The sequence below is a fragment of the Asticcacaulis sp. P4_H10 genome (assembly GCF_056400965.1).
In genome coordinates this window covers 283,885-328,602 of sequence record NZ_JBFUKH010000009.1, presented here as the reverse complement: position 1 = coordinate 328,602, position 44,718 = coordinate 283,885, and the positions used below count along the sequence as shown (strand labels likewise).

The 44,718-nt window shown below is 59.4% G+C and carries 52 protein-coding genes, 1 tRNA gene and 1 pseudogene (1 of these 54 only partly in view); 16 read left to right on the top strand and 38 right to left on the bottom strand.

Annotated features, from left to right (window positions below):
- The 3 genes and pseudogenes from AC1DON_RS17945 to AC1DON_RS17935 all read right to left on the bottom strand — a co-directional run.
- Positions 1 to 160: pseudogene (locus AC1DON_RS17945) on the bottom strand (IS481 family transposase); the annotation flags it as partial.
- A gap of 100 nt (positions 161 to 260) precedes the next feature.
- On the bottom strand, positions 261 to 1,025 hold the full coding sequence (locus tag AC1DON_RS17940; RefSeq protein ID WP_476936188.1) for a molybdopterin-dependent oxidoreductase: 765 nt from the start codon (positions 1,023 to 1,025) through the stop codon (positions 261 to 263).
- Complete coding sequence (locus tag AC1DON_RS17935; RefSeq protein WP_476936187.1) at positions 1,025 to 1,621, bottom strand: cytochrome b/b6 domain-containing protein; 597 nt, start codon at positions 1,619 to 1,621, stop codon at positions 1,025 to 1,027. The genes AC1DON_RS17940 and AC1DON_RS17935 overlap by 1 nt, the downstream gene beginning before the upstream one ends.
- A 152-nt stretch (positions 1,622 to 1,773) precedes the next feature.
- Here AC1DON_RS17935 and AC1DON_RS17930 point away from each other — a divergent pair, with 152 nt between their 5' ends.
- Positions 1,774 to 2,238: a DUF4442 domain-containing protein gene (locus tag AC1DON_RS17930; protein ID WP_476936186.1), complete on the top strand. Its 465-nt coding sequence runs from the start codon at positions 1,774 to 1,776 to the stop codon at positions 2,236 to 2,238.
- 3 nt (positions 2,239 to 2,241) lie between these two features.
- Here AC1DON_RS17930 and AC1DON_RS17925 read toward each other — a convergent pair whose 3' ends face one another.
- Both AC1DON_RS17925 and AC1DON_RS17920 read right to left on the bottom strand, forming a co-directional pair.
- Positions 2,242 to 2,865, bottom strand: coding sequence for a glutathione binding-like protein (locus AC1DON_RS17925; protein ID WP_476936185.1), 624 nt, complete (start codon positions 2,863 to 2,865; stop codon positions 2,242 to 2,244).
- An 88-nt stretch (positions 2,866 to 2,953) separates the two neighbouring features.
- On the bottom strand, positions 2,954 to 3,508 hold the full coding sequence (locus AC1DON_RS17920) for a DUF2269 family protein (protein WP_476936184.1): 555 nt from the start codon (positions 3,506 to 3,508) through the stop codon (positions 2,954 to 2,956).
- Between AC1DON_RS17920 and AC1DON_RS17915 the strand changes: the two genes are divergently transcribed.
- From AC1DON_RS17915 to AC1DON_RS17890, 6 genes are all read left to right on the top strand, one after another.
- The gene (locus tag AC1DON_RS17915) at positions 3,507 to 3,893 is read left to right on the top strand and encodes a DCC1-like thiol-disulfide oxidoreductase family protein (protein ID WP_476936183.1); all 387 of its coding nucleotides are present in this window, start codon (positions 3,507 to 3,509) and stop codon (positions 3,891 to 3,893) included. The two genes, AC1DON_RS17920 and AC1DON_RS17915, sit on opposite strands and share 2 nt — an antisense overlap.
- Positions 3,890 to 4,510, top strand: coding sequence for a DUF4166 domain-containing protein (locus AC1DON_RS17910; protein WP_476936182.1), 621 nt, complete (start codon positions 3,890 to 3,892; stop codon positions 4,508 to 4,510). The genes AC1DON_RS17915 and AC1DON_RS17910 overlap by 4 nt, the downstream gene beginning before the upstream one ends.
- Positions 4,500 to 5,579, top strand: a complete 1,080-nt coding sequence (locus AC1DON_RS17905) for a saccharopine dehydrogenase family protein (RefSeq protein ID WP_476936181.1) — start codon at positions 4,500 to 4,502, stop codon at positions 5,577 to 5,579. The genes AC1DON_RS17910 and AC1DON_RS17905 overlap by 11 nt, the downstream gene beginning before the upstream one ends.
- 95 nt (positions 5,580 to 5,674) lie before the next feature.
- A complete protein-coding gene (locus AC1DON_RS17900) occupies positions 5,675 to 6,355 on the top strand; it encodes a glutathione S-transferase family protein (RefSeq protein ID WP_476936180.1) in 681 nt (226 codons plus the stop codon).
- A 94-nt stretch (positions 6,356 to 6,449) separates the two neighbouring features.
- Positions 6,450 to 8,480 (top strand): glycoside hydrolase family 97 protein, encoded by a 2,031-nt coding sequence (locus tag AC1DON_RS17895; protein WP_476936179.1) that lies wholly within the window; start codon positions 6,450 to 6,452, stop codon positions 8,478 to 8,480.
- Between the two features lie 87 nt (positions 8,481 to 8,567).
- On the top strand, positions 8,568 to 9,800 hold the full coding sequence (locus tag AC1DON_RS17890; protein WP_476936178.1) for a multidrug effflux MFS transporter: 1,233 nt from the start codon (positions 8,568 to 8,570) through the stop codon (positions 9,798 to 9,800).
- On the opposite strand, the gene AC1DON_RS17885 is transcribed toward AC1DON_RS17890, so the two are convergent.
- From AC1DON_RS17885 to AC1DON_RS17860, 6 genes are all read right to left on the bottom strand, one after another.
- Positions 9,797 to 10,198, bottom strand: coding sequence for a metallopeptidase family protein (locus AC1DON_RS17885; RefSeq protein WP_476936177.1), 402 nt, complete (start codon positions 10,196 to 10,198; stop codon positions 9,797 to 9,799). The two genes, AC1DON_RS17890 and AC1DON_RS17885, sit on opposite strands and share 4 nt — an antisense overlap.
- 134 nt (positions 10,199 to 10,332) lie before the next feature.
- Complete coding sequence (locus AC1DON_RS17880) at positions 10,333 to 11,148, bottom strand: enoyl-ACP reductase FabI (RefSeq protein WP_476936176.1); 816 nt, start codon at positions 11,146 to 11,148, stop codon at positions 10,333 to 10,335.
- A gap of 64 nt (positions 11,149 to 11,212) precedes the next feature.
- Positions 11,213 to 11,692 carry a DUF805 domain-containing protein gene (locus tag AC1DON_RS17875; RefSeq protein WP_476936175.1) on the bottom strand — a complete coding sequence of 160 codons (480 nt, stop codon included), beginning with the start codon at positions 11,690 to 11,692 and terminating at the stop codon, positions 11,213 to 11,215.
- A gap of 54 nt (positions 11,693 to 11,746) precedes the next feature.
- Positions 11,747 to 12,970, bottom strand: a complete 1,224-nt coding sequence (fabB, locus tag AC1DON_RS17870; protein ID WP_476936174.1) for a beta-ketoacyl-ACP synthase I — start codon at positions 12,968 to 12,970, stop codon at positions 11,747 to 11,749.
- A 66-nt stretch (positions 12,971 to 13,036) separates the two neighbouring features.
- Positions 13,037 to 13,555, bottom strand: a complete 519-nt coding sequence (fabA, locus tag AC1DON_RS17865; RefSeq protein ID WP_476936173.1) for a 3-hydroxyacyl-[acyl-carrier-protein] dehydratase FabA — start codon at positions 13,553 to 13,555, stop codon at positions 13,037 to 13,039.
- 132 nt (positions 13,556 to 13,687) lie between these two features.
- Positions 13,688 to 14,245, bottom strand: coding sequence for an SH3 domain-containing protein (locus AC1DON_RS17860; RefSeq protein WP_476936172.1), 558 nt, complete (start codon positions 14,243 to 14,245; stop codon positions 13,688 to 13,690).
- 152 nt (positions 14,246 to 14,397) lie between these two features.
- On the opposite strand from AC1DON_RS17860, the gene AC1DON_RS17855 reads away from it, so the two are divergent.
- The 4 genes from AC1DON_RS17855 to AC1DON_RS17840 all read left to right on the top strand — a co-directional run bounded on the left by AC1DON_RS17855 (position 14,398) and on the right by AC1DON_RS17840 (position 16,905).
- A complete protein-coding gene (locus AC1DON_RS17855) occupies positions 14,398 to 15,384 on the top strand; it encodes a 2-hydroxyacid dehydrogenase (RefSeq protein WP_476936171.1) in 987 nt (328 codons plus the stop codon).
- Positions 15,385 to 15,534: 150 nt separating this feature from the next.
- Positions 15,535 to 15,609, top strand: a tRNA-Gly gene (locus AC1DON_RS17850).
- 136 nt (positions 15,610 to 15,745) lie between these two features.
- Positions 15,746 to 16,117, top strand: coding sequence for a thermonuclease family protein (locus AC1DON_RS17845; RefSeq protein WP_476936170.1), 372 nt, complete (start codon positions 15,746 to 15,748; stop codon positions 16,115 to 16,117).
- Positions 16,118 to 16,167: 50 nt separating this feature from the next.
- Complete coding sequence (locus AC1DON_RS17840) at positions 16,168 to 16,905, top strand: DUF3800 domain-containing protein (protein ID WP_476936169.1); 738 nt, start codon at positions 16,168 to 16,170, stop codon at positions 16,903 to 16,905.
- 397 nt (positions 16,906 to 17,302) lie between these two features.
- Here the strand turns inward: AC1DON_RS17840 and AC1DON_RS17835 are convergent, their stop codons facing one another.
- On the bottom strand, positions 17,303 to 17,881 hold the full coding sequence (locus tag AC1DON_RS17835) for a hypothetical protein (RefSeq protein WP_476936168.1): 579 nt from the start codon (positions 17,879 to 17,881) through the stop codon (positions 17,303 to 17,305).
- A 477-nt stretch (positions 17,882 to 18,358) separates the two neighbouring features.
- On the opposite strand from AC1DON_RS17835, the gene AC1DON_RS17830 reads away from it, so the two are divergent.
- The 3 genes from AC1DON_RS17830 to AC1DON_RS17820 all read left to right on the top strand — a co-directional run bounded on the left by AC1DON_RS17830 (position 18,359) and on the right by AC1DON_RS17820 (position 19,903).
- Entirely contained in the window at positions 18,359 to 18,730 is a 372-nt protein-coding gene (locus tag AC1DON_RS17830) for a hypothetical protein (RefSeq protein ID WP_476936167.1), read from the top strand.
- 9 nt (positions 18,731 to 18,739) lie between these two features.
- Positions 18,740 to 19,060: a hypothetical protein gene (locus AC1DON_RS17825; protein ID WP_476936166.1), complete on the top strand. Its 321-nt coding sequence runs from the start codon at positions 18,740 to 18,742 to the stop codon at positions 19,058 to 19,060.
- A gap of 90 nt (positions 19,061 to 19,150) precedes the next feature.
- Entirely contained in the window at positions 19,151 to 19,903 is a 753-nt protein-coding gene (locus tag AC1DON_RS17820) for a hypothetical protein (protein ID WP_476936165.1), read from the top strand.
- A 192-nt stretch (positions 19,904 to 20,095) separates the two neighbouring features.
- Here the strand turns inward: AC1DON_RS17820 and AC1DON_RS17815 are convergent, their stop codons facing one another.
- The 26 genes from AC1DON_RS17815 to AC1DON_RS17690 form a co-directional block, all read right to left on the bottom strand.
- Positions 20,096 to 20,398 (bottom strand): hypothetical protein, encoded by a 303-nt coding sequence (locus AC1DON_RS17815; RefSeq protein ID WP_476936164.1) that lies wholly within the window; start codon positions 20,396 to 20,398, stop codon positions 20,096 to 20,098.
- A 1-nt stretch (position 20,399) separates the two neighbouring features.
- A complete protein-coding gene (locus tag AC1DON_RS17810; RefSeq protein WP_476936163.1) occupies positions 20,400 to 20,912 on the bottom strand; it encodes a hypothetical protein in 513 nt (170 codons plus the stop codon).
- The gene (locus AC1DON_RS17805) at positions 20,909 to 21,337 is read right to left on the bottom strand and encodes a M15 family metallopeptidase (RefSeq protein ID WP_476936162.1); all 429 of its coding nucleotides are present in this window, start codon (positions 21,335 to 21,337) and stop codon (positions 20,909 to 20,911) included. The genes AC1DON_RS17810 and AC1DON_RS17805 overlap by 4 nt, the downstream gene beginning before the upstream one ends.
- Positions 21,334 to 21,537 (bottom strand): DUF7940 domain-containing protein, encoded by a 204-nt coding sequence (locus tag AC1DON_RS17800; RefSeq protein WP_476936161.1) that lies wholly within the window; start codon positions 21,535 to 21,537, stop codon positions 21,334 to 21,336. The genes AC1DON_RS17805 and AC1DON_RS17800 overlap by 4 nt, the downstream gene beginning before the upstream one ends.
- 9 nt (positions 21,538 to 21,546) lie before the next feature.
- Positions 21,547 to 23,181: a hypothetical protein gene (locus AC1DON_RS17795; protein WP_476936160.1), complete on the bottom strand. Its 1,635-nt coding sequence runs from the start codon at positions 23,179 to 23,181 to the stop codon at positions 21,547 to 21,549.
- Positions 23,181 to 23,456 (bottom strand): hypothetical protein, encoded by a 276-nt coding sequence (locus tag AC1DON_RS17790; RefSeq protein WP_476936159.1) that lies wholly within the window; start codon positions 23,454 to 23,456, stop codon positions 23,181 to 23,183. The genes AC1DON_RS17795 and AC1DON_RS17790 overlap by 1 nt, the downstream gene beginning before the upstream one ends.
- A gap of 42 nt (positions 23,457 to 23,498) precedes the next feature.
- A complete protein-coding gene (locus tag AC1DON_RS17785) occupies positions 23,499 to 26,222 on the bottom strand; it encodes a hypothetical protein (RefSeq protein ID WP_476936158.1) in 2,724 nt (907 codons plus the stop codon).
- Positions 26,223 to 26,287: 65 nt separating this feature from the next.
- Positions 26,288 to 29,698: a hypothetical protein gene (locus AC1DON_RS17780; protein ID WP_476936157.1), complete on the bottom strand. Its 3,411-nt coding sequence runs from the start codon at positions 29,696 to 29,698 to the stop codon at positions 26,288 to 26,290.
- Complete coding sequence (locus tag AC1DON_RS17775) at positions 29,695 to 30,549, bottom strand: hypothetical protein (protein ID WP_476936156.1); 855 nt, start codon at positions 30,547 to 30,549, stop codon at positions 29,695 to 29,697. Before AC1DON_RS17775 ends, AC1DON_RS17780 begins: the two co-directional genes overlap by 4 nt.
- A gap of 156 nt (positions 30,550 to 30,705) precedes the next feature.
- On the bottom strand, positions 30,706 to 31,452 hold the full coding sequence (locus AC1DON_RS17770; RefSeq protein WP_476936155.1) for a hypothetical protein: 747 nt from the start codon (positions 31,450 to 31,452) through the stop codon (positions 30,706 to 30,708).
- Positions 31,452 to 32,141 carry a tail fiber domain-containing protein gene (locus AC1DON_RS17765; RefSeq protein ID WP_476936154.1) on the bottom strand — a complete coding sequence of 230 codons (690 nt, stop codon included), beginning with the start codon at positions 32,139 to 32,141 and terminating at the stop codon, positions 31,452 to 31,454. Before AC1DON_RS17765 ends, AC1DON_RS17770 begins: the two co-directional genes overlap by 1 nt.
- Entirely contained in the window at positions 32,131 to 32,484 is a 354-nt protein-coding gene (locus AC1DON_RS17760; protein ID WP_476936153.1) for a hypothetical protein, read from the bottom strand. Before AC1DON_RS17760 ends, AC1DON_RS17765 begins: the two co-directional genes overlap by 11 nt.
- A gap of 191 nt (positions 32,485 to 32,675) precedes the next feature.
- Complete coding sequence (locus AC1DON_RS17755) at positions 32,676 to 34,154, bottom strand: hypothetical protein (protein ID WP_476936152.1); 1,479 nt, start codon at positions 34,152 to 34,154, stop codon at positions 32,676 to 32,678.
- Positions 34,155 to 34,156: 2 nt separating this feature from the next.
- A complete protein-coding gene (locus AC1DON_RS17750) occupies positions 34,157 to 34,819 on the bottom strand; it encodes a hypothetical protein (protein WP_476936151.1) in 663 nt (220 codons plus the stop codon).
- Positions 34,820 to 34,821: 2 nt separating this feature from the next.
- On the bottom strand, positions 34,822 to 35,442 hold the full coding sequence (locus AC1DON_RS17745) for a phage adaptor protein (protein WP_476936150.1): 621 nt from the start codon (positions 35,440 to 35,442) through the stop codon (positions 34,822 to 34,824).
- Positions 35,442 to 36,035: a phage adaptor protein gene (locus AC1DON_RS17740; protein ID WP_476936149.1), complete on the bottom strand. Its 594-nt coding sequence runs from the start codon at positions 36,033 to 36,035 to the stop codon at positions 35,442 to 35,444. The genes AC1DON_RS17745 and AC1DON_RS17740 overlap by 1 nt, the downstream gene beginning before the upstream one ends.
- Positions 36,032 to 36,409, bottom strand: coding sequence for a hypothetical protein (locus AC1DON_RS17735; RefSeq protein WP_476936148.1), 378 nt, complete (start codon positions 36,407 to 36,409; stop codon positions 36,032 to 36,034). The genes AC1DON_RS17740 and AC1DON_RS17735 overlap by 4 nt, the downstream gene beginning before the upstream one ends.
- 4 nt (positions 36,410 to 36,413) lie before the next feature.
- A complete protein-coding gene (locus AC1DON_RS17730; protein WP_476936147.1) occupies positions 36,414 to 36,662 on the bottom strand; it encodes a hypothetical protein in 249 nt (82 codons plus the stop codon).
- 71 nt (positions 36,663 to 36,733) lie between these two features.
- Positions 36,734 to 37,702, bottom strand: coding sequence for an SU10 major capsid protein (locus AC1DON_RS17725; protein ID WP_476936146.1), 969 nt, complete (start codon positions 37,700 to 37,702; stop codon positions 36,734 to 36,736).
- Positions 37,703 to 37,705: 3 nt separating this feature from the next.
- On the bottom strand, positions 37,706 to 38,671 hold the full coding sequence (locus AC1DON_RS17720) for a hypothetical protein (protein ID WP_476936145.1): 966 nt from the start codon (positions 38,669 to 38,671) through the stop codon (positions 37,706 to 37,708).
- Entirely contained in the window at positions 38,671 to 38,970 is a 300-nt protein-coding gene (locus tag AC1DON_RS17715; protein WP_476936144.1) for a hypothetical protein, read from the bottom strand. The genes AC1DON_RS17720 and AC1DON_RS17715 overlap by 1 nt, the downstream gene beginning before the upstream one ends.
- The gene (locus AC1DON_RS17710) at positions 38,970 to 41,087 is read right to left on the bottom strand and encodes a portal protein (RefSeq protein WP_476936143.1); all 2,118 of its coding nucleotides are present in this window, start codon (positions 41,085 to 41,087) and stop codon (positions 38,970 to 38,972) included. Before AC1DON_RS17710 ends, AC1DON_RS17715 begins: the two co-directional genes overlap by 1 nt.
- Entirely contained in the window at positions 41,087 to 42,613 is a 1,527-nt protein-coding gene (locus AC1DON_RS17705) for a terminase large subunit (protein ID WP_476936142.1), read from the bottom strand. Before AC1DON_RS17705 ends, AC1DON_RS17710 begins: the two co-directional genes overlap by 1 nt.
- On the bottom strand, positions 42,600 to 43,181 hold the full coding sequence (locus tag AC1DON_RS17700) for a terminase small subunit (RefSeq protein WP_476936141.1): 582 nt from the start codon (positions 43,179 to 43,181) through the stop codon (positions 42,600 to 42,602). The genes AC1DON_RS17705 and AC1DON_RS17700 overlap by 14 nt, the downstream gene beginning before the upstream one ends.
- Before the next feature lies 1 nt (position 43,182).
- Positions 43,183 to 43,473: a hypothetical protein gene (locus AC1DON_RS17695; RefSeq protein ID WP_476936140.1), complete on the bottom strand. Its 291-nt coding sequence runs from the start codon at positions 43,471 to 43,473 to the stop codon at positions 43,183 to 43,185.
- Positions 43,474 to 43,550: 77 nt separating this feature from the next.
- Entirely contained in the window at positions 43,551 to 43,952 is a 402-nt protein-coding gene (locus tag AC1DON_RS17690) for a hypothetical protein (protein WP_476936139.1), read from the bottom strand.
- A 307-nt stretch (positions 43,953 to 44,259) separates the two neighbouring features.
- Here AC1DON_RS17690 and AC1DON_RS17685 point away from each other — a divergent pair, with 307 nt between their 5' ends.
- Together AC1DON_RS17685 and AC1DON_RS17680 are read left to right on the top strand one after the other, a co-directional pair.
- Positions 44,260 to 44,463, top strand: coding sequence for a helix-turn-helix domain-containing protein (locus AC1DON_RS17685; RefSeq protein ID WP_476936138.1), 204 nt, complete (start codon positions 44,260 to 44,262; stop codon positions 44,461 to 44,463).
- Between the two features lie 219 nt (positions 44,464 to 44,682).
- Positions 44,683 to 44,718 carry the 5' portion of a hypothetical protein gene (locus tag AC1DON_RS17680; RefSeq protein WP_476936137.1) on the top strand. It continues 138 nt past the right edge of the window, so only the first 36 of its 174 coding nucleotides appear in the window; its start codon is at positions 44,683 to 44,685; its stop codon lies beyond the right edge, outside the window.

The following is a 44,718-nucleotide window of genomic DNA, read 5'->3' as shown; positions in this document are numbered from 1 at the left end:
CCTCGCCAAGCCCTGACAACGCCCGCTCCACCCATTTGTAACCCGTCTTCCGGCTAATCCCGAAAGACCGGCAAAGCGACGCAATGTTCGCATTTGCCTGACTGGCAAAACTCAAAAACTCCCGCCTGCGATCCATGACCGACACCTCATTCCAAGGCATGGCAAGCTCCTCAGCTATTCCATGCCTAAAGTGTCACCCATGTCTCCGAACACATGTCACCTATGTCCCCGGACTAAACAATGGGGAGGAGGGAGTTGCACTAACTTCCGCCGAACCAGTTATAGCCCATATCCTCCCAGTAGCCGCCGGGATAGATGTTGCTCACCCAGATTTCGACAATGTGCTTGGGGTTCTTGTAACCCAGCTTGGTCGGCATGCGCAGCTTCATCGGGAAGCCGTACTCGCGCGGCAATATCTCGTCGCCGAAAGTAAACGTCAGCAACGTCTGGGCGTGCAGCGCCGTCGGCATGTCGATCGAGGTGTAATAGCCGTCGGCGCATTTGAAACCGACATATTTGCACGTCGTGTCGGCCCCTACCCGCTTGAGGAACTCGGCGAAGGTCACACCGCCCCACTTGCCGATTGCGCTCCAGCCTTCGACGCAGATATGGCGTGTGATCTGCGAGGTCTGCGGCAGGGCATGCAGCTTATCGAGCGTCCACGGCCGGCGGTCTTGGATCTTGCCCGACAGCTCAAGCCGGAAGGTCGCGGGATCGACGGCCGGTGCCTTGCTCTTGGCATAGAAGGCGTTGAACGGAAACGGCTTGGTGACGTCGGCTTCGGTATATTCAATCGCGCGGCTCGACGGATGGAAGATTACGCCTTGCGCTTCGTCGTTGAAGCGCGACACGGCTTCCAGCATCTTTTTGACGGAACCATAGTGGTTCAACGTCACACCGGTCGCCAGCGACAAGCCACCCAGCGTCAGGACATTGCCAAGCAGCCGGCGCTTGCCGGGGTCTTTCAGCAGGCCATTGGCCTCCTTAAGGATGGCTTCCTCGTCGTTTTTGATCTGATCGTCCATTATCGCCCCCAGATCATGGCTTTGATGGTTTTCGGCACAAGCAGCGCCATCACCGCATGCACGGCGACAAAGGCGCAGATGCCGGTCATGGCGAAGAAATGGACCCGCCGCGCGCCTTCATAACCACCAACCACTGCCGCCAGCCACGACAGTTGCACCGGCTTCCACAGGGCCAGGCCCGATGCGACCAGCACGACCAGGTCGATAATGGCGAACAGGTATGCCAGCTTTTGGATGGCGTTATAATGGCTGAGATCGGCGTGGCTCAGCTTGCCACGTACGAACTCCACCACGTCGTCCCACAGAATCTTTGGCGACAGGGGGAAATACTGGCGGCTCCAGCGTTTCGTGACGGTGCTCATGACCGCATAGATCAGGACATTGGCGAACAGCACCCACATGGCAGCAAAGTGCCACTGGATCGCGCCGCCCAGCCAGCCGCCGAGCGTGATGTCCTTCGGGAACTTGAAGCCCATGAAGCCGGTGGCATTATAGATCCGCCAGCCACTCATGATAAGCACGACGACAGCGGCCGCGTTGGTCCAATGAACCAGCCGAAGCCACCATGGATGGATACTGGGTTCGCCTCTGGCCATTTGCCCCTCCGTGTCGCACCTTAACATATATACGCACGGCACCAAGTTCAGGTTACATCTTGAATTTTGTACTGATCAGTATATTAAAGGCCGATCCATGCTTTTCGCAGCGCTTTGCGAAAACCGCTTCACACTTTTCGCGCATTGCTCGTATGGCCAAGGCAGACCGCTTCAAACTGATCAACCTCTACCCGCCACTGATCGGCGCGGGAATCCGCGTCATCAGCGTAACCCGCGACTTCACCACCGTCACGGTCGAGATGAAGCTGCGCTGGTGGAACAAGAACATCTTCGGCACGCAGTTCGGCGGCGCGCTCTACATGATGTGCGACCCGTTTTTTGTGGCGATTCTGATGAACAATCTCGGGCCCGGCTATATCGTCTGGGACAAGGCGGCGTCGATCCAGTTCCTCAAGCCCGGCCGCAAGAATGTCCGCGCCGTCTTCCATATCCCGCCGGACGAGATCGCGCGTGTCAAGACTGATGCTGATGCGCGCGGCAAGACCGAACCCGAATACGATGTCGATATCATCGACGAGGATGGCGTCGTGGTCGCGCGCGTCCACAAGGTGCTCTATGTCCGCCGCAAGGACGCCAGGAAGCCGGGCAACCAATAGCCATTAAGGCAACTGCATGCCGCGCTGAACGGCCGGGCGTTGGCCGACCTCTTCCATCCAGCGCAGGATGTTCGGGCGTGCCTGAAGCAGCGGCTCGACGTGGTCCTTCACGCGGACGCGGTACTGGGCAATCCACGGATAGATGGCCATGTCAGCGATCGTATAGTCGTCGCCGGCCACGTATTTGGCCTCACCGAGACGCTTGTCGAGCACGCCGAACAGGCGCTCGGTTTCGTTGTGGTAGCGGTTGACGCCGGTCGGTGTCTGCGACTTGTCCGACACGACGAACCAGCCAAGCTGGCCCATCATCGGCCCTAGCCCGCCCATCTGCCACATCAGCCACTGGATGGCAGTATAGCGGCTGTCATCGGGCAGGAAGCGACCGTATTTTTCGGCCAGATAGATCATGATGGCGCCGGATTCGAACAGGCTCAGCGTCCCGCCGTTAGTGTCAGTATCGACAATGGCGGGGATCTTGTTGTTCGGCGAGATCTTCAGGAATTCCGGCGCGAACTGCTCGTCCTTTGAGATATCGACCTTGTGCGTATTGTAGGGCTCGCCAAGCTCCTCCAGCATGATGGTGAGCTTGCGGCCATTGGGGGTGCCCCAGACATAGAGGTCGATCATGCTGTCTCTCCTTTGCGTTGTGCAAAGACATGGGCAGATGACTGCATCATGCAATAGGATCGCACGACTTATCCCCAGGCCCGTTGTCTCAGGACGGTTTGAAAACCATCAGCCAGAAGATGACGATAAAGGCCGGAAAGGCCAGGCTGCCGAGGATGATCCACCAGCGATCGAACGTCCAATATTGCGCCGGCAAGGGTTCATCCGCCGCCAGCGAGGCGTTTGCCAGTTGCTTCATGCGAATCTGGAACCACACTACGGGCAACCAGCAGGCGCCTGAGAAGATGTAGAGGATGATCGCAGCCATCAGCCAAGGTGCTGTCAGCGAATGGCCAGCGAGATGGGCGAGATACAAACCCGTCAACGGCTGAAGCACGGCCGTCGGCGCGACGAACAGCCAATCGGCCAGCACCACGGTACGCGTGGCAAAGGCGATGGCGGGAACGTTCTTCGATCGGTTGGCGACGAACATCCAGAAGGCGGAACCCAATCCCGTGCCAAAGATAATGGTCGATGACAGGATATGGACCCATTTGATTAGCAGGTAGGTCATGGTTCGATGCAACCAAATGCCGCACAGTTCTTCATTGCCGTCATCCCCCTGCATGTTAAGGTCGGAAACCTTAACCCGTTGATCTGTCATGAGCAATCCGACCAACACCCTATGGCTCGTCTATGATGGCGACTGTCCGTTCTGCTCGGCGACGGCCCAAATGTACCGTCTGAAAAAATCTGTCGGCACGTTGCAGGTGGTGAATGCGCGCGACGCCGGCGACACGGACATCATGCAGGCGATCGCCGCAGCGAAGCTCGACCTCAACGAAGGCATTGTCGCCAGGTTCAACGGCCGACTTTACCACGGCACCGAAGCACTGCATCTCATGGCCATGCTCGGCTCGGACAATGACTGGCTGAACAGGCTCAATGTCACCCTGTTTCGCAACCGGCAGACGGTCCGATTCGCCTACCCGGCGATGAAATTCCTGCGCAATACCGTGCTGAAGATTATGGGGCGCACGCCGATATGATGAAACCGACCTTTGCCGAAGTTTTCGCGGAACAGTGGGACGCCCTGCCGCCCGCCATGAAGCTGCACTACGCCAACCGGCCGTATACACGCGACTGGGTCACGGTCGAAGGCCATTTGACGATCCGCATGGGCTGGCTAATGAAGCGAATGGCACCGGTTATGGGTGCGCTGGGCATGCTGACGCCGCGCGACGGCGACAATATCGCCTGCACCGTGCACTTCCTGAGCGAGTTCGAGAGCAATGTCTTTGTTTTCGAACGGCGCTTTGCCTTTCCGGGCAAGCCATACATCTTTCGCTCACGGCTGATGCCGCGCGGCCCGCATGACGTCACCGAATATATGCCGTGCGGCATCGGCTGGCGGTGCAGCTATAGGTTCGAAGACGGCAAGGTGCTGCTCAGGCACAAGGGCTATGTCTGGCGTATACTGGGCGTCGATGTGCCGCTGCTGGGCCTGGGGGAGCTGTTCATGGGGCGGGGCGACGCCTTCGAAGAGGCGACCGGCGAGGACAGTTTCCGCATGCGGATGGGAACATCCGGAAGCCTGTTCGGCAAGGCCATGGATTACGGTTATGAAGGCGACTTCCGGGTGACCGAGGTGACGCTTGACCGGTGAAGTCCTGATCCTGGGAGGCTACGGCAATTTCGGCAAGCGCATCGCCATCGCGCTCAGCCGCCATAATGTGCCAGTCATTATCGCCGGCCGCGACTGGAACCGTGCGGAAGCGCTGGCGGCTACCTTGCCCGGCGCGCGTGGCCTGCGCCTCGATATCAACGAGGATTTGCTGGCGGCGCTGAAGCTGGAAAAACCGTCTGTCGTCGTCCACACCTGCGGTCCGTTCCAGGGGGCGGATTACAGCGCCGCCAAGGCCTGTATTGACGCCGGCGTCCACTATATCGACCTGGCAGACGGCCGCGATTTCGTGCGCGAGTTCCGTGGACTCGATGCCGACGCCAAGGCCGCCGGCGTCAGCCTGATCAGCGGTGCCAGTACCGTGCCCGGCCTGTCCTCGGCTGTGCTTGAACACTTCCGGCCGCGCTTTGGCCGGCTGGATCGCCTCGATTTCGGCATCTCGCCCGGTCAGAAGGCCGAGCGTGGGCTGGCCACGACGCGCGCCATTATGAGCTACGTCGGCAAGCGCCTGCGCCCCTTCGCCGGCCACCCAAAGGCCTATGGCTGGCAGGACCTGCGGCGTTACGACTATCCAGTCATGGGCAAGCGCTGGCTGGCCAATTGCGACGTGCCCGACCTTGACCTGTTGCCCGAGACTTATGGCCTCCGCGATATCCGCTTTGGCGCCGGGCTGGAGATCAGTGCTTTGCACGTCGGATTGTGGGCGATGTCGTGGCTGGTGCGATGTCATTTTCCGCTGAACCTGGTGAAACTCGCCAAGCCGCTCTTGGCCGCCAGCGATGCTTTCAACAACTTGGGCAGCGATGTTGGCGGCATGCACGTGGTCATGGAAGGCGTCGGCCCGGACGGGCGGCCTTTGACGCAGAAATGGGCGATCGTCGCCAGGTCCGGCGATGGACCGCAAATTCCATGCGTACCAGCCATCCTGCTAGCCAAACGGCTCTATGAACAGGACCCGGCATTGTCACCGGGTGCGCGGGCGTGCGTCGGACTGGTCGAGCTTGAGGACTATCTGGCCGAGCTCCAGCGCTTCGACATCGCGACCTACTAATTTGGCCGGTTGTTTGGGGCGATTGGCGGAAATACCCTCTCGTTAATTCGGGCAAAGGGGCGCAAAAACGCGGCACCCAATCAGAGGAGCCTCCCATGTACGAACTGCATATCGGCAACAAGAACTATTCGTCCTGGTCGCTGCGGCCGTGGATACTCCTGAAGGCGCTCGGCATTCCCTTCACCGAACGCCAGCACTATTTCGGTCAGGGCCCGGGCTTCTCGACCTTCTCGCCGACAGCCCTGGTTCCAGCCCTTGTCGATGGCCCAATCACAGTGTGGGATTCGCTGGCCATCGCCGAATATGTCTTTGAGGACCACTCCACCGTGTGGCCGCTCCATAAGGCCGCGCGCGCCTTTGCCCGTTCGGCCGCTGCCGAGATGCACTCCGGTTTCTCCGCCTTACGCAATATCTGCTCGATGAGCGTCGGCATCCGTGTCAAGCTCAACGACACGCCCCCGGCCCTGATGCGCGACCTGGCCCGTATCGACGCCCTGTGGGCGACCGGCCTCACCAACTTCGGCGGTCCGTTCCTTGCCGGAGACGCCTTTACCGCCGTGGACGCCTTCTTCACGCCGGTCGTTTTCCGCATCCAGACCTATGGCGTCGGCTTCGAGTTGAGCGAGACCTCGCGTGCCTATGTCGACCGGATACTGGCCCTGCCCGCCATGGTCGAATGGTACCAGGCCGGCCTGGCTGAAACTCAGCGCGACCTGCCGCACGAAGCCGAAATTGCAGCGTCAGGGGAGATAATCGCCGACTACCGCGCCAAATGACGGAGATGGGCTTGCGCGAAAATATCGTACAAATTATGGTCGTTGTAATCGATAACAAGAACAACGATTTTTGAACGATCAGGGAGCCCGAACCATGTCCTTCACACGCGTGAGCCTTATTGCCCTTTGCGCAGCGGTAGCCTCCACCGGCGCACAGGCCGCCACCAAGACCGTGTCGTCACCCGATGGCCGCGTGCAGATCAGCGTCGAATATGGCGATGGTGGCGTAACCTATGCCGTTAACCGTGATGGCAAGGCGATCATCTCGCCGTCGCCTCTGGGCCTGCGCACCGACAAGGGTGCTTTTGGCCAGGGCCCGCAGACGCTTAAAAATGCCGCTGATCGATCGGTCAATCAGACCTTTCAACTGGTCGTCGGCAAGACCAGGGACATCGCTGATCGCTATAACGAGAGCACCCTGACCTTTGCCCAGGGTGGTGCCACACCCCTGACCTATTCGGTCATCGTGCGCGCCTACGACAGCGGCGCGGCCGTGCGCTACGCTTTTGATGCCAAGAGTGGCCTGGGCGCAGACGTCAACGTCACCGAAGAATCGACGCGCTACATGTTCGCGGCCGACTATGACTGCTGGGGACTGAACCTCGGCCGCTTCAACTCCAGCCATGAAGGCGAGTTCGAGAAGGTCAAGACCTCGCAGATCCGTCCGCACAACCTGTTCGACTACCCGCTGGTGTGCAAGACCGGCGAAGGCACAACGACCTTCGCCCTGGCCGAAGCCGATGTCGAACACTACCCGGCTTCCCTGTTGTCGCGCATTGGTGGCGGTGACAAAGACAATGGCGTTCAGGTCATAGCCTCTCCGCGTCTCGACAACGACCCCGGCGCACGTCAACGTATAATCGCCGCCAAGCTGACCCTGACGGACACCGCCTTCCGGACACCATGGCGCGTCGTCATGATCGGCGATACGCCGGGTGCCTTGACAGCTTCGACGCTGATCCCGCAACTGGCGGAAGCCTCGCGCATCAAGGATATATCGTGGATCAAGCCCGGCAAGGCAGCCTGGGACTGGTGGAACGGCTGGTCGGTCAATGTGCCCAATCCTGGCGTCAACACTGAAAGCTACAAGGCCTATATCGACTTCGCCAAGGAGGCCGGCCTTGAGTACGTGCTGATCGACGAAGGCTGGTCGGTCGGCAGCTCGACCGAGGCCAATCCTAATGCCGACATTACCAAGGCCAAGCCGGAAATGGACATGCCGGCCATCGTCAAATACGCCAAGGACCGCGGTATCGGCATCTGGGTTTGGGCGCAGTGGCAGCAGCTCGACCAGCAGATGGACGCCGCACTCGACCAGTTCCAGGCCTGGGGCCTCAAGGGCATCAAGGTCGATTTCATGGACCGCAGCGACCAGGCGATTGTCGACTATTATCACAGGCTGCTCAGCAAGTCGGCTGACCGCAAGCTGATGATCGACCTGCACGGGGCGTTCGCGCCGACGGGCCTCAACCGCACCTACCCAAACTACATGACCCAGGAAGGCGTCATGGGCGCCGAGTACAACAAGTGGTCGAAGCGCATTACCGCCACCCACAATGTCACCCTGCCCTATACGCGCATGATTCTCGGGCCGATCGACTATACGCCGGGTGGCTTCCGTTCGGTGAACCCCTCCGAATTCTCGCCGCGCAACAAAGACCCGTTCGTCCAGACCACGCGCGGCCAGGCCGTCGCCATGTACGTCGTCTACGACTCACCGTTCAGCATGCTGGCCGACGGTCCGGGCGCTTACAAGAAGGCGGATGGTTCATGGGCGGATGGCGCCCCCTTCATCACCAAGATCCCGGCGACCTGGGACGAAACGCGCGTCCTGTCCGGCGATATAGGCCAGTACATCGTTACCGCCCGCCGTTCGGGCGACACCTGGTATGTCGGCGCCATGACCAATGAGGAGGGCCGAACGGTTACCGTACCGCTTAGCTTCCTCGGTGCTGGCAGCTACAAGGCTGCTATCCTTCAGGACGGCGCCGATGTGAACAGCCTCACGGCGTCGGAACAGACGGTCGATGCTGGCCAGAACCTGACCCTGACCCTGGCGCCTTCGGGCGGTGCAATCGCGACCCTGACGCTTGCAGCCAAGGCGAAAGTAAGGAAAAAGAAGTAACCCGCGCTGTAACACTCACTGACACTTGTTGCAGATGGAACTTCGTTTCATCTCGCATCTGCACACAAAAACGCGTATAGGGAGCGCATGTCAGCCCCCATGCAAGCTCCCGCCGGACAGGCTGCGCCCGCGCAGCCCTCCTTTGCCGAATTTGTCGCCCTGATCGCCAGCATGATGGCGCTCGGCGCTCTCGGCATTGACGCCATGCTGCCCGCCCTGCCCGCCATCGGCGCGGAGCTAAACGTGCAGGTCGAAAATCACCTGCAATGGATCGTGTCAGCTTATTTCGGCGGCATTGGCGTCGGCCAGCTGTTCATGGGCGTCCTGTCCGACTGGCTCGGGCGGAAACGCCTGCTGGTGACCGGCATCGTGCTTTACGTTGTGCTGGCCCTGGTCGCTGCCTTCGTCAACGATTTCGGACTGCTGCTCACCCTGCGCCTGCTGCAGGGCCTGGCCATTTCAGCCACGGGTGTGGTGACGCGCTCTGTCGTGCGCGACCTCTATGCCGGACCGCGGATGGCCAAGGTCATGTCGATGAGCTACGTCGTCTTTCTGATCGTGCCGATCCTGGCGCCCAGCCTCGGCCAGCTGATCCTGATGTTCGCCCACTGGCGCGTCATCTTCCTGGTCATGGCCTTCCTGGGGACTGTGGTCGCCCTGTGGGCGTGGCTGCGCCTGCCTGAGACACTGGCAATGGAGAACCGTCACAAGCCGGATATCGGTCATCTGAAGCGCGTTGGTGGCTTTGTCGTCACCGACATGTCATCGGTCGTCTATACCATTTCCATGGCGTTTCTTGTCGGTTCGCTGCTGGCCTATGTCTCGCTGATGCCGCAGGTCTTCAACGATTTCTTCAAGGAACCCGGCTGGATGGCCGCTGTTTTTGCCGCCTGCGCCGCCACGATGGCCGGAGGCTCCATGCTCAATGCGTCCCTGGTTGAGAAGCTGGGCCTGAAACGCATCTCGCACTCGGCCCTGTGCGCCTTTATCCTGTTTGCCGCGATCCACTTTACAATCGCCAGCCTGATGCACGAACCCATCTGGGTCTTCGTGGTCCTGCAAGGCCTGACCATGGGCGCGATGAGCCTGACGACGTCGAATTTTTCTGCGATCGCCATGGAAAAGGTCGGCCATGTCGCCGGCACGGCTTCGTCGATCCAGGGCGTTGTCGTTACGGTCGGCGCTGCCATCATCTCGGCGTGGATCGGCCAGCACTGGGCGGGTAACGTGTCGCTATTGCCAATCGGCGCGCTGATCTGCGGACTGATCGCGCTGGCCCTGGTTGCGGCTGGCGAAAAGGGCCGTCTCTTTAAAAATTAGTGGACGGGGCTTTTTAGTTCCGCTTCCAGCCATTCCATATCGTCGTCTGACAGGCCGAAATGGTGCCCGGCTTCGTGAACGACAACGTGTACCACCAGGTCCTCCAGCGTCACGCCACCATCTGCCCATTCATCGAGAATCGGCCGCCGGAACAGATGGATCATCGGCGGCAGGTCGCCTGTCATGGCCTCAAGCTCAGCCGGCCGGCCGCTGTACAGGCCCGTCAAGTCGAACGGATCTTCGATGCCTAGTTCTTCGAGCAGTTCCTCGGACGGAAAATCCTCGACGATCAGCACGACGCCGCGCAGATGGCCGGCGAACGGCTCAGGCAAGCGCTCAAGCGCCGTCCGCGCGATCGTTTCGATATCTTCCAATGTCGGCGCCAGGCCAAACCCCATCACATCCTCCGGACCTGAAAATAGTCAGCCTTGAGTCGAATAATAGCCGGCAAGCGCCGCAGGTACTCAAGGTACCTGCAAGCGCAGACTGCGTATTAGCGGCGGCACGGGCCGTCCCGCAAGGATGGCGATTTTCACTCCAAGCCGTCGGGGAGACCGACCGCATGGAACCCGCCATCGACGTGGACGACTTCGCCGGTCGTGGAATGACCCAGGTCCGACGCCAGCCACAAGGCGCAGCCAGCGACGCCTTCCATCGAGGTTTCGGTCTTGGTCATCGAGAACTGACCGCTCTTGGAGTGCAGGCCGCGGCCGCCCGAGATACCGGCAAGGCTGAGCGTGCGCATGGCGCCGGCCGAGATGGCGTTGGCGCGGATGCCCCTGGGGCCCAGGTCGCGGGCGATATAGCGCGTCGAGGCTTCCAGGGCCGCCTTGGCGACGCCCATGGTGTTGTAGTTCGGAATGGTTCGCTCGGCGCCGAGATAGGTCAGGGTGATCAGCGAGCCACCGTTCGGCATCATTTCGGCTGCACGGCGCGAGACGTCAACGAATGAAAAGGCCGAAACATTCAGGGCCAGCAGGAAGCTGTCGCGCGTGGTGTTCTCGACGAACGAGCCTTGCAGTTCGTTCTTGTTGGCGAAAGCAATCGAGTGGACAACAAAGTCGATCTCGCCATAAATCTCTTTCAGCTTGGCGAAGGCCGCGTCCATAGAATCGTCCGAGGTGACGTCGCATTCGATCAGGTGCTTGACGCCGACTGATTGCGCCAGCGGCTCAACGCGGCGCAGCAGTGACTCACCCAGATACGAAAACGCCATGTCGGCGCCTTGCGCGGCCAGTTGCGAGGCGATGCCCCAGGCGATGGACTTGTCATTGGCGATACCCATGACCAGGCCTTTTTTGCCCTTCATCAGTTCGCCCTTGGGGAATACCCAACCGTCTTCAGCCATCGTCGCATCCTCACAAAGAATTTTGATGCGCGGTTTGAGCAAATATCGCTGGCAATGGCAAGTCTTACAGTGCCGAGGCGGGCTTCATCGCATGTGTTTGCCTGCGGCGTCCCGGCACGATCATCAGGAAAAGGGCCAGGGCATAACCATAGTAGTAGAGGCCGTGCAGCGCCCAAGTCAGGGCCTGTTGCGTGCCCGGATCAACGACTGTGCCGTCAGCAATCGCCTGCGTTTTAAGAAAACCGACGACCAGTCCCAACACAAGCTTGAGCAGGATCGGCAGGGCCAGCCAGCCCGTCAGACCGATGTCGCGCAGGCGCTTGGCACTGACGACCACCAGAACCAGGACAAGCAGGTCGAGGGCGAAGGAAAGGGCGATCGCGTAGCGAGGAAAGCTGACAAGATCGGCGTCGAAGACCTTGTCGAAAAACATCGGCGCATACATCGAGACGACCGGCGTCAGATACTGCACAAGACTCAAAGGAAGCGCGATCAGCGCATAAGGAATCCGCGATAGCCGTCCGTCGAACAGAAACGCCCACATGATGTCTTCCCCCTGTTTACGAGAAGACAATCACGCCACGGTTGTCCTGTAAAGTCAGATGTCGGCCTGGCTGAGGACCAGCGTGCCATTGGTGCCGCCAAAGCCGAACGAGTTCGACATGACGGTCTCAAGCTGCATATCCTTGCGTTCGCGCAGGATCGGCATGCCCTCAAACGCCGGATCGAGGTTTTCGATATGGGCGCTCTCAGCCGCGAAACCGTTCTGCATCATCAGCAGGCAGTAGATGGCTTCCTGCGCACCGGCCGCACCCAGGCTGTGGCCGGTCAGCGACTTGGTCGAGGAGATCAGCGGCATGTCGTTGCCGAAGACATTGCGCACGGCTTCCATTTCCTTGGCGTCGCCGACCGGGGTCGAGGTGCCGTGCGGATTGAGGTAGTCGATGCGGCGGTTGCCAGCGCCACGCATGGCAATATTCATGCAGCGTTGGGCGCCCTCACCACTTGGGGCCACCATGTCGTAGCCGTCTGAATTGGCGGCATAACCGACGATTTCGGCCAGGATGTTGGCGCCGCGCGCCTTGGCGCGCTCATAGTCTTCGAGGATCACCATGCCGGCGCCACCAGCAATGACGAAGCCGTCGCGGGCGCTGTCATAGGCGCGCGAAGCGACCGAAGGCGTCTCATTGAAGTTGGACGACATGGCGCCCATGGCATCGAACAGGTCCGACAGCGTCCAGTCGAGTTCTTCGGTGCCGCCGGCAAACATCAGGTCCTGCTTGCCCATCATGATCTGTTCGGCGGCCGCGCCGATGCAGTGCACCGAGGTCGCGCAGGCCGAGCTGATCGAATAGTTCAGGCCCTTGATTTCAAACCAGGTAGCCAGCGTCGCCGAGGGGCCGGAAGACATGGCCTTGGGGACAGCAAATGGCCCGATGCGCTTGGGCGAGCCCTTTTCGCGCGTCGTATCGGCGGCTTCGACGATGGCGCGGGTGGACGGGCCGCCCGAGCCGAACAGGATGCCGCTCATCTCGTTGGAAATGTCGCTCTTTTCCAGGCCAGCCGAGGCGATGGCCTGCTCCATGGCGATATGGCCATAGGCGGTGCCGGGCGCCAGGAAGCGGGCGGCGCGGCGGTCAACCATCTGCGTCCAGTCACCGATCTTGGGTGGGGCGTGGACCTGGCATTTGAAGCCGTGCTCGCGATAGTCCTCGGCAAAGACAACGCCCGACCGGGCGTTGCGCAGCGAGTCGGTTACTTCGTCCGCACCCGTGCCGATCGACGACACAATCCCCAGACCTGTCACCACTACTCTACGCATTCCGCACATCCTGAATTCTGTTAGTCCATCCCCGGCCGGCCGTCTGACAAGCGGCCTTGGCAGCCGTTAGCCCAGTTCCTTGGCGTCGAAGAGGCCGACCCGCAGGCCCGACGCCTGATAGATAAGCTTGCCATCAGCTTCGACAACCCCGTCGGCGATGCCCATGATCAGCTTGCCCGACATGACGCGCTTCATGTCGATCTTGTAGACGACCTTCTGCACCTTCGGCGTCACCTGGCCGGTGAACTTGACGTCGCCGACACCCAGGGCGCGGCCGCGGCCCGGATTGCCGCGCCAGCCGAGGTAGAAACCAACCAGCTGCCACATGGCGTCAAGCCCCAGGCAGCCCGGCATGACCGGATCGCCGATAAAGTGGCAGGCGAAGAACCACAGGTCCGGATTGATATCGAGTTCCGCCTCGATATAGCCCTTGCCAAAGGCGCCGCCGTCTTCGGTTATTTTGATGATGCGATCGAACATCAGCATCGGCGGTGCAGGCAGCTGCGCATTGCCAGGACCGAACATCTCTCCGCGCCCGCAGGCCAACAGGGCTTCGTAATCGAGGGAGGAAGGACGCTCAGACATATACGGATAGGCTCCACTGCGGCCACAGGGCCGATGTAACGAATTGACAGGTTGCGTTACACGACACCGCGCAATGGCTCAATTGTTTTTTATCGCAGACGTTTTTCCGGTCCGGATCAAACTGCCGGCGCATTACCTGCCGGCGAACAAATCCGGGCGGTGACACACGGCCTGGGTTTGCGTCCCCCACAGTGACGCCTGCGGCGCCCAGCCGCTGACTGTGCCGACGCCGACCTTGCACCAGCCCTTCTTGCACTTGTCGAGTTGCGCCAGGCTGCGCGGTCGCACAAAGGCCTTCACCTTGCTGCCGGCGTCAGGCGAGGCATGCAGCGCCAGGTTCTTGCCGCCGTTTGGCACCATGACGCTTTTCTGACCCTGCAGCATCGTCTTGCTGACCCACGCAACCCCACCATCGACGTCGCAGACCAGCCGCCAGTCGCGGGTTTCGGATATGATCTGCACCGGCATGGAGGCCTTGCGGTAGGTCCAGACGATGCGGCTGTCCTTGCTTGGCCCCTTGCGCGCATAGACTTCGGAACGGCGCAGCATGGCCCAGCGTGGCACCGGGCTGCCCGACGGTGTATCGAAGACCGGTGTTTCGGCGTGTACAGGCAGGGTCCACGCGGCAAAAGCCAACGCTGTCAAGGCGATGAGAGTCGCAAAAGCGCTTGACCATCTGGTCAAGGGCATGGGAAAGGCTTGGACCTGAACTCTGGATGGGGTGCGCGGCATGCGGGGAAACTGACCCTGTAACTACTCGGGCGCATGATTCCGTCGCAAGGGTTCAGATTTGGTTAACAAGACCCTAATCGCCGAAATCGTCGCGGGTCCAGAAGGCTGTGATGAGCAACCCGAAACTCAAGGTCATCCTGACCGTCAAGCTGCCCGACGCCGTCGAAACGCGCATGCGTGAGCTGTTCAACACCACTCTGTGGCTGACGCTCGACCAGATGCCGCGTGACAAGCTGTTCGAAGCGGCCAGGACCGCCGACGTGCTCATCAGCTCGATCAATGACCGCCTCGACGCCGAATTCTTCGATGCGTGCGGCGAACAACTCAAGATGGTCGCCAATTTCGGCGTCGGCTACGACCATATCGACATCGTTTACGGCGCCGAAAAAGGCATCATCATCACCAATACGCCGGGCGTGCTGACCGAAGACACGGCCGAAATGACCATGGGTCTTATCCTGGCCGTGTCACGCCGCTTCGTCGAAGGCGCCGAAATCGTGCAGAAGGGCGAGTTTTCCGCCTGGTCCCCGACCTTCATGCTGGGCCGCCGCGTGTTCGGCAAACGCCTAGGCATCGTCGGCATGGGCCGCATCGGCCAGGCCCTGGCCCGCCGAGCCCGGGCATTTGGCATGAGCGTCCACTATCATAACCGGAAACCGGTATCGGCGCGGATCAGCGACGACCTGCAGGCGACCTACTGGGACGACCTCGACCAGATGCTGTCGCGCATGGACGTGGTTTCGATCAACGCCCCAGGCGGATCAAACACCTACCATCTGCTCAATGCCGAGCGCCTGGCCAAGCTTCAGCCGCACGCCCTGCTGGTCAATACGGCGCGCGGCCAAATCGTCGATGAACAGGCCCTGGCCGCCATGCTGCGCGATAAGCGCATCGCCGGCGTTGGCCTCGACGTCTATGAGCGCGAGCCGGCGATCAATCAGGAACTGATCGGCCTCCCCAACGCCATCCTGCTGCCGCACATGGCGTCCTCGACCATCGAAGCCCGCCAGGACATGGGCGACCGCGTCATCCTGAACGTGAAGACCTTTCAGGACGGCCATCGCCCGCCCGATCGCGTTATCCCGGCGATGCTTTAAGGGGATAGTGGGACTAAAAAACTTTTTCACAGGAATCGTGATTTAGGCCCTTGCAATGATTTTAAGCTTCCGTCTATAAGGCCCCCCTCTCCGGCAGACATCTCAACGGGATGACTGCTCCGAAAGGCCCAACGGCCTCAGGATTAATGAGCGGGCGTAGCTCAGCGGTAGAGCGCCACCTTGCCAAGGTGGATGTCGAGAGTTCGATCCTCTTCGCCCGCTCCAATCTTCCCCGAATAAAATCAATGCCTTATGGCAACCGCAGGTAGCCGCGGCGCCTTGCTGTCATTGCGTGGGGTAGCAAGAGGGTAGCACGATTTTTTTGCTTCCCTGACCCGCTGCATGGGGTAGCATCCACGAGATGACCGGACTTTTCCTCGCAATTGCCGCCACACTGACATGCGCGCCAGTCGCCACGGACGGCGACTCCATCCGGTGTGGAGACGAGCGCATCCGCCTTCTAGCCATCGACGCACCGGAAATGGGGCCGTGTCAGCCTGCCGGGCGCGTCTGCGTGCCAGGTGATCCAGTTGCCAGCCGAGACAGCCTCACCACCGCCTTACGGCGCGGCGACGTGCAGATTGAGCGCGTGGGAAAAGATCGATATGGCCGGACGCTGGCAATCGTGACAGCGGCAGGCGTCAACCTGTCATGCCATCAGATCCAAACCGGCAGCGCCGTCTATGTGGCAAAATGGGATAAGAGCGCGCAAGTGCGGAGAGCTTGCGAATAAGTTCTGCTAGGGTCTTTTGAATCTCGCTGAAAAACGTGCAAACTACTCCGATGGACAGACAGGCTGCGAATCAAAAACTTCCCTCTTTGTCATTTTATGGAGATTCCAGCAGCCGTGATAAAACCTACATGGTCGCGGGAGGGTTTGCAGTTAGCGGCAACAGGATTTCAGAAATCGAAGACCGGATTGCCACCATACGGGATGACGCAGGTATAAAATCTGAGTTCCATTGGTCTGAATACAGGGGCGGTCAACGCCGGGCAGGCTATGAAGCGCTAGTAAAATACGCGTTCGAGCTGATCAATGATCGCCAAGCGGCGCTTCATGTAATCATCGCAAAATTCGCTGGCTACAATCACAAGGCCAAGGCTGGGGAAGATAAAAACACTTCAATCAACCGTATGTACTACCAGTTAGCGCTCCACAGGCTGGCTCAGTTCTATGGAAAAAAGCGAGCGATCCATATCCGTCTGGACGCGGGCAATGACTGTCGTGACATTTGCGATATGCGCAACCAATTGTGCGCCGATGCCTTTAGAAGATACGGCGCCCTACCAAACAGCATCCGCTCAGTGGAGCCCGTTTGCTCAAAGCGTGTTGGCATAATTCAAATGGCGGACGTTATCGTTGGTGCAATTGCCGCTAAGCAGAATGAGGTGCAACACACCTCTGCTAAGGGCGACTTGGCCGATTTTGTACTGAGGTCGTCGGGACGACATTCTTGGGAGAGCGACACAGCTTCTAAAGCGCGATTTCTCACCGTTTGGCACCACAAGGCGCGAATGTAGGTCCCCCGTGACCCTATATTAGGTTTCCCTAATCACGGCTGTACTAGCCAGCGTATTCGGGTCACAGAGGCCTGGACGAACTATACTTCAGTTTGAGCCCACCGGCAATAGACGGCTGGTGGCAGCTTCCGTTGATGTAGGCCGCTCAGTCACCTTTTGCGCGCTCCGGGCTTTTTAGTGAACCGTCCCTTCATAAGCCGCAGAAGTGGGTCTTCTTCGCTATGCGTAAGCAGTGAGTCCCACGGGTTTGGCTCTGTAGCCGGGGTTGCGGTCACCCCCGTCTCGAGCGTTGTTGTTCCGTCCCTTCCTTGCGTAATACGGAAGGGCACGCCCGCCTTGGCCAGGCTCATGGCGATTGCGTGGATCGACGCCTTTCGGGTTTTAGGCTCATCCATCGTCAGCCCCAAAATCCCCGCCTCTTTGCAGGCTCCACAGGCGCCGGACCTATTTGCACCACGTTGACCTTTGGCAACATGGAAACCGAGGGATGGTCACGGGAAAACACTGCATCTCGGCCCGCCGTGAAATCCTCATGCCACGTCGCAGCCGCTTCGTCTTTCTGCTCGAACATACGGATCAGATGATTGACGCCGAAAGAGAGCGGGGAGCCGTGCGCGAAGGCGGTTGCAAATATGGTTGCCAATGCGGGATCGTTGGGAAACGACAGGCAAATATGGTCCTGCATGGTGTCGTGGCCGACACGCATGATGGCAGCGGCCATAAAGTCATCCTTCCAGAGCGCATTGCGCTCTTGGCGCTTCATGATTACCCGCCGCGCGTCGCTGCATGACCGCTGCCACGCTTTCCATTGGTCTTCGCCCCCGAGTGTCGCGTGCCACACAGGATTTAGCAGCGAAATTCCCTCATATCGGCGCACCTTGCCGCCCGCAGTGAAGCGGCCTTCGTCAAACCAGACGCGAAAATCATCTGTTTCAAAACTCAGCATACCCATCACGGCCCCTTCGATTTCGGGCACGATGCAGCACCACCGCGAGAGTGTCAAAGGCTAGTGCGTATCCGGAGAGGCTTCGTCGGTTTTGAGTCTTCGCAGGCGAACGCCATCGCCCTCCCCGTTGGACGGGATAAAGATCACACCAGCCTCCTCAAGAGCCCGTCGCAAGGCGTCGAGCGTTGCCGGTATAGGCTCCCGTCTCTCCCCCTCAAAGTTTTGAACCGTTTTCAGGCTCACGTTTGCCAAGGCGGAAAGCTCCGTTTGGCTCACGGCTAATAGGCCGCGAGCGGCGCGGCATTGTGCAGGCGTCATCTTCATAGGCGGGAACATACAGTAATGCCGAAAATAAGCAATATCACCGATTTCGGGCAAAATAACCCATTTAGGTAAATAACAGGTTGCCTAAAATGGGAAATATGCGCTATTAAGGATAACGGGCCGGTGAGAGTTCGCAGCTCACACCGACCCTGACCATAATAAAAAACCTTGGAGGGTTCATTCATGGCTAAGCTGGCTCTTATCACCAGTGCCGCCCCGGTCGCAACCGACTGGCGCAATTACGTCGCTGACGCTCACGGCTCGATTCAAGCCCTGATCGCCGCACACAAGATCGCTCATACGCTGCCCGAGCCCGCAGAGGAAATCGTTTCGATCCTCTTCTGTGCCAGGTCGTGGGACGGTGATTTGAGCGACGCGGACGGCTTGCTTGCCGCCGACTACATCGCAACCTTCGACGGGTGCAGCGCTGACGAGTGCAGGTTGCCGTTCATCGACGCCATGCGCCCATCTGCCCTGCGCATCATGCGCGCCGCGTTGCTCGCCGACGCGACACACGCGGCATATGAAGCCGGTTTCCTCGTTGCTGCGGAATAGGTGGCGATCATGGCAATTACTGCAACCGTCCAGAACCTCACGCTCCTGATCGATGAACACAAGATGCTCGTCAGGATCGATGACGCCCATCAGGATTTTCTTGAGGCTCACCGTGAAGAGGCGAAAGACCCGCGCTTTTCAAAGCCGCATCACGAGGTGGAGAAGCGCCGCGCAGACGTGATTGACGAACTGCTCATGCTGAATTGCTTAGACCGGGAAACCCGTGACCTTCGCATCCGGTACCTGATCGACGCCAATCTGATCGATATGGTTTGCGATATCGCAGGCAGCTACATTGAAGACTACCGAGAGTCCAAGGGCGCGGCCTGATCCGATGCCCGGCTAATTTCCAACCACCATAACCGAAACCTCCGCGCGCCCATGAGCGCCAGCGCGGCCCCATGCCCGAAAGGCAACGCCATGAGCACCAACACGAAAATCACGAACCGCGCCAGCCACATCATACGCCGCGACAGCGAGACCGGCCAACTGGATTTCATCATGACGGGGGCAGCAACGGGCGGTGCCGACTATAACGTCGGCCCGATCAGCGAAACCGCTATCTCTCTGATCAAGGCGCACCAAGACGCGGCCTTGCTCCTGTTGTCGTCATTGCGTGCGGATGATTTCTTTGGGGATGAAGGGGCCAGTGCGACCACGGATGAGCGCTTTGCTGCCGAAACCCTTGCAGCCGTCCGCCTCGCATATTTCCGGACGGTCTCTGAGGCCCGCGCCGACGAGCTAGTCATTCCAGACTATGCCGAAGACAGCGAGAGCGATGACCTGCGTAATCTCCTGCGACTTCCGTCCGAAATGCTTCAGGTACTGGCAAAGGGCTATGGGATCGAGGCACCGGCTGATCATGTCGTTGACACCAACGATTTGATCCGCGCTCACAAAACTGCCTTTGCCAACAAGATCGCCGCTGGAAACAATATGGTGGCGGGAAACGAGCAGGACAAAGCCGACTACCACGCCGCAGCCCGTCTTGAGGAGGTCGCCGCCGTGGAGATCGTCGCGGCCATTTGGGAGCGCGGCCAGTATGCAGCGGACCTGATCAACGATTATCTACGCGTAGCCGATGCGGCGGGCGAAGGAGGCACCGCAGATCAACTTAGCGAGATGTCTCAGGAAGCGGTCATGGCGCTGCGTGACTATTACCGAAAGCGGTAAAGCCCCCGCCTGACCAATCAGCCGCCCCCTTTGGGAGCGGCTTTTTTGTTGGCGAATTGACTTCCCCCGGCCAGCCATCAGCCAAGCCAGGGGAAGCCGTTCGGCCCCGGCTGAACCCGGCCAACATAGCATCAAGGCAAGAGCGCGGAGAATAATCGGAGAATAATCGGAGAATAATCCAATTATATCGCCTCACTTCACGGTCGTCTGAACCTGCACCGACTGAACGGGCGCCTTTGTCACGGCGTCAAAATACCGGACGGTCATGAAGCCGAGCATAGTAATGACCAGCATGAGCACGGTAATAAACGTGCCTATCAGCCAATTCCGCACCTCAGCGACGGCTTTGTTTGTGCCCTCAATGACCTTGCCGGTGGCAATAGTCGCCTCCTCAATCGCTTTATACCGTAAGGCGCACTCCCGTTCATGCGCGCCGATTTCATTCATAGCCTGATCGGCCCTCGCCATCGCATCGGCGGCAGTCGGTCTTGTCACGTCACTCTACTTTCTGAAGGGCTTTCTGTTCAGTCCAGAATTGTTGCCAGCCTATGACCTGCTCTCGCCATCCGAGGCATTCACCGTTGTTGGCGGCGATGATTGCGAAGGCGTTAGAGGTAGCAATGGGAGCGGGCGCGTCATCAGGTTCGCCGGAGGCTCCGGCAAGCTCGGACAGGCCAAGCGAGGAGTCGTACAGGCGCAGAGCACTATAAGGCAGAGGGTAGCGCCTATCAGTTTCAGGCGTGATGACTTGCGGCACATAGCGGATGACCTCGCGGGTTCTGTATTGGATCTTGTTCGTTTTCGCGGCGACATCGGCGCCGACCTTTGCCGAGACACCAGCTTGAGCCCGTTCGTGGTCGATGACCTCTAACGCCCCCTTAAGCCTGGCTTGGGTCTCTTCCCGCAGGTGCCGATCGTACTTCGCGGCCCACAACAGGTGCGTTGTGGTGAAGCCCATCAGGAAGCCAGCAATCAGGCACGCCACCCTGATAATGTTGCCAGGGCTCATGCCGGGCGCTTTCCGGCCTGAAGTTCTTTCAAGGTCAATCCGCCGGTCCATTGGAAATGTGGAAATTCTTTGAACCGGGACCAGCGCCCGGCCCATTCAAGCCCGTGCGCCTCACCTATGGCTCCGATCCGCGCCCAGAGCTTGCCGTCTTCGCCTTTCGTGCCCCAAACCGGCTTTCCCGCCCGCAAGGGAACAATATCGAAGGCCAGCCGGTAATTGTGCCAGGACTCGCCCGCCTTGGCGTTCGTGACCTTGGCGCCCGGCTTTGTCCGGCCCTGCGCATAAAGTGCGTTTTGGCTTTCGTCGTCGCGGTAGGTCGAGGTGACAAGAACGTCTATGCCTTGAGCATGGCACGCTTCAAGGAACGCTCTCGCCTTTGCTTGCACCTTGGGGTGCAGCGCGGCCAGGTCACGGCTATTGATCATTTGCCGTCCCCTTGCTGGATCAGCCGCCCGGCCACCATTCCCGTAATGGTCAGGAAGGCCGCAACCTGCGTCCAGTAGTCCGGCACGACGACCCCCACGGCTGTCACGGCAGCAATCCCGGCCAGGACCGAACCGCCGATAATCCCAGCTTGTATGCTGTAAAAGCCCAGCGCCTTGCGCCAGTCAGGTATGAGTTTCATGCTATTCCCCTATGTCGCGACTTTTGCGGCGGCGCTTCGCGCGGTACCGCTGCCGAAGCTGTTAGAAACGTCGATCTCGACGTAATAGGACTGACCAGAGGTAACCACCGCAGTCCAAGGCCAGCCCGCCGAGGTGCGCGCTACCGTGGCAATGAGCGTTCCGGTGCCAATACCGGCAGCGCCGCCCGAGCCGCCCAGGTAGACGCGGGCGGAGCCCCACGTCAGCCCGCCGCCCGACCAGGCGCCCGACTGGATAGAGGCCGCGACGCCGTTGGCGAGCGTGCTCCTGAAAAGGACCGTAGCGTCAGGCCCCATGATGCCATCGGTGCCCATGTAAAATGGGACAGCGTAGGCCGTCAGTTCAGTTTTGCGTACAATCGGCTTCCACAGGATCAGGCGGATATTGACGTTGCCGGAGACGCGGATGCCGAAAGTTGGGTTGACGTTATTGCCTGCGACCGGCGCCACCTTGGGATATGTGCGCGCAATATGGTTGAGCATGGCGAAGGCTTGAGCAGCGCCAACGCGGCTTTCAGCCGAGGTGTAGAGCGACAGTGAATAGCCCGCCAAGGAGGTAGGCAGGGATGCGCCATGTTGCAGCAAGCCCAACGGCGTGGCGCTGCCGTCTGAGTGGGAAAGCGAGTGACCCCAGAGGCTTTCTGTCACGTCACCGGGCACTGCGTTGATTGCAGCGCGTGCACCAGAAGCGCTTGTGGTCCGGTATTCAATATACCCTTCAGTGACGCCCGTGCCGGTAATATCGAGGATTTGGCGGTTATAACTGCCGATAGTCTCAATCGTGCATGCGATGGCACACGTGGTATTATTCGTCAGAGTAAACTTGTCCGCGACATCGCCGGTAATGCTGGCTGAACCCGTCCCGGCTTTAACGCCGCCGGTCGTAAAGGTCATATTGTGGGAGTCAGGCGGGCAAGTGTCCGCGCCGTGGTCGCCGGTCGCCGTGATATCGTCCAAGACGGTTTCAATGGACGCAGGTGTGATGATTGGTGACAGGACGGCAGCGGCGCGCGTCGCGAGGAATGCCGCGCCTACTTGGTTCGGGTGAATATTGACATCGCCCGACGCGCTGTAGGTCATCGTGGCGTAGTCAAAGCCGGTGAAGAAGTCGCAGTATTTCGTGTACCCGTTATTGGTCCCATCATAGGCGGCGATGTGAGCATTGACCGCCAAAAGGTCAGGGTCACTTGGCGGGATAGCGGCTGATGGTGGCTCAGTCGCGAAGATCAAATAACCAGTTGGCCGCGCCGCTTCATGGGTTGCCTTCAGCGCGTCTAGCTGCGTGTTTACCGCTGCCGAGCCCAGGTTGATGCTATTGTGTGCGACGAGAATAAACGTCACGTCCCCGGCCTGCCCGGTCGTGTACTGAAACCGGGCCGAATATTCAGAGATGGTATTGCCTGCAATACCCTGGTCGCCGCCCAGAGCAAGGCGAGCAATGCCGCACAGCTTCGTAATCGTCCAATAGGCAAATGCGCAGATGTATCGCGCCGACACGATAGAGACCTTGGAGTGCCCGCCGAAAACGATACGCGCGCCGGTCGCAAGCAAAGGCGGAGGCGACACCTCCACCTCACCAGATCGCGGACGGCTCCCGAGGCGCAGGCCGAAGCCGAAAGCGGCCATTAGCTTTCCACCGTGATAACGAGGCCAGCATTGAAACCGTAGCTAAGGCGCTCACCGGACGCGATATGCTGAACTGTGCCAGGGCCACCGCTGACCGTATAGGTGTGTGCGGCCCCGGCGGCGTAGAGCTCGACAATTGACGCGCCGCCGCTGTTGCCAGCAACCGTGTAGGTTCCGCCGTCAGTAAGCCCGGCTTCCGTGCCGTCGATTTCCGGCTGCATGGCGATCTGAATGCCGCCGCTGATACCGCTGAACTCTTTGATGTGCAGGGCCATAGATTTTCCTTTGCAATAGACGTGGAGAAGGTTCGGCCCGCGCTACGGGTCGATTTCCGGCAGGAACGCCAAGCCGAAGTTTTGAGAGGTCGTGTCCAGTTGGGTTGCGGGCTGGAAACCCCATTCAATCGTTGCGCCATCGACAGGCGTAGCCGCGCCGCCGAAGACCCGCTTTGAGCAGGCGTACATGCACAGATCGCTACCAAGTGTCGTGTAGCCGTAGGACGCCTTGGTCATGCCTCCGGCGGTAACTTTGACATCGACAACATCATTGTTGATGACGAAGAAATTCATGATCAGCCGGTTCGCGCCGACCGGCGTAACAGCCGGGCCGGTCTTTTCGGTCGTCGTTAGCGTGCTAGCGGCGCCCTGTTCCGCCTCGTAAGGGTCGCCGGTCAGACGGCACCCACGGATCAGGAAGCACCGCGCCGCGTGGATTTCGGTGTCTGACTCGTCTTCGTCGTCACCCTCAACGGCTATCGCAGTGTCAAAGGTGACTACTGGCGCCACTTCACCGACGCCGAGACGCTTGATGAACAGGTGCGATTTGATATTTCCGCTTTGCAGGATCGACAGGACGGGCGGGTCACTGATGCCGCTAACGGACGGAGCATTCAGCGTCTTGTTTGTGTGTGCAACTACGGCAATCACATCATTTTCGCCCGCGCTCCTTGGAAGCGGTGGCGTAACAGAAGTGGCGCCGAGGGTGCCTGTTGCGGCCAGGGCACCAGCACCGGCATAGACGGGCGGGTCTGTTGGGCCGCGCGGCGTCGATGTGACTACAAGTGTCCCGGTAACCGGGTTTGCGGCGGCATCTTCCACCGTGACATCAATAGTGACCGGAGCGCCGCCAGAGTCAGGCGCAATGAAGCTGATCTCAGGCGCGTAATATGCCCAATCCGACAGCGCTATTGTTTCGTCAGCGTCAACATCCGGGTGAGTCCGGTCTAGCTCCCAGGTGCAAAGCTCGTTGTCAGTGACCCCGCCGTCCTGTGACGCCTTCAACTCGATGACGACCAGTGAGCCCTCGGGCCAATCCTGCGTAAGGTCCGTAGTGATGACCGTTGGCACATAGCCCGGGTCTTCAGGTTCTTCAGGGCCGGTGTAGTAGCTGACGAAACTGCGTAGAGCGATACTCTCCTGACCATCAGCAACTTCCGCCGTCAGATCGACTTCCACGCCGCCGGTGTTCAGGTCGCTTGTGCGCGTGCAGTTAATAAATTTTGCAATTGCGCCAGCGGCACCTGTGAAAACCAGCATTGAGGCTTGGCGCCCGGTGCCGCCGTCTTCTTCGGCAATAGGGTCCTCAGTGTCGCCGTCGCCGACAAAATGGCACCCCTTAAAGATACCTTTTCCACGAAATTCTGACGCCAAGGAACCGGCAAGCGGGTCTGTTACCTGAGCCGGTGAAAACCCGCCGTTGATGAATGCGAGACACGAACCATTTCCGTAATCGCCGCGGTTCTTCGGATGTGAGAAAGTCCCGCCGATAACGGTTGTCGTCATCCAAACGCGGATCAATCGCTTGCAGTCGGTCGCCGTTCCATTGATGATCGTGATGCGCTTGCCCTTGGTGTCAAAGCCGCCATCCGTGGAGCCATTGACCGAGCAGTCCTCAAAGGTGATGTCTTCGTTGCCGTCGTTGCTCTCGAACCCGTCGCCGTTCCAATAGCCACCAAGCGAGCTATAGATATGCAGGGCATGGCAACGTCTGACGATGATATCGTGCGCCGTGTCATCGCAGTTAAACAGGCGGGCAAAGCTGTCTTGAGCTTGCCAGCCGCTATCCCCGTAAACGTCTTCGACCAGCATTCCCGAGCTGTTAGCCGCCGACCGGATAACGGCCTTGGAATAGCCAACGATTGTCCCGTTACGGACGGTGATGTTGTTGATGGTGTTGGCGACACCGGCAGAGGTGTAGGGGTCAACAAAGCGCTGGATATTGTCGGCCCTGAAGTCTTCAATCAGGGCGTCGTGGCCCAGATCGTCAACGCTCCAACGGAAAGCGCAGCCAGTCCGGCGGAACCTCAGGTAACGGAAATGCGCGCCGTCAGCTTGAACGTCGAAGGCCTGAAGGCCGACCGATTGCAAGCGGGTATCAAAGATTGGATCATCTTCGCCCGGCTCAGGATCTTCAGGCAATTCCCACGCGAAGCGGTCGCCAGCGAAACACGGATAGGCCATGTCTGTCGTGTCAGGATTGAGCGGGTGACGAATGCCGTAGACCGGCACGTCCTGGCTAACGACATAGCCGCCCAGGATGGGCTCGAACTCATCGGCACCACGCGCGGCACTGCCCGCTTTACTGGTGAGCGGGCCGACGAGAACAATAGTGCCATCAACCGCCGCCATCGCGGTAGCAGCCGCGTCAAGGTTCGCTTGGTTGAAGGTCCTGGCGTCGTTGATCGAGGAGCCGTCGCCCGCGCCGCTTCCGGTAGGCTTGAAGTAGAATAGATCACCCTCAGGCAATCCCCCTCCGCCGCCGTTCTCATCGGTGACAGTGATGACCGTGCCTTTGTGAAAGCCATAGGTCACACGCTCGCCTTGCCCGATGTACTGACTACGGCCAGCACCGCCGGTCACGGTGAAATAATGCGGAGAGCCGTGAGCGTAGAGCTCAAGGAATGCAGGGCCAGCGCCAGAGCCGACAACGGTATAAGCAGACGTGCCACTGACGGTCAGACCACCTTGCGGCCCGGCGCCCGGTTGCATCGCGACTTGCGCGCGGCCAAGCTTCCCGGCGTGTTCCGTTACGATTAGGGCCATGATTGCCTTTCAGGACGTGCAATGAAAAACCCCTCCGGCAGAACCGAAGGGGCTAGAAGATTGGATCAGGGGTTGTTGTGGCGAGGCGGGCCGGATCGACCACGACGCGGAGGGCCGCTCTCGCCTCGGCGTGGAGGTGCCACGCGCCGGACGATGCCGGATATGCGGTTGCCTAACGATCTTTCTCGTTGATAATCGGGCAAGCCCTCAATCCCGCGCCGTAGGGCATCATGGTCCATCAATTGCTGACCAAGCGCATTACGCGTATCGGCGTGCCAGCCTGCATTCCAACGGTCTATGACCTTGTTGCCCTGATCAAGTGCCAGGTTCAAAACGCCTTCGGTATTCTTCGGGATCTTGCGCAGGTCAAAGCCCTGTTCCATTTCGTCCAGTTCGGCGTTGCCTTGCAACTTGTCGAAGGTGTCCGAACCACCGCGAAGCCTGCGGATTTCAGCCTGTTTTGCAAGCCTCAGCATCCCGCCTTGCCAAGCCTTGGCCTTTTCGTCGCTGTTGAGCATATAGGCCATGCGCCGTGCGAAATCTGGTGACCCGTAAAGCTTCATTTGGCGCGGAGTAATCCGCTGTTTCCCCGTCGCATCCTTCAGGATTTTATTGACGAAGCCAGCCACGGCAGCATGTTTTTCGAGATCGCTCCAATCACGGGTTTGGCGCTTCAGCGCATCAATGTCGCTGCCTTCGATTAGGGCGTGCCCGTCTCTGTGAGCCGCCCTGATCCTTGGGGCCTCACCGCCGACGCGAAGCAGGTTATCCCAATCGAACCCCTGCCCGCGTACCAATTCACCGAGCGCCTCACGGAAATCGGCGTACCAAACATCCATATCGTGGTCGAGCGGGTCAGGGCCGTCCCTCTCCGCCTTCAGGTCGCGCTTGACCTTATCGGCGTCAGCGAACCGCTTGACGTCATAGAGAACGCGGGGTGTAGGAACGGCGCGGTTTGTCAGTTGAACAGACGGCTCCATTGAAGCTGTGCCGTTCTCGTCAAGGTCTTGAAGCGATGCAATCATTGCCTCTTCGTCAGCCAGTTCCTTCGCAATCTGCTTGGCGGTCTTGCCGGTAGGGTCGATCTCATAACGCGCTAGCCTGCGCTCGAAATCATCCAGGCGGTCGGCGAGTTGCTGCGCCTCCGTGCCGCCGCGCGCATAGACCTTTTGCCCGGCCAGGTCCTTACGGATCGTTTCAAGCAGAACGCCCGGCTCGGGTGGCACCTGAAGGTCCGGGAAGTAACCCTCCGTCCAAGCGGCCACAGCAGCATCGTCAGTGCTCCAACCGTCCGGCCTGACCAGCTTGCGACGGAAAGGAATGTCACGATGCGCTAGATGGCCGTCAAGGCTGGCAACGTCACCGTCCTTGTCAGCCAATCCGCGATTGTCAGCAAGCCATTGTGTGATCGTAGGCCCTCGCGTGCGGTTCAGCGCCTTCCTTGCCCCCGATGCCTTCAAATACTCATCAGCTAGCGGCTCAAGGCTCACCGCATCACCGGTTGGCCCCTGATCAGTTGGCAGGCCCTCCATCAGTTGCGTCAGAGCTTGGATTTCATGCGTAGGGCGTCGAGCGTTGCCCGCGTTGGTCAAGGCGCCTGAAAGCGTGCGGCGTCCTTGAGGCGCCTGAAAAAGGCTGTCCAACTCCGGCGACGTTCCCAAATCCAATTGCTCAAACTCGTCAAAGAAGGGCCGGGCCGTGGTCTGCGCTTTCTTGATGACGCTATCGTGGTTCATCTCAATGAAATCGCGGTCAATACCGGTGCCGTCTTCAACAATGCCTTGGAACTTCCGAGGTAGAGCGGCGTCAAACTGATCAATCTTCACGTCCAACATTTCGCCGGTAGTGCCAGGACGGCGAGAGGTCGCCTTGAGCAAGCCTTCACCGCCGCGCCCGAGCATTTGCGCAGGCAGAAAATCACGATCCGACAGAATGTCTTGAGGATCGACACCGGCAGCTTTCGCCAACTGCAATATTTTGCGCGTCGCCTTGGCTTCAGCATCCGTCAACCGAGGCGGGTTGCCGTTGCCGGGTTGTGGCAGGCCAGGCGCAGCAGTACCCGGAGGCGCAGGAGGTGAGCCGCCACCATTGCCACCGGCCAGACGCGGGGGACCGGCAGGCGAAGGCGGCAGAGGTGGAGCTTGAGCGGCCTGCTCAGGGCCAGGTTGAGCCTGTTGAGCGTCCATGACCTCTTCGGCAGGCACGAAGCCCTCAGCGCCGATTTCAGCACGAACGCGGGCCATCATCTGCCCTGTGCTGGCATCCATGACCGGGGGGCCGATCACCTCAACAGGGTAATCAATGCCTTCATGGCGGCGCACCTTGCCAGCCGGAGCCGTAACCGGAGCGGCGACAGGTTCGACCGGATCAAGAATGGGGGCGCCAGCAGGTGCAGGACCTTGAGTGGCAGCGACAGGACGGCGGGGAATATTGCCACGGCCACCGCGCCAGCCAGCAGGGCGCGGAACAGCCGGAACTTCCGAAGCAAACGCCGTTTGAGTAGCAATGTCTTCCAACGTCGGCATCGGAGCAACGTCAGGAACGCGAAAGCGATTTGCCGCGATCTCAGGGCCAGCCGTGGTCGCGCGGACACCGCCACCGATACCGGCGCCAGCCACCATCGCCGCTGCAATGTCGTCACCGGTCTGCCACGGGTCGAAGCCACGACGCGTCCCGAGCGTTTCAGTCAGGCTTTGAAGGCCGGTTTGCAACCCTTCCGTCCCGGCTTCAGTCACCGCCGCCTTTCCGATGTTCAGAGCCGCACCGCCCAGAGTGCGGACGGCTTGACCGCTTCCCGGCAACATCTTGCTGATACCAAGACGCTCCAAAGCCGCCTGCCCGGCTGCGGACGGCAGCGAGATAGCCAGGTCTCCAAGGTTCGCATCCGGGCGTGCATCATTTTGCGCCCTGTTTTGCGCCATCTCGCCAGTCAGGCTTAGGGCATAAGCGCCAGGGTTTACGCCAGCCGCGATCATGGTAGGAAGCCCGACCACCGCCTGCTCTCCGATGTAGCCGAGCCCGCCGCTGATAGGGTTCGCCTTGGCCTTCTCCCAGGTTGCTTGCGGCTTATAGCCGTAGGACGCTTTTTCCCATTTATTGATTTGCGGCTTCACCATCGCCGCCTTCTCAATAAGGCGTTGCTTGTAGGCTTCCGGTGACCGGTAATTGCCCCACGACTCAAGAACAAACAGCGGGTTATTTACGTCGATCCGCTCTGGATGTTCGCCACGGCCCGTGCCTTTGGTGATGTACTCTAGGCGAGCAGCGCCGCCAAGGAACCGGTCAAGGCCTTCCCGCGCGCCCTTGAGATTGTTGATTGCCCCCTCAATCATCGACATGGGGCGTTGCGGCTGCGGAGCCTGCGTAGGTTTCGGCGCACCGTAGCGCTTCGCCATCGCGGCCTTCATGGTCTCGCGCGGGGTGCCGTCAGGAAATTCAAGCTCTACGCCGTCAGGCCCGACTACAGTAATGCTCATTCAAATTCACCGGTCTGAGGGTTCCAGCGCAGCTTCGTCGCGCCCTGAGGCGCAGCGTTAGGCAGGCGCGGCGGTTGCTGGGTGGACTGTGGCGGCGGTGCAGGCGGGCGGGCGTTCTTGTTGCGGACAGCAATTTGCCCGTTTGAAGCGATGTAATGCGCCCCGTTCGGAAGGTTTTCATATTCCTGCCGGGTGCGCGGGATGTAGGGATTTGCCCGCGTGCCGACCTGTCCTTGAGCGCCTTTGAATTGCGCCCGCGTCTCGATTTGCTGCGGCGTCATGCCCTTTGTCATCGTGCCGCGCGGAACCGGGCGATACCCCTTGTTGAGATAGTCGTTCCACCGGCCAGGCTCTTTGACGTAGGCAGTCGTGCGCGACGGGTCGCGGGCCGAAGGGCCGTAGTAAGGATCAGCCGTGGTGTATGCTTTCCAGGCAGTTTCAGAGCCGTCCAGTGTGCCGCGACGGTTCAGCCATTGCTCCATAAACGCTTGCTTGTCGCGGTGCTCAGCCATTGCGGCTTTGCGGCGCTCGAGGATCGTCTGATTTACCTTCGTCGGATTGCGGAGGCTTGGCGAGCCCGAGGCGAATAGTTCGCGCTCAAAGTTCGTGACCTGGGCGTCTTGGGCGGGCGGCTTGTTGCCGATCTGCATTTGCTGCGACAGGTTTTTGAAGGTCGCCGCGTCTTCAGACATCATCGGCGTGCCATGTTCCGCGCCGCCAAACATGTTTTTCATTCCGCCCGTGTTGACCTTGCCGTCATTCATTCCAAGGCCGGGCACAGTCCAAATGTGCGGCGCCAGCATCTTCGACGCGTCATCCATCAAGCGTTCGGTAGGGGCATAGTTCTGCAAGGCGGCTTGCTCTTTTGACAGAAAATCCCGTCCCTGCTTGTAGCTTGCGGACTGATCCGCCGTCGCAGCCTGCCAGCCCTTGCGCGCGTCATAGACAAGCGTTTCGCCGGTCGCCTCATCGACAGCCCTCTGACCATGATAATATTGAGGCATGTTCTAGTAGACCTTAAAGCGGGTTTCAGGGGTGCCGTGACTTCCGATAGATGACGTTCGCCTGCCGCCACCCGACGAGCCGCGCACGGGCGCATGAGGCGCCCAGCCCTCCAACTTTCGTGAGGTCTTGGTCACCGGGTCGTATTCATAAAGGCCGTCCTTGCCTTGATATATCCGCGTCCCCTCGCCCTTGTATTTCAGCGCTTCAATCCGCGCTTCGCGTTCTTCGCGTTCCAACTGTGCATTAGGGTTGGCGACGGTCTGCCGAGTTTGGCCGGACCTCGTATCGAGCACGCCAAGGCCACCATCAGGCATGTTTACGTTCTGATATGACGGCTGCATCATTTCATAGATCTTGAGGATCGGATTAGGATCGACGCCCGCGATTTGAGCCGCCATCAGCTTTTGCCAATCGAGTTGAGGAGCGCCCTGCCCGCCAGCATTGCCAGGCGCTTGAGATTGAGGGGTTTCCGGCACATAACCAGCCTTCGCCGCCTCACCCGCCGGAGCATTGGGTGATATTGCTGGGGTTTGGGCCGTTGGTGCCGCCTGCGTCGAAGGACCGCCGAACATACCGGCCAGCTCTTGCAGTTTGGCCTTGCGCTCCGCCTCTTGAGCATCAGCCTTGCGCTGTGCCTGAAGGAGCTGAAGGTTGCCGCCGCCTGAATGGTTGAGAGCGCTGCCGACATCCGACAGACCGGCGCCGAAGGTGGCAAGGTTCGTTTTCCAGCCCTGTCCGAACATACCCATTACAAAATCCCCGAGTAATCGACGGCCAGGAAGCCACCGACATCAAACGCAATGTCCAAATTTTCCTGAGCCATGACGCCTTCGCGCACAGTGTCATCCCAGAGATATTTGAATTGATACCAGTTCCGCCCGCCCCGCTTGCCGAGCGGCACCACGTCACGCTTCAGGCGGCGGTCAGACATCGCCGCAGCCGAAGCCGCCGAACCAGCCGCTTGCAGGATAGCGCCCCAATCGGTAGGAGGCTTTGTGATGGTCGTTGACGAGGTGCCTTGTGCCAGGTTGCCGAGGAGGCCCTGAATTGCCAGCGGGAGCTTATTAATCTGCTCATTCTCACCGAGCGCCGCCTGTAGAGCCTGCGCATAGCTGGCACCGTTCAGTCCGGCGATTGTCGCTTGGTTGTTCATGTCGAACTGCCCGCGCGCAATGCCTTCGGCTACGCCGTGACGGGAGCCGCCAAAGGCGCCGGAGCGGGCTGCATTGTCGCCAATCTGGTTGATCTGCATTTGCTGATCTTGGCCAGCGCGGGCCAGGGTCGTGTCAATTACGGCCTTGGTGTTCGGGTTTTGGAACCGCTGTATCTGGTCAGCAGAAACCGGCGTGTACTGCTTGTTTCCGAGTTGCGACGAGGCGGCGTTGTACCTATCAACGGCGGTTTGATTGGTCGTTGTCTGCTTACTTTTACCGCTCATTGAGCACCTTCAACATTTCCTGTCCGTGGCGGACAAAGCCATATTTCGTCATAACCCTGTGCCAGCCTTTCCGGCCCGATAGTTCCACAGCCCGACAGCCGAGCACGCGGGCGAAGCCTTCCACATCCGCAAGCATGTCGAGGAGCCCGGCGAGCGTGCCCCCGGCCAGCCACACATGAAGCGTGTTGTTGTCTGTAATCTCAGTCACCCCCGCACTATCGGCGCTGATCCAGAGGTGCGCCCTCTTCGTCAGTAGCCGGTCGAGAAGGTCAGCTTCATCTATGCCTTTGAGCGGCAAGAGCAGGCGGGCGCGCTCCCAGGCGCTTAAGTGTACGGCGTCCAAGTCGTAAGCCCGCCGTTTGAGACACCCAAGACCCACAAGGAGCCATCGGGCGATTGCGCTATGATCTTCTGTGCTCGCAGGTCGAAATCTTCGCCACTCTTCAGACAGCCGCCAATGTCGCGGTCGATTTGCTCTCGTGTCCTCGCCTGATCGTTCTGATCATAGGTGCCGGGAGGCCTTGGCAGAGGCATCTAGCGCCGCCCCATTTGCTGGCCTTCAAGGCGGAAACGTCCGACCCGAAAATCTTGGCCGTCTTCACCCGTCAATTTCATTTCAACGAGCCGGGCGGTGAAACGCACATCGGTCTTGTCAGTGAGCGAATATGGACCGAAGGACACGGGCGGCGAGGTGTTAGGCCGGTCCCGCGTCTCAAAGCTCACCGAGACGGCACCCAAGGTTGAGACATCCGGCACAATGCGCTGAACCTGCATAAGCCTTTCGCCCTCTCCAATTTCAAACGGCCCGGTCTTGGCGTAAGGGTCCGTTTCGTCATGATCGAACCCTTTTTCATGGTCGTAGACATATCCGTCACTGCCTACTTCCATCGGGTAGGGAAACACGCCGGAGTCAGCGCCGCAGAGCCGGACAAGTTGCCCGATGGTCCAGTGCCGCTCACGATAGTTATAGGTCACATACCGGTCTATTTCCGACTGCTCCGAAGTCAGCGACACATAGCGCCAGGTGACTTCACCGAATGCCGAATTATGCAGCGCAAAGACCTTTGATGCCTGCGTCGTATTGATGTCGGAAAAGACATAATCGTGCACGTCGCAGGGCAAAGGCTGCGTAAACCCGTCATAGGCAAAGAAGCCGTTTTTACCCATCCAGAAGACGCCGGCATCTGTCACAGCCATGCAGTTCATAGACACGGCACCGCAGCCCGTTCCGCGCTTGCTGAACCCATAGACGAGCGGCTGACCTTTGAAATCAGCCAGCCACAAATCAAGATCGGTCCAGATTAGGCTACCGCCGTTGATCTGACGACCGGCGATGATCCGGCCTGCCGTCTGCAAATTGAACGAGCCCGCGTAATTCGTGGCGGTATCGGTCCAAACCGTATTGTTCTCGCGGTCTGACCAAGCGATGCGCCGAGGCTCACCACCCGCGCCAAGAGCCATCAAGATACGGTCAGACGTTGCCAGGATCGCGCGAGCCGCGGGAGAGTTTGCGACCTGAACCGCAGGTGCGGCAGCATCCAGCGCCCATTCATAAATCTTGCCGTCATCGGCCATGCAGCCAATCAGGTGTTCACCCCAGGTGTCCAACGACCAAACGGACGCAGGTGTGACTTGTGTGACCATCGTGCGGCGCGTGCCATAGGTTCCGACCCCATAAGGCCCCATGCCATAGCCACCGCCGACGATGGCGTCAGTACGCCCAGGCGTGAAGCCTACTGGCGTAATGTCCGACACGGCGCCGGATCGGCTCATGACATAGAGGTTGGTGTGGGTGCCTATCGCCGCCCACCCGCTTGAGTCGTCAGCGCTCCAAGGAAGGATCGCACGGGCCGCGCCGCTTACGGCTGAAATCGAGCTGGCAAGCCACCCGCCAATCGGACCAGCGGTGCCAGCGATCCAGCGCCATAGGTTCGCATCGAAGTAGCGGCCACGGCTTTCATATTCCGTCCCCTTGCGCACGACACCGGGAGGGAGTTCGACAGCAAATTGCATGGTCAAAGCTTGATGCAAGTCCGGAAAGCGATGTTGACCGGGCGGGTTTCGTTCGCCATGCGAGGCGCACCATAGGTGGACTCTATCGGCGTCATTTCGAGGTAGGAGGTGCTTCCAACATCACCGTGATCTGCCGGAAGGTGCTGCACCCCTGATGCAGCGTCGCCGCGCAGGAACCGCACCTTGAAGCCTTGGAAGGCGTCAGTTTGCGAAACACCGATTGCCGCTGCTTCAGAGCCGCCAACAGTTCGCCGGAAGCGCCCGGCCATGTTGATCAGTGCGAGCGTCTTGTTTGCCGCCCAATCCGCCGCGCCCGAGCCGCCACGGCCACCGCTAACAGCGCAAACGGAGTTATCGCAGGTAGCCCACAGCTCAAGAAACAAGTTTTCAGCCGCCGCGTTCGCGTAGGCGGCACCGGACGTTGCACTGCCAATGGTCGAGCCGTCCAAGTCCAGCCAGCCCGCAGGAGCATCGTTCCGCAGAAAGTCCATAACCGCGCCGGTAGGTGCAGCGGCAGGGATAGCGGCCCCGGCGGTGTCCAAGGCATCTTTCATCTTGGCGTCGATCTGGTCAAAGATCGTGTTGAGCTTGTCGCCCCACGTGTCCAATTCCGTGTTGAAGACCGGCTTTTGCCAATTGTAGTTAGTTGTTCCCGTGGTCGCCATGATCAGCCCTTGCTCACGTCGAAGGCTTCACCCTCAAGGGTAGTCGTCTTGTTCATGTTGACCAGGGTTTGAACCATCTGCACCATCTGGTTACCCATGACCGTTGCCCGGTCTTCGTCCGCTAGAAACGGATAGGCGTGCATCAGGGATGTATAGAGGTACAGGTCGGGGTGATGCGTCAGAAGCCAGTTGGATGTATTGCTATCCGAAAGCGTCGGAATTTCCTGATAGTAGGAAATCTTGAAAGTGCGGTTGGCCGAAGGGATCGGACAGACAAGCATGTTGGTGCCGATCACGGCATAATATAGCGGCACTCCCGCCGTCTTCTGACGAAGGCGTTGCTGATTTGCGATGTAGTCCGGCACCTGCTTGACGAGGGTTTCCGTCAGCGCGCCATTAGTCGACACAAACAGGATATCGAGAAGATCGCTTGGCAAGGCCACGCGGTCAGCGCCGGTCGTAATATCAACGTTCACATCCGCAATCATGTAGCGGGTGCGCAAAACCCTGTTCAGGGTCGCCTCAGCCTGCTTGATAAAGTCAGGGATCGGCGTCGTCAGGTCAGACCGGTTTGTCCAGGCGGCGATTGCGTCTTTGAGGTTTGAGAAGGTAGCCAGTGCCATCAGACGGACCCGTTAGATTTGAGTTGCAGTGAACCGCCCGAGGTGAGGCGAATGCCTGCACTCTCGATTGACGAAAGTGCCTCTTCGTATTTCTGCTTCCACAGCGGCAGGCGGATATCTTCGCCTATGTACGGCTCCGCATGTGCCAGGGCGCCGAAGAGGTAAGCGTCTGGATGATTGGTCAGAAGCCAGTTTGTGCCGGAGGTCAGAACCGCAAACTTGACCCGGTAGACGAGCGTGACGGTCTCGCCGTCCGAAGGTTCCGGGTAGAGCTTCATCTGATCACCGATCAGCGTGTATTGTCCCGGCGAGCCAGAAGCTTCGCTGTAGCTGTAGAAGACATCAGGCGGGACGAAGCCGAGACGGCATCTAGCCTTTGCGGACATGACGCCATTGAAGTCAGCGGGCAGTGTCACCCCGCCGCTTGCCGCCAAAAGGGTAGCCGTCGATGACATCCCCATTACGTGGACGACCCGGCGCTGCAAATCCGCTTCACATAGGCGGATGAAATCAGGGATCATGACGGCCAGGTCAGCACGATTAAGCCAGTTCGCGACCGCCTCTTTCAGGGCCTCGACATTTGCAAGGCTCATCGGATGGAGCCGTCTTGCTGAAGGGCAACGCGACCGCCGCCCGTGCGCAGATAGAGGTAATCCAGATCGTTCATTTTCTTGACGAGCCGGTCATTGTACTCCGGCTTGTTGCAGTCCCACCCCTCTTCAACCATCCACTTGATCCGCACGCCTTCAGGGACAGACGCCGCGCGGACCATATCGCCGCCCATCATCCTGCCGTTGTTGCCGTGGTGGCGGGCCTTGTGGTTGTGATCGAGCGCGCCCTTAATATCCGTCATGTCGTTCTCGTAACGGATGAAGGCGTTGCCCTTCTCATCGAAGCGGACATAGCGGCGGGTGCCCCCGATCAGGTCAGAAAAGCGAACCCATCCGAAGTCTTGAGCCTCCGCCATGTGCTTAGGCCTTCGCTACCGGCTTTTTCACAATCGTGACGTACATGCGCGGGTTTTCGCCCTTGCTGTTCGCCAACTCCTCAGCGTTTTCGCGGGTGGTTTGATACTCGTCGCCGTCAGCGAAGAACTCTTCACCGTAGCGGCCATCATGTTTGCCGGTGCTGATCTTGCCGTGGCCGCGCTCCGTCACACGGACTGTGACCATTTCGATCTCATCCGGCGAAGTTTCGGCGTCTTTATTGAAAACAGGCATGTAAAACCTCAAAGAAAAAGGGCGGCTCCGAAGAACCGCCCTCAAGGGGATGGGGGGTTGTAAAACCCGAGTTACAGAAGGTCAGCGATCAGGGCCGAGGCCTTCTCGTTGTGCGCCTTCAGGGTAGCTTCCGCCGACAATTGCTTCCGATCCGAGTCGCCGGTCTTGGCGAGAGGAACGGTTGCCAGCGGCGACAGATAGGCCAATTCCCAATATTCCGGATCGATGATGAAGACATCACGCGTCAGGCCGAATTGCAGGGGAACCGTGGTCAGTTCACCGAAGTCACCGATGTACTTGTCAGCGGCGCCGATGATCGTGGCTTGCTGCTTGCCCGTGACTTCGCGGCGAATGTCCGCGATACCGGCAAAGGCCGAGAACTGTTGCTTATGCGTTGCCGACATAAGCGCCAGTTTCGGGCCAATCGCGCCCTTGGTGAAGGCCGAGGCCAGGACGGTACGCAACAGGGTTTCGGTGAAGGCACGCTGCGTGCCGTTGGTAGCCGCAGCGCTTGGCGTGGTCGCGGCATTGGTAGCATCAGCGCCGCTTGAGCCGCGAGAAGCGTTGCCGCTTGCCGTGGTCATATAGGTGACGGCGCCCGCCAACTGACCGGCAACGCCGTCAGCAGCAGCAACCGCAGGAAGGTTCGCCAGCAACGACATTTCCATATCGTTGAGCAGTTCTTCGCCCTTGATGAGGACCTGATAGGCCATCTCGTTCGGGCGCCCGGCGGCGTCAACAGCTTGTTGGGTGCGGGTGACGCTTGCGCACTCTTTGAAGATCTGAGTGCGGTTACCCTGGCGGGCGGTCGTCTTGGCGGCGGTTGCGGTGGTATCATCGCCTTGCACATTCTTGTTGGAATTGACGGGGGCACGAAGCGCTTGCGTTTGCCATTCAGGGAAGGTGCTTTTGCACGTGCCCTTTTTGATGTTCTCTTGGAACGGACGCATGGTGGCCGCGACCTTATAGATCACGTTCGCCAAGTCTTCCTTGTTGCCGACCGCTGCATAAGAGGCGAGCGTGTTTGTAGGCATAGCCATGTTCTAATATCCTAACGTGTCGATCAGCTTCGCAGCCGTGTCTTTGTCACGGGTTTGGCTCAGCCGATTGTGAAGCGCCTGGGCCTCACGTTGCTTTGCGGGTTGCGCCGTTCGGGCCGCGCCTTGGGGCGGCACACGTGCAGGCACGGTGGATTTCTGTGGCGGCGTCGTGGTCTTGGCCGCAGCCTTTGCCATCATCGCGCGGTACAGTCGGCTTTCATTCAGAATGACCAATTCCTCAGCGCTGGCTTGCATGATGGCCTCAGCCGGTAAGCCAGTCTTGGGAAGGTACTCAACGAGCGCCTTGATTGTTTCGGGACTTCCGGCGAGTTCGGGGGCAATCTCGTGGAGACGCTGCCCTTGCTCACGCATGAAGTTTTGACGGGCGAGCGCTTCGGCCTCAGCCTTGGCGGTCTCTGCCGTGTCGAAGTAGCGCAGCCCCTCTTGATAGGCGAACCAGTCCTTTTGAGCGGCGCCGGGGTCTTGATCGGCGTATGCTTGCCAGTCGATATCGCCATAATAGGCGTCGAACTGTTGGCGCTGATCAGGCAAGGCCGCAGCCAGCCTTTCAGCGAGAGCCTTAGCGGTGTGCACGTCTTGCTTGGCAAGCGCGGCCACTTCGGCAGCTTGTGCTTTGACCTTTTGCACCACCGCTTCCCGCTTACTCTCCTGATCTCGCACCACAGCTTGAGCTTCAGGGGTAAGGTCCGCGAAATGTGCCTTGGCTTCAGCGTCCCACCATTCGGGGGCATCGACGGCAGAAACACCCTCGGGGTCCTGGTCGTCGTCATCCTCTGGTTCAAGCGCGTCTGCCTCGGCATCTGCGCCCAACTCAGGGGCATCGTCAAATTCTTCGGTTTCGACGGCGGGCGCGGCCTTCTGTGCCGCTGGCTTGCCCTCATCAGGGGCAGGGCCGTCCATTGCTTCGACAAATGCCAAAGCTTCCGCCATCGTCTGATCTTCACTCATCAGTTACGCACCTTCTCATTAAAGGTTCTCATGGCCTCAGCCATGTCCCCCTGCTCGGCATAGGTCTCAACCTTCGCCACAAGCGCATCCAACGCCTTGACGGCGTGGTAAAAGTATTCCCGCTCAGCATCATCAGCCGGGCCGGATTTGATGATTTGATCCAACAGGGCTTCGCGAACCTCAGCGTATGCCTCGTACATGATCGGCAGCGTTGACTTTGCCCGAGCGGCGCGCTCCATCTGCTCCGCGCTGATATCCTGATCAGGAGAAGGGGCTTTTACCCACCATTTCCAATTCATCAGCCCATGCCTCCGCCGAACTGCACATTGGCGTCTATGCCGTCGCCGTCAGAGCCCAACGACACACCGCCGCCCGTTCGGGTGCCGTGATCGCCCAGGGCACGCATTTGAATTTCGTAGGCTTTCAGTTCATATTCCTTGTCGATCTTGTATCGCTCAAGCTCGATTTCCGCCGCGATCTGCTGATCCTTCAGGCGGGTCTCTTCCTCTAGCTGGCGAGACTTCAGGTCGTAGGCGTCCTTGGCTTTTTGCTCTTCCAAGTCCAATTCACGGGCCTTGGCTTCCGCATCGGCCTGCACCTTCATCACCGCAGCATCAGGCGGCGGCGCTGTCGCTTCCGGCTCTTTGTAGGTATCGGGATCATTGACGTATTGCTCAGGAGCTTTTTCCCCGAGCTTGCGCATCTGGTCTACCGCAGCCCTGTAAAGGCCCTTCTTCGTCACAAGGGGACCATCCGGCATGGTCTGCGCAGCGGCCAGCTTTTCAAGGATCACCGCGATTTGCGCGCCGACCATCAAGTCATGCTCACGGCCACCAGCGCCGACGCCGATCTGAATGATCATGTCATCACGTTGGCGCCAGGTGGAGGGATCGATATCGACCCACTCATTGCGAAGGCGCACGGTGTCTTTCATGCACGCGCCGTTTTCGCGGATCGTGGCGTGCAGATTGACAAGGAAGTCTTTGTACCCGGTCTCAGCGAAGGTTCGCGCGATCAGACGCAAGCGCTTCTGTGCATTATTGGCAAGGATTTCCATCCCGCCCTTCGTGTCGTGTAGCGTGTCAGGATTTATGCCCTGCACATTGCGGGCGATGCCAGTCCGCTTCTCGCCCTGCGTCTCGAAAAATTCGAGGTAATCAAGCGGGTTGTAGGGCAAAGCGCCATTGCCGAGCGGCGTAATCGTTCCCGACCGCTTCACCCGAACCGGCCTGCCCGGCTCATTGTTCAGGTAGTCGTTGATCGTGTCCGGCGTGATGCCGTTGATATCAATTTCACTGCGCTGATTTAGCGCAAAATAGGCGCTATCGAGAGCGGCCCGCATCATGGATGTTTTGATCTTCTGGATTTCCAGAAGCTTGTCCGCGACGCTTTCACCGTAGAACCGATGCGGGTTGATGTAAGGCGTGATCGCGGCCAATTGAACGCGGCTCACCTCCTCAATATCAAGCAGCACGTTCGTATGTGCCTGGCCTCCGGTCACCAACTGATACAGGCAGTACCGGCCAGTTTCCTCACTGTAGACGCGGACATAATGGCGGTAGATTTCGACCTGCCGCAGAAGATCCGATGCCGAGCCGATAGCGTCCGACTCCGCAACCGTGTCGCGCGCGGTTCCTTCCGCGTTTCCAGAACTATTCCAGGCGGGCAGGCTCATGACCGTTTCGAGATCATAGCCCATAGAGATCAGGTCTTGAGCGCGCGGGCGCTGACGAACGGCGCAATATGTCGCCGTGGCGAGGGTCTTCGTGTCGGCAGCAACGGCCAAATCTTCAGGGGCTATCGACTCAACGACAATGCGGCCCTTGGTATATTTCGGCGTGTAGTCAAACGAGACCGTAGGCAAGCCATCTTCATCAGCCGGGCCGGGCACCACGTTCTCAACCGTGCCCTCCTGTGCGCAGCGCATGAGCACCGGCAGGCCCACATTTTCATGTTGATCGGCTTGCGGCTCAAACTCTCCATCCCACCGCCAGGAGAACACCCCGGTTTTGCAGGTCAGCGCATCTTTGAAGGCCTCGTAAATGACCATCCAACCGTTGTTCCGGTCGAACAGGACATGACGCAGGTAATCTTGCTCTTGATTGGCCGCGTTCTCGTCGTCTTTGTTCACCGGCTGGAATGCAACGACATCCTCACCACCGGTGAAAATATCGATCAGGTCCGGCAATGCCGTCTCAATGGCATCAGCCACGGCGGTATCAACGACCTTTGACCGGCCAGCCAACTCCATGACCAGATCGGGCATTTCGCCCTTGAAGTATTGCAGCGCCTTTTCACGTTGCGAGGTCAATTCGCTGGCGTTGATGTTGTCAAAGCCGATAGCGCGGTCACACTCCGCCTGCGCTAGACGGAGTATCTCGTCTTTGCGCTCGTCGGAGAGTTCAGAGTTAGCCACTATGCAGCACCATATGAAGGCATGTTGATTTGAATGGACGATGCTTGATCGCCCACCGGTTCAGCAAAGGTCAGGGCGATTGCGTCCCAATAGTCCGGCGAAGACACCTTGCGCTTGCGCATGGCCTCCTTGCTTTCGAGAACCACGTCTTGGTCCGCGTCGTATTTGTAGGAAGGCCCGCAAGCATCCGTTTGCAGCAGGTCCATATCGGGTATGTCAGCGCCGCCAGTCGCGTCTAACCAGTCGCGAGACAGCATCCACATTTCAGCCCGGCGATTTGCCGCGTATGGCTGTTTGGTGCCATCCGGCAGCGGATCAGGCGTAAAGTAAGGCGAGCCGCCGAAGTTCACAGGAATGACCCTATCGCCGTAGCCCCAAGCGTTCAGATTGTCGTAAACGCCAGCGCCGACGCCGCCGACATCGATAAACAAGCGGGCCGGTCGATCACGGTCAATGATGCCCTTGAGCCATGTTGCGCCCTCTACAACGTCGCACTTTGGCTTGCTCTCGACTTTCTCAACCTTCCGTCCCCGGCGCCATGCCACGGCAAACAGGTCATCCCCGAACCGCGCGGGATCAGCGCCGATGACAAGCGGCCCATAGCCTTGCAGCTTAGCCTTGCGAGCCAGGACGACCGACGCAGGCTTGATGAAGCTATCATGGCCGGTCATCTGGAACGCCTCTTCAGCCGTCCCCGGATATTCCTGCTTGAACAGCAGCGGGTCTTTCAGTTCCGCAATCTTCGCCCGGCGCCAGACCATTTGACCGTCATCGAGGTCATGAAGCGTCTGATAGTCCCGCTCCTCTTCCGACAGCCTGAAGCCGTCAGGAACCGGGCGCCGGTACTCGGACGACCAGAACCACGGAATGAAGATCGCAATGTAATCGCCTATGCCGCGCTCAGCTTGTTGCCAGCGCTCATGAAACTCACCGCCTACGCCGTTGGCAGTGCTTTCCAGTATGATTTCAGTTCCGGCCAGGTCAGGCACCGCCTGAACCACCCCGGCGAAGTGTCCCTTGGCGTTCGGCCAGAAGGCCACCTCAGAGCCGTGGAATAGCGTGACAGTCTTGGACCGCCCGACCGACTTAGCACCGGCAGTGCCGACGCCGTAGCCGCTATCGAGAGCACCGAAGGCCAACTCTTTCGCGCTATCGTTCTTCGTGCTTGGCGCAATCGGGTTGTTGTCGTTGTACCGCTTTGCCATCGCAAAGAGGTTGTCTGTTGCCTGTTGCTCATGCGTCAGGATGAAGACCGACACGCCCTTGCGCATGGACGCCTTGTGATAGTAGCGCGCCCCCACATAGGTAGAGATGCCCTGTTGCCGACCCTTTAGGATCAGCGCGCGGACCTTGCCAGTCAGCGCCAATTGCTCATTCAGCTTGCCGTCAACATATTCCTGAACTTCATTCAGGACGAACGCCGACGCCTTGCCGTCTTTGGCCTTGATCTTCAGACAGGTCTTCGCGTGGAGCGTCAGGTTATCCCGCAGACGCTTCAGCTTCGCCTTCTGTTCAGCCGTCGTCATCGAGTGACGCCAGCGCCTTATCAATGGTGAGCCTGCCGTTCAGGTTCACGTTGTCGGTAAACATACCCAGGTGGCGCCCAAGCTTTTCGAGAGCGCCGAGCTTGTCATGCATCTTGATCGAGAACCCTTCCCGGCCAAGCTTCACTTCTGACACCGCCGCCTGAAGGTCAGGGGCCAGTTGATCGCAATTCACCGGCTCAACGAAAGGGGCCAGGACATATTCAACCTTTACCGCGTCCCCTATGTCTTCAGCGGCCAGCCGCTTGCCGTCTTCAGTGTACCCGAAGGCAACTTCTTTTTGCCCCCACTTCGTCACGTCCGACAGGTTCGCGAAGCCGATCTTCGCCAGTTCAGCAAGCACGCGGTCTTGCGTGATGTTCGTGCGCTGCGACCGTTCCCGCTGCGCTTCCGCTACAGCCTCGGCAATGACAGGTTTTGACAAGTTCTCCTCGCCTATCTGTCTTGCCGTCCTTGCGCTGTAACCGGCCCTGATAGCCGCCTGCGTGGCGTTCAGGTCTACAAGGTACTCCTCAACGAAGCGGGCTTGCTTGCCGGTCAATTCGGACATCTCAGGCACCTACACCGGAGAAGGCATTCAACGAGCCTTCCAGTGATGCAATTGCCGTGTCAAGCTTCCCGAGCTTGGCCGTAGCCTTGCCGACGAGGTTTTCAACTACGTCAGCCGGGGGATTGAAATCGCCGCTCAGCCATTTGGCGACGTTGTTCTGCCCTATGCCGATATCTTGTGACATCCGGCCTGCGAGCTGGTGAGGGTTTGCGACCTCATAGACAAACTCAGCAACCCGGCGAAACTTTGGAGCGTCGATCTCTGGACGCTCTGCAACACTGGTAATTGTCATCTTTCCTCCGGCCCTCAGGCCATCCGGTGAGCAGCGCTTTGCCCTCAGGCATCACGCGACCCCTGCACGACGAATGATCAGCCCAGGACGGGCGGCGCGTAGAACACGCGGATGATAAAGCTGCCGTCTTGAGACGCCGCAGTGCCGCCCGTGGCGGTGAACGTGAAGTAATTGGTGATGCCGGGGTTGCGGCCAGCGTAGACGATGGTGAGGCTGGTGACGCCCTGTGTCTTCACATCGACATCGGCCACATATTGCTGACCAGAGGCGGCGGAGCCGAGGCGGAAATTGATCGTGGTCGGCGTGCCGGGGATCGTGACCGGCGTTTCAAGCTGAATGTCGCGGACATAGGAGCCTTGCGGCAAGTCATACGTCCCGGCGACAGCAACGCCGTCAGTCATCGTGACAGTGACCTCTTTGACAAAGACGTTCTTTTCCGCGCCGTGCTTGGCGAGGACCTTTTGGTTTTGCGTAGCCATGAAGGGAGCCTTTCGGGCAACAAAAAAGCCCGCCGAAGCGAGCCGAAAAACCTTATATTTCTTGCTTTTCCTGTTGCGGCACCACCATATTAGTGGTACACAATACTTGCCGGTCAGTTACGACCGGTAACCCTAAGAAGGAGATGAACCATGATAAGGTTCCAGCTTCTTTTTAGAAAGTCCCGCAAGGGCTGGAGGTTTGAATTGAGCCTCAGCCTCCGGCACCTGCGGAACTTGATCTAGAGAGCGGGGTGGCCGGTTTAGGCCGGTCACCTTGCTCCTTAGGGATAGCAGGATAGGGGTTAAAATGCAAGAAATGACGCCACCAAGCGCCGCTGAACTGAAGACCGCCCGTGTCATGCTGAACATGTCACAGGTTGCCTTTGCCGAGGCGTTGAGCACATCCCGGCGGAATGTCGAAAATTGGGAGACCGACAAGGCGGAACCGCCTGCGTTTCTGCGCCTGGCAATCGCCGCGCTATTCGCAGGCCTTGAGCCTTGGAAGCCATGAAAAAACCCGACGCGGGGGGATGCGTCGGGTTTCTCAAACAGTCTGGCCGCGTAGTGCGGGCCATGAAGCTTTTATGCCTTATTCTGCCCTCAGCGTCAATCAGGCCCTTATGGAATATTTGTAGAACAGGCGTTTCCGTAGAATCGCCTGTTTATCGTTCTGCCGTCACGATTCGTCATGCAGTCGATACAGCAATGCAGGACGGCCTACAGACGGGCCATGCGGATCGCCTCAATTCGGCAAGCGGTGCGCGAT

Bases quoted from the DNA above. Each gene is read 5' to 3' on its own strand.
- AC1DON_RS17940 (WP_476936188.1), bottom strand. From the start codon at position 1,025: ATGGACGATCAGATCAAAAACGACGAGGAAGCCATCCTTAAGGAGGCC.
- AC1DON_RS17935 (WP_476936187.1), bottom strand. From the start codon at position 1,621: ATGGCCAGAGGCGAACCCAGTATCCATCCATGGTGGCTTCGGCTGGTT.
- AC1DON_RS17930 (WP_476936186.1), top strand. From the start codon at position 1,774: ATGGCCAAGGCAGACCGCTTCAAACTGATCAACCTCTACCCGCCACTG.
- AC1DON_RS17925 (WP_476936185.1), bottom strand. From the start codon at position 2,865: ATGATCGACCTCTATGTCTGGGGCACCCCCAATGGCCGCAAGCTCACC.
- AC1DON_RS17915 (WP_476936183.1), top strand. From the start codon at position 3,507: ATGAGCAATCCGACCAACACCCTATGGCTCGTCTATGATGGCGACTGT.
- AC1DON_RS17920 (WP_476936184.1), bottom strand. From the start codon at position 3,508: ATGACAGATCAACGGGTTAAGGTTTCCGACCTTAACATGCAGGGGGAT.
- AC1DON_RS17910 (WP_476936182.1), top strand. From the start codon at position 3,890: ATGATGAAACCGACCTTTGCCGAAGTTTTCGCGGAACAGTGGGACGCC.
- AC1DON_RS17900 (WP_476936180.1), top strand. From the start codon at position 5,675: ATGTACGAACTGCATATCGGCAACAAGAACTATTCGTCCTGGTCGCTG.
- AC1DON_RS17895 (WP_476936179.1), top strand. From the start codon at position 6,450: ATGTCCTTCACACGCGTGAGCCTTATTGCCCTTTGCGCAGCGGTAGCC.
- AC1DON_RS17890 (WP_476936178.1), top strand. From the start codon at position 8,568: ATGTCAGCCCCCATGCAAGCTCCCGCCGGACAGGCTGCGCCCGCGCAG.
- AC1DON_RS17885 (WP_476936177.1), bottom strand. From the start codon at position 10,198: ATGGGGTTTGGCCTGGCGCCGACATTGGAAGATATCGAAACGATCGCG.
- AC1DON_RS17880 (WP_476936176.1), bottom strand. From the start codon at position 11,148: ATGGCTGAAGACGGTTGGGTATTCCCCAAGGGCGAACTGATGAAGGGC.
- AC1DON_RS17875 (WP_476936175.1), bottom strand. From the start codon at position 11,692: ATGTGGGCGTTTCTGTTCGACGGACGGCTATCGCGGATTCCTTATGCG.
- fabB (WP_476936174.1), bottom strand. From the start codon at position 12,970: ATGCGTAGAGTAGTGGTGACAGGTCTGGGGATTGTGTCGTCGATCGGC.
- fabA (WP_476936173.1), bottom strand. From the start codon at position 13,555: ATGTCTGAGCGTCCTTCCTCCCTCGATTACGAAGCCCTGTTGGCCTGC.
- AC1DON_RS17860 (WP_476936172.1), bottom strand. From the start codon at position 14,245: ATGCCCTTGACCAGATGGTCAAGCGCTTTTGCGACTCTCATCGCCTTG.
- AC1DON_RS17855 (WP_476936171.1), top strand. From the start codon at position 14,398: ATGAGCAACCCGAAACTCAAGGTCATCCTGACCGTCAAGCTGCCCGAC.
- AC1DON_RS17845 (WP_476936170.1), top strand. From the start codon at position 15,746: ATGACCGGACTTTTCCTCGCAATTGCCGCCACACTGACATGCGCGCCA.
- AC1DON_RS17840 (WP_476936169.1), top strand. From the start codon at position 16,168: ATGGACAGACAGGCTGCGAATCAAAAACTTCCCTCTTTGTCATTTTAT.
- AC1DON_RS17830 (WP_476936167.1), top strand. From the start codon at position 18,359: ATGGCTAAGCTGGCTCTTATCACCAGTGCCGCCCCGGTCGCAACCGAC.
- AC1DON_RS17825 (WP_476936166.1), top strand. From the start codon at position 18,740: ATGGCAATTACTGCAACCGTCCAGAACCTCACGCTCCTGATCGATGAA.
- AC1DON_RS17820 (WP_476936165.1), top strand. From the start codon at position 19,151: ATGAGCACCAACACGAAAATCACGAACCGCGCCAGCCACATCATACGC.
- AC1DON_RS17810 (WP_476936163.1), bottom strand. From the start codon at position 20,912: ATGAGCCCTGGCAACATTATCAGGGTGGCGTGCCTGATTGCTGGCTTC.
- AC1DON_RS17805 (WP_476936162.1), bottom strand. From the start codon at position 21,337: ATGATCAATAGCCGTGACCTGGCCGCGCTGCACCCCAAGGTGCAAGCA.
- AC1DON_RS17800 (WP_476936161.1), bottom strand. From the start codon at position 21,537: ATGAAACTCATACCTGACTGGCGCAAGGCGCTGGGCTTTTACAGCATA.
- AC1DON_RS17795 (WP_476936160.1), bottom strand. From the start codon at position 23,181: ATGGCCGCTTTCGGCTTCGGCCTGCGCCTCGGGAGCCGTCCGCGATCT.
- AC1DON_RS17790 (WP_476936159.1), bottom strand. From the start codon at position 23,456: ATGGCCCTGCACATCAAAGAGTTCAGCGGTATCAGCGGCGGCATTCAG.
- AC1DON_RS17785 (WP_476936158.1), bottom strand. From the start codon at position 26,222: ATGGCCCTAATCGTAACGGAACACGCCGGGAAGCTTGGCCGCGCGCAA.
- AC1DON_RS17780 (WP_476936157.1), bottom strand. From the start codon at position 29,698: ATGAGCATTACTGTAGTCGGGCCTGACGGCGTAGAGCTTGAATTTCCT.
- AC1DON_RS17770 (WP_476936155.1), bottom strand. From the start codon at position 31,452: ATGGGTATGTTCGGACAGGGCTGGAAAACGAACCTTGCCACCTTCGGC.
- AC1DON_RS17765 (WP_476936154.1), bottom strand. From the start codon at position 32,141: ATGAGCGGTAAAAGTAAGCAGACAACGACCAATCAAACCGCCGTTGAT.
- AC1DON_RS17755 (WP_476936152.1), bottom strand. From the start codon at position 34,154: ATGCAATTTGCTGTCGAACTCCCTCCCGGTGTCGTGCGCAAGGGGACG.
- AC1DON_RS17750 (WP_476936151.1), bottom strand. From the start codon at position 34,819: ATGGCGACCACGGGAACAACTAACTACAATTGGCAAAAGCCGGTCTTC.
- AC1DON_RS17745 (WP_476936150.1), bottom strand. From the start codon at position 35,442: ATGGCACTGGCTACCTTCTCAAACCTCAAAGACGCAATCGCCGCCTGG.
- AC1DON_RS17740 (WP_476936149.1), bottom strand. From the start codon at position 36,035: ATGAGCCTTGCAAATGTCGAGGCCCTGAAAGAGGCGGTCGCGAACTGG.
- AC1DON_RS17735 (WP_476936148.1), bottom strand. From the start codon at position 36,409: ATGGCGGAGGCTCAAGACTTCGGATGGGTTCGCTTTTCTGACCTGATC.
- AC1DON_RS17730 (WP_476936147.1), bottom strand. From the start codon at position 36,662: ATGCCTGTTTTCAATAAAGACGCCGAAACTTCGCCGGATGAGATCGAA.
- AC1DON_RS17725 (WP_476936146.1), bottom strand. From the start codon at position 37,702: ATGGCTATGCCTACAAACACGCTCGCCTCTTATGCAGCGGTCGGCAAC.
- AC1DON_RS17720 (WP_476936145.1), bottom strand. From the start codon at position 38,671: ATGAGTGAAGATCAGACGATGGCGGAAGCTTTGGCATTTGTCGAAGCA.
- AC1DON_RS17715 (WP_476936144.1), bottom strand. From the start codon at position 38,970: ATGAATTGGAAATGGTGGGTAAAAGCCCCTTCTCCTGATCAGGATATC.
- AC1DON_RS17705 (WP_476936142.1), bottom strand. From the start codon at position 42,613: ATGACGACGGCTGAACAGAAGGCGAAGCTGAAGCGTCTGCGGGATAAC.
- AC1DON_RS17700 (WP_476936141.1), bottom strand. From the start codon at position 43,181: ATGTCCGAATTGACCGGCAAGCAAGCCCGCTTCGTTGAGGAGTACCTT.
- AC1DON_RS17695 (WP_476936140.1), bottom strand. From the start codon at position 43,473: ATGACAATTACCAGTGTTGCAGAGCGTCCAGAGATCGACGCTCCAAAG.
- AC1DON_RS17690 (WP_476936139.1), bottom strand. From the start codon at position 43,952: ATGGCTACGCAAAACCAAAAGGTCCTCGCCAAGCACGGCGCGGAAAAG.
- AC1DON_RS17685 (WP_476936138.1), top strand. From the start codon at position 44,260: ATGCAAGAAATGACGCCACCAAGCGCCGCTGAACTGAAGACCGCCCGT.